General features: G+C 61.4%; 48 protein-coding genes and 9 tRNA genes (1 of these 57 cut by a window edge). 17 read left to right on the top strand and 40 right to left on the bottom strand.

What is annotated here, in order from left to right; all coding sequences use genetic code 11:
* A protein-coding gene (locus AACQ95_RS10095; RefSeq protein WP_241278498.1) for an MDR family MFS transporter crosses the window boundary here: on the top strand, positions 1 to 637 show its end. It extends 728 nt beyond the left edge of the window; 637 of the gene's 1,365 nt are visible here — the last part of the coding sequence; its start codon lies beyond the left edge, outside the window; it ends in the stop codon at positions 635 to 637.
* 84 nt (positions 638 to 721) lie between these two features.
* Here the strand turns inward: AACQ95_RS10095 and nifJ are convergent, their stop codons facing one another.
* The 10 genes from nifJ to pnuC form a co-directional block, all read right to left on the bottom strand.
* Complete coding sequence (nifJ, locus tag AACQ95_RS10090) at positions 722 to 4,252, bottom strand: pyruvate:ferredoxin (flavodoxin) oxidoreductase (protein ID WP_241278497.1); 3,531 nt, start codon at positions 4,250 to 4,252, stop codon at positions 722 to 724.
* A gap of 409 nt (positions 4,253 to 4,661) precedes the next feature.
* Positions 4,662 to 5,798: an MFS transporter gene (locus AACQ95_RS10085; protein ID WP_241278496.1), complete on the bottom strand. Its 1,137-nt coding sequence runs from the start codon at positions 5,796 to 5,798 to the stop codon at positions 4,662 to 4,664.
* A gap of 10 nt (positions 5,799 to 5,808) precedes the next feature.
* Positions 5,809 to 7,368, bottom strand: coding sequence for an ABC-F family ATP-binding cassette domain-containing protein (locus tag AACQ95_RS10080; protein ID WP_241278495.1), 1,560 nt, complete (start codon positions 7,366 to 7,368; stop codon positions 5,809 to 5,811).
* A gap of 380 nt (positions 7,369 to 7,748) precedes the next feature.
* Positions 7,749 to 9,539 (bottom strand): protein bicaudal D homolog, encoded by a 1,791-nt coding sequence (locus AACQ95_RS10075; RefSeq protein ID WP_241278494.1) that lies wholly within the window; start codon positions 9,537 to 9,539, stop codon positions 7,749 to 7,751.
* 413 nt (positions 9,540 to 9,952) lie between these two features.
* Positions 9,953 to 11,566 carry an alpha,alpha-phosphotrehalase gene (locus tag AACQ95_RS10070; protein ID WP_339357893.1) on the bottom strand — a complete coding sequence of 538 codons (1,614 nt, stop codon included), beginning with the start codon at positions 11,564 to 11,566 and terminating at the stop codon, positions 9,953 to 9,955.
* 188 nt (positions 11,567 to 11,754) lie between these two features.
* On the bottom strand, positions 11,755 to 12,135 hold the full coding sequence (locus AACQ95_RS10065; protein WP_241278492.1) for a DUF1622 domain-containing protein: 381 nt from the start codon (positions 12,133 to 12,135) through the stop codon (positions 11,755 to 11,757).
* A 78-nt stretch (positions 12,136 to 12,213) separates the two neighbouring features.
* Positions 12,214 to 12,531, bottom strand: a complete 318-nt coding sequence (gene yqfB, locus AACQ95_RS10060; protein ID WP_241278491.1) for a N(4)-acetylcytidine aminohydrolase — start codon at positions 12,529 to 12,531, stop codon at positions 12,214 to 12,216.
* A gap of 34 nt (positions 12,532 to 12,565) precedes the next feature.
* Positions 12,566 to 13,237 (bottom strand): Crp/Fnr family transcriptional regulator, encoded by a 672-nt coding sequence (locus tag AACQ95_RS10055; protein ID WP_241278490.1) that lies wholly within the window; start codon positions 13,235 to 13,237, stop codon positions 12,566 to 12,568.
* A 161-nt stretch (positions 13,238 to 13,398) separates the two neighbouring features.
* On the bottom strand, positions 13,399 to 14,124 hold the full coding sequence (locus AACQ95_RS10050; RefSeq protein ID WP_241278489.1) for a nucleoside phosphorylase: 726 nt from the start codon (positions 14,122 to 14,124) through the stop codon (positions 13,399 to 13,401).
* A complete protein-coding gene (gene pnuC, locus AACQ95_RS10045; protein WP_241278488.1) occupies positions 14,121 to 14,843 on the bottom strand; it encodes a nicotinamide riboside transporter PnuC in 723 nt (240 codons plus the stop codon). The genes AACQ95_RS10050 and pnuC overlap by 4 nt, the downstream gene beginning before the upstream one ends.
* Before the next feature lie 295 nt (positions 14,844 to 15,138).
* On the opposite strand from pnuC, the gene AACQ95_RS10040 reads away from it, so the two are divergent.
* Positions 15,139 to 16,971, top strand: coding sequence for an SLC13 family permease (locus AACQ95_RS10040; RefSeq protein ID WP_098983016.1), 1,833 nt, complete (start codon positions 15,139 to 15,141; stop codon positions 16,969 to 16,971).
* A 185-nt stretch (positions 16,972 to 17,156) separates the two neighbouring features.
* On the opposite strand, the gene AACQ95_RS10035 is transcribed toward AACQ95_RS10040, so the two are convergent.
* From AACQ95_RS10035 to lolB, 15 genes are all read right to left on the bottom strand, one after another.
* Positions 17,157 to 17,240, bottom strand: a tRNA-Leu gene (locus AACQ95_RS10035).
* 8 nt (positions 17,241 to 17,248) lie between these two features.
* Positions 17,249 to 17,325: transfer RNA gene (locus tag AACQ95_RS10030), tRNA-Met, on the bottom strand.
* Positions 17,326 to 17,361: 36 nt separating this feature from the next.
* Positions 17,362 to 17,436: transfer RNA gene (locus AACQ95_RS10025), tRNA-Gln, on the bottom strand.
* A 17-nt stretch (positions 17,437 to 17,453) separates the two neighbouring features.
* Positions 17,454 to 17,530, bottom strand: a tRNA-Met gene (locus AACQ95_RS10020).
* A gap of 38 nt (positions 17,531 to 17,568) precedes the next feature.
* Positions 17,569 to 17,643: transfer RNA gene (locus AACQ95_RS10015), tRNA-Gln, on the bottom strand.
* 146 nt (positions 17,644 to 17,789) lie between these two features.
* Positions 17,790 to 17,864: transfer RNA gene (locus AACQ95_RS10010), tRNA-Gln, on the bottom strand.
* Positions 17,865 to 17,911: 47 nt separating this feature from the next.
* Positions 17,912 to 17,986, bottom strand: a tRNA-Gln gene (locus AACQ95_RS10005).
* Positions 17,987 to 17,999: 13 nt separating this feature from the next.
* A tRNA-Met gene (locus AACQ95_RS10000) sits at positions 18,000 to 18,076 on the bottom strand.
* A 235-nt stretch (positions 18,077 to 18,311) separates the two neighbouring features.
* Positions 18,312 to 19,403, bottom strand: coding sequence for a redox-regulated ATPase YchF (ychF, locus tag AACQ95_RS09995; protein ID WP_098983018.1), 1,092 nt, complete (start codon positions 19,401 to 19,403; stop codon positions 18,312 to 18,314).
* A gap of 232 nt (positions 19,404 to 19,635) precedes the next feature.
* Positions 19,636 to 20,232 carry an aminoacyl-tRNA hydrolase gene (gene pth / locus AACQ95_RS09990; protein ID WP_042065624.1) on the bottom strand — a complete coding sequence of 199 codons (597 nt, stop codon included), beginning with the start codon at positions 20,230 to 20,232 and terminating at the stop codon, positions 19,636 to 19,638.
* A 197-nt stretch (positions 20,233 to 20,429) separates the two neighbouring features.
* The gene (locus AACQ95_RS09985) at positions 20,430 to 22,418 is read right to left on the bottom strand and encodes a bifunctional metallophosphatase/5'-nucleotidase (protein WP_241278487.1); all 1,989 of its coding nucleotides are present in this window, start codon (positions 22,416 to 22,418) and stop codon (positions 20,430 to 20,432) included.
* A 99-nt stretch (positions 22,419 to 22,517) separates the two neighbouring features.
* On the bottom strand, positions 22,518 to 23,465 hold the full coding sequence (locus AACQ95_RS09980; RefSeq protein ID WP_033131039.1) for a ribose-phosphate pyrophosphokinase: 948 nt from the start codon (positions 23,463 to 23,465) through the stop codon (positions 22,518 to 22,520).
* Positions 23,466 to 23,776: 311 nt separating this feature from the next.
* Positions 23,777 to 23,851, bottom strand: a tRNA-Gln gene (locus tag AACQ95_RS09975).
* Positions 23,831 to 24,700: a 4-(cytidine 5'-diphospho)-2-C-methyl-D-erythritol kinase gene (gene ispE, locus AACQ95_RS09970; protein WP_241278668.1), complete on the bottom strand. Its 870-nt coding sequence runs from the start codon at positions 24,698 to 24,700 to the stop codon at positions 23,831 to 23,833. The genes AACQ95_RS09975 and ispE overlap by 21 nt, the downstream gene beginning before the upstream one ends.
* A gap of 26 nt (positions 24,701 to 24,726) precedes the next feature.
* Entirely contained in the window at positions 24,727 to 25,311 is a 585-nt protein-coding gene (gene lolB / locus AACQ95_RS09965) for a lipoprotein insertase outer membrane protein LolB (protein WP_241278486.1), read from the bottom strand.
* Positions 25,312 to 25,432: 121 nt separating this feature from the next.
* Between lolB and hemA the strand changes: the two genes are divergently transcribed.
* The 7 genes from hemA (at position 25,433) to AACQ95_RS09930 (ending at position 32,654) form a co-directional block, all read left to right on the top strand.
* Positions 25,433 to 26,689 (top strand): glutamyl-tRNA reductase, encoded by a 1,257-nt coding sequence (hemA, locus tag AACQ95_RS09960; RefSeq protein WP_043135619.1) that lies wholly within the window; start codon positions 25,433 to 25,435, stop codon positions 26,687 to 26,689.
* Between the two features lie 53 nt (positions 26,690 to 26,742).
* Positions 26,743 to 27,831 (top strand): peptide chain release factor 1, encoded by a 1,089-nt coding sequence (gene prfA, locus AACQ95_RS09955; RefSeq protein ID WP_005317010.1) that lies wholly within the window; start codon positions 26,743 to 26,745, stop codon positions 27,829 to 27,831.
* A 49-nt stretch (positions 27,832 to 27,880) separates the two neighbouring features.
* Positions 27,881 to 28,735, top strand: coding sequence for a peptide chain release factor N(5)-glutamine methyltransferase (prmC, locus tag AACQ95_RS09950; protein ID WP_043135779.1), 855 nt, complete (start codon positions 27,881 to 27,883; stop codon positions 28,733 to 28,735).
* Between the two features lie 43 nt (positions 28,736 to 28,778).
* A complete protein-coding gene (locus tag AACQ95_RS09945) occupies positions 28,779 to 29,162 on the top strand; it encodes a SirB2 family protein (protein ID WP_241278485.1) in 384 nt (127 codons plus the stop codon).
* Between the two features lie 11 nt (positions 29,163 to 29,173).
* Positions 29,174 to 29,974: a SirB1 family protein gene (locus AACQ95_RS09940; protein WP_103471016.1), complete on the top strand. Its 801-nt coding sequence runs from the start codon at positions 29,174 to 29,176 to the stop codon at positions 29,972 to 29,974.
* A gap of 243 nt (positions 29,975 to 30,217) precedes the next feature.
* Positions 30,218 to 31,072, top strand: a complete 855-nt coding sequence (kdsA, locus tag AACQ95_RS09935; RefSeq protein ID WP_042037513.1) for a 3-deoxy-8-phosphooctulonate synthase — start codon at positions 30,218 to 30,220, stop codon at positions 31,070 to 31,072.
* A 304-nt stretch (positions 31,073 to 31,376) separates the two neighbouring features.
* Positions 31,377 to 32,654 carry a dicarboxylate/amino acid:cation symporter gene (locus tag AACQ95_RS09930; RefSeq protein ID WP_241278484.1) on the top strand — a complete coding sequence of 426 codons (1,278 nt, stop codon included), beginning with the start codon at positions 31,377 to 31,379 and terminating at the stop codon, positions 32,652 to 32,654.
* Positions 32,655 to 32,817: 163 nt separating this feature from the next.
* Here the strand turns inward: AACQ95_RS09930 and grcA are convergent, their stop codons facing one another.
* On the bottom strand, positions 32,818 to 33,198 hold the full coding sequence (grcA, locus tag AACQ95_RS09925) for an autonomous glycyl radical cofactor GrcA (RefSeq protein WP_042867771.1): 381 nt from the start codon (positions 33,196 to 33,198) through the stop codon (positions 32,818 to 32,820).
* A gap of 733 nt (positions 33,199 to 33,931) precedes the next feature.
* Here grcA and ung point away from each other — a divergent pair.
* Both ung and AACQ95_RS09915 read left to right on the top strand, forming a co-directional pair.
* Complete coding sequence (ung, locus tag AACQ95_RS09920) at positions 33,932 to 34,600, top strand: uracil-DNA glycosylase (protein WP_241278483.1); 669 nt, start codon at positions 33,932 to 33,934, stop codon at positions 34,598 to 34,600.
* Positions 34,601 to 34,823: 223 nt separating this feature from the next.
* Complete coding sequence (locus AACQ95_RS09915; RefSeq protein ID WP_043555223.1) at positions 34,824 to 35,372, top strand: hemerythrin domain-containing protein; 549 nt, start codon at positions 34,824 to 34,826, stop codon at positions 35,370 to 35,372.
* Positions 35,373 to 35,422: 50 nt separating this feature from the next.
* On the opposite strand, the gene AACQ95_RS09910 is transcribed toward AACQ95_RS09915, so the two are convergent.
* The 3 genes from AACQ95_RS09910 to AACQ95_RS09900 all read right to left on the bottom strand — a co-directional run bounded on the left by AACQ95_RS09910 (position 35,423) and on the right by AACQ95_RS09900 (position 37,322).
* Positions 35,423 to 35,605 carry a DUF3545 family protein gene (locus tag AACQ95_RS09910; protein ID WP_042867775.1) on the bottom strand — a complete coding sequence of 61 codons (183 nt, stop codon included), beginning with the start codon at positions 35,603 to 35,605 and terminating at the stop codon, positions 35,423 to 35,425.
* 160 nt (positions 35,606 to 35,765) lie between these two features.
* Positions 35,766 to 36,716: a transaldolase gene (tal, locus tag AACQ95_RS09905; RefSeq protein WP_241278482.1), complete on the bottom strand. Its 951-nt coding sequence runs from the start codon at positions 36,714 to 36,716 to the stop codon at positions 35,766 to 35,768.
* 342 nt (positions 36,717 to 37,058) lie between these two features.
* A complete protein-coding gene (locus AACQ95_RS09900) occupies positions 37,059 to 37,322 on the bottom strand; it encodes a hypothetical protein (RefSeq protein WP_241278481.1) in 264 nt (87 codons plus the stop codon).
* A 116-nt stretch (positions 37,323 to 37,438) separates the two neighbouring features.
* Between AACQ95_RS09900 and AACQ95_RS09895 the strand changes: the two genes are divergently transcribed.
* Positions 37,439 to 38,881 (top strand): alanine/glycine:cation symporter family protein, encoded by a 1,443-nt coding sequence (locus AACQ95_RS09895; RefSeq protein ID WP_043135606.1) that lies wholly within the window; start codon positions 37,439 to 37,441, stop codon positions 38,879 to 38,881.
* 84 nt (positions 38,882 to 38,965) lie between these two features.
* On the opposite strand, the gene AACQ95_RS09890 is transcribed toward AACQ95_RS09895, so the two are convergent.
* Genes AACQ95_RS09890 through AACQ95_RS09880 form a run of 3 tightly spaced genes read right to left on the bottom strand, consistent with a single transcriptional unit; the run spans position 38,966 to position 42,850 of the window.
* Positions 38,966 to 40,939, bottom strand: a complete 1,974-nt coding sequence (locus AACQ95_RS09890; protein ID WP_241278480.1) for a transglutaminase TgpA family protein — start codon at positions 40,937 to 40,939, stop codon at positions 38,966 to 38,968.
* On the bottom strand, positions 40,926 to 41,915 hold the full coding sequence (locus AACQ95_RS09885; protein WP_241278667.1) for a DUF58 domain-containing protein: 990 nt from the start codon (positions 41,913 to 41,915) through the stop codon (positions 40,926 to 40,928). The genes AACQ95_RS09890 and AACQ95_RS09885 overlap by 14 nt, the downstream gene beginning before the upstream one ends.
* 14 nt (positions 41,916 to 41,929) lie before the next feature.
* A complete protein-coding gene (locus AACQ95_RS09880; protein WP_241278479.1) occupies positions 41,930 to 42,850 on the bottom strand; it encodes an AAA family ATPase in 921 nt (306 codons plus the stop codon).
* A 224-nt stretch (positions 42,851 to 43,074) separates the two neighbouring features.
* Here AACQ95_RS09880 and ampC point away from each other — a divergent pair, with 224 nt between their 5' ends.
* Positions 43,075 to 44,223 carry an FOX/MOX family class C beta-lactamase gene (ampC, locus tag AACQ95_RS09875; protein WP_241278478.1) on the top strand — a complete coding sequence of 383 codons (1,149 nt, stop codon included), beginning with the start codon at positions 43,075 to 43,077 and terminating at the stop codon, positions 44,221 to 44,223.
* Between the two features lie 97 nt (positions 44,224 to 44,320).
* Here the strand turns inward: ampC and AACQ95_RS09870 are convergent, their stop codons facing one another.
* Positions 44,321 to 44,722, bottom strand: a complete 402-nt coding sequence (locus AACQ95_RS09870; RefSeq protein WP_098983053.1) for a DUF6232 family protein — start codon at positions 44,720 to 44,722, stop codon at positions 44,321 to 44,323.
* Positions 44,723 to 45,467: 745 nt separating this feature from the next.
* Between AACQ95_RS09870 and dtpB the strand changes: the two genes are divergently transcribed.
* Complete coding sequence (dtpB, locus tag AACQ95_RS09865) at positions 45,468 to 46,970, top strand: dipeptide/tripeptide permease DtpB (protein WP_241278477.1); 1,503 nt, start codon at positions 45,468 to 45,470, stop codon at positions 46,968 to 46,970.
* 48 nt (positions 46,971 to 47,018) lie between these two features.
* On the opposite strand, the gene ruvX is transcribed toward dtpB, so the two are convergent.
* Complete coding sequence (ruvX, locus tag AACQ95_RS09860) at positions 47,019 to 47,441, bottom strand: Holliday junction resolvase RuvX (protein WP_241278476.1); 423 nt, start codon at positions 47,439 to 47,441, stop codon at positions 47,019 to 47,021.
* 46 nt (positions 47,442 to 47,487) lie between these two features.
* Complete coding sequence (locus tag AACQ95_RS09855) at positions 47,488 to 48,042, bottom strand: YqgE/AlgH family protein (RefSeq protein ID WP_042037546.1); 555 nt, start codon at positions 48,040 to 48,042, stop codon at positions 47,488 to 47,490.
* A gap of 118 nt (positions 48,043 to 48,160) precedes the next feature.
* Between AACQ95_RS09855 and AACQ95_RS09850 the strand changes: the two genes are divergently transcribed.
* The gene (locus AACQ95_RS09850; RefSeq protein ID WP_103471026.1) at positions 48,161 to 49,786 is read left to right on the top strand and encodes a methyl-accepting chemotaxis protein; all 1,626 of its coding nucleotides are present in this window, start codon (positions 48,161 to 48,163) and stop codon (positions 49,784 to 49,786) included.
* 87 nt (positions 49,787 to 49,873) lie between these two features.
* Here the strand turns inward: AACQ95_RS09850 and gshB are convergent, their stop codons facing one another.
* The 5 genes from gshB to metK form a co-directional block, all read right to left on the bottom strand.
* Entirely contained in the window at positions 49,874 to 50,827 is a 954-nt protein-coding gene (gshB, locus tag AACQ95_RS09845; RefSeq protein ID WP_241278475.1) for a glutathione synthase, read from the bottom strand.
* Between the two features lie 51 nt (positions 50,828 to 50,878).
* Entirely contained in the window at positions 50,879 to 51,610 is a 732-nt protein-coding gene (rsmE, locus tag AACQ95_RS09840) for a 16S rRNA (uracil(1498)-N(3))-methyltransferase (RefSeq protein WP_043135587.1), read from the bottom strand.
* A 125-nt stretch (positions 51,611 to 51,735) separates the two neighbouring features.
* Complete coding sequence (locus tag AACQ95_RS09835; protein WP_043135585.1) at positions 51,736 to 52,419, bottom strand: endonuclease; 684 nt, start codon at positions 52,417 to 52,419, stop codon at positions 51,736 to 51,738.
* A 72-nt stretch (positions 52,420 to 52,491) separates the two neighbouring features.
* Positions 52,492 to 53,019: a SprT family zinc-dependent metalloprotease gene (locus AACQ95_RS09830; RefSeq protein WP_241278474.1), complete on the bottom strand. Its 528-nt coding sequence runs from the start codon at positions 53,017 to 53,019 to the stop codon at positions 52,492 to 52,494.
* A gap of 68 nt (positions 53,020 to 53,087) precedes the next feature.
* Positions 53,088 to 54,239 carry a methionine adenosyltransferase gene (metK, locus tag AACQ95_RS09825; protein ID WP_043135581.1) on the bottom strand — a complete coding sequence of 384 codons (1,152 nt, stop codon included), beginning with the start codon at positions 54,237 to 54,239 and terminating at the stop codon, positions 53,088 to 53,090.
* Positions 54,240 to 54,581: 342 nt separating this feature from the next.
* Between metK and tkt the strand changes: the two genes are divergently transcribed.
* Positions 54,582 to 56,573 carry a transketolase gene (gene tkt / locus AACQ95_RS09820; RefSeq protein WP_241278473.1) on the top strand — a complete coding sequence of 664 codons (1,992 nt, stop codon included), beginning with the start codon at positions 54,582 to 54,584 and terminating at the stop codon, positions 56,571 to 56,573.
* A 298-nt stretch (positions 56,574 to 56,871) separates the two neighbouring features.
* A complete protein-coding gene (locus AACQ95_RS09815; RefSeq protein ID WP_241278472.1) occupies positions 56,872 to 57,297 on the top strand; it encodes a GNAT family N-acetyltransferase in 426 nt (141 codons plus the stop codon).
* Positions 57,298 to 57,360 lie beyond the last annotated feature (63 nt).

Raw genomic sequence — 57,360 nt, 5'->3', positions numbered from 1 at the left:
GCCCGCCCATCTGGTCCGGCTGCCCGGCTATCTGGTGAGCGTGCTGCTGGCGCTGGCCTCCCAGCTGCTGATGTTTGCCGTGCTGGTCTATCTGCCGTTGCAGATGCAGTGGCAGAAGGGGATGGGAGCCAGCGAGAGCGGTCTCTACATGGTGATCTTCATGGTCTGCATCACGGCGGGAGCCTTCGTCGGCGGCAAGCTGATCGGCCGCACCGGTTACTACAAACGCTTCGTGGTGGTGGGCTTCGCCCTGTCGGCGCTGGCGCTGTGGCAGATCCATTTCGATGTCTGGGCCAATCTGGGGCTGGGCTTCGCCGGTCTGGGGCTGGGGCTGGTGCTGCCGGCGCTCTCCGTGGTAGTGCAAAATGCCCTGCCACGGGAAGATCGCGGCATCGGCATGTCCCTGTTCAACTTCGGCCGTGAGCTGGGGGGCGCGGTCGGGGTCGCCATCTGTTCCGTGCTGTTCCACTCAGCCCTGCCGGCGGGCACCAGCCACAACCTGGCCAGCCTGAGCCCGGCCGAGCTGGCCCCCGGTTTCAGTGCCACCTATATCGGCATGGCGCTGATCGCCACCGCCGCTTTCCTCATTACGCTGCTGGCGTTGAAACGCCACGAGCTGGCCAGCATCCACGCCTGATTAACCGCTGGCATGCAATAGCAAGAGGGCTCCCCGCGGGGAGCCCTCTTTGTTATCCGGTTTCACTGATCGCCAGCAGCTTGATCACTCCTGCGAGGGGGCCTCCTTGCCGGCGAGCTGGCTCAGCCAGGCGAAGCGGCGGTTCGCATCCAGCTCCGCCTCCCGGTAGAGCTGGGTGGCGATCTCCGGCAGCTGGCGCTCCAGCCGCTTGAAGCGGGGCTCCTGCTGCAGGGTCTCGGCCAGCGAGGCGTTTGGCGCCCGGGAGTCCAGTGCCAGCGGTGCCTTGCCCTCCTCGCTGCGACGGGGATCGTAGCGGTAGAGCGGCCAGAAGCCGGTGGCGGTCAGCTGCTTCATCTGTTCGTGGCTCTGGGCCAGATCGTAGCCGTGCTCCTCGCAGGGGCTGTAGGCGATGATGAGAGACGGGCCCGGATAGGCTTCCGCCTCCTGAATGGCCTTCACCGTCTGGTTCATCTGGGCGCCGAGGGAGATCTGCGCCACATAGACGTGGCCATACATCATGATGCTGGCACCGAGATCCTTGCGCCCCTTGCGCTTGCCCTGCTCGCCAAACTTGGTGATGGCGCCGAGCGGCGTCGCCTTGGACTGCTGACCGCCGGTGTTGGAGTAGCACTGGGTGTCGAGCACCAGCACGTTGATGTTCTCCCCCAGGCTCAGCACGTGGTCGAGCCCGCCGAAGCCGATGTCATAGGCCCAGCCATCGCCGCCGATGAGCCAGACCGACTTGTCCACCAGGTGATCCGCGTCCTTCGCCAACTCAGCGGCGCCAGGCTCGGTGCGACCCTGCAGCAGGCTGCGCAGCTGCTCAATGTGGGCCCGTTGCTCGGAGACCGGCAGGCTGGCGTCTTGCAGCCCCTGTTGCAGCTTGGCCGGAACGGCGTCCCCCAGACCCGTCAACAGGCGGCGCACCCGATCGCGATGCTGATCGACGGTGAGCCTGAAGCCCAAGCCAAATTCGGCGTTGTCTTCGAACAAGGAGTTGGCCCAGGCCGGGCCACGGCCCTCGGCGTTGGTGGTGTAGGGGGTGGTAGGCAGGTTGCCGCCATAGATGGAGGAGCAGCCGGTGGCGTTGGCGATCAGCAGCCTGTCCCCGTAGAGCTGGGTCAGCAGCTTGATGTAGGGGGTCTCACCACAGCCGGAGCAGGCGCCCGAGTATTCGAACAGCGGCGAGATGAGCTGGGAGGTGCGAATGTCGATGCGCTCCAGTTGCTCGGCCGTGCGCTCGGGGAGGTCCAGGAAGAAGTCGTAGTTCGCCTTCTGGGCATCGAGGTGGTCGAGCCTGGACTCCATGTTGATCGCCTTGCGGCTCGGATCGGTGCGATCCTTGGCCGGGCAGACCTCGACGCAGAGGTTGCAGCCGGTGCAATCCTCAGGCGCCACCTGCAGCACGTATTGCTGGCCGCGCATGTCGCGGGCCTTCACATCCAGCGCATCCAGGGTCGCGGGGGCACCCTCCAGTGCATCCTTGTCCACCACCTTGGCGCGGATGGCCGAGTGCGGGCAGGCGGCCACGCAGTAGTTGCACTGGGTGCAGAGATCCGCCTGCCAGATGGGCACCTCCTTGGCGATGTTGCGCTTCTCCCAGCGGGTGGTGCCCACCGGCCAGGTGCCGTCCGGCGGGAAGGCGGAGACCGGCAGGCTGTCGCCGAGCCCCGCCAGCATGGCGGCGGTGACGGTCTGGACGAAGTCGGGGGCCTGGGCCGACACCACGGGCGGGCGCTGGTGGCTGGACTGATCGAGCACCTGCAGCGGCACCGGGATCAGCGCCTCGCAGGTGGCGGCCAGGGCCTGCCAGTTGCGCTCGACCAGCTCGGCGCTCTTGTTGCCGTAGCTCTTGGCGATGGCCTGCTTGAGCAACTCGGTGGCTTCTGCCGGTGGTATGATGGCGGTCAGCTGGAAGAAGGCCATCTGCATCACGGTATTGATGCGGCTGCCGAGCTGGCACTCCCGGGCAATCCTGGCGGCGTTGATGGTGTAGAGGCGGGCGCATTTCTCGCGCAGCACCTGTTGCACCTCTTGCGGCAGCCGCTGCCAGATCTGGTCGGCGTCGTAGGGGCTGTTGAGCAGGAAGATGCCGTTCGGCTTGAGTCGCTCCGCCATCTGGTACATGTCGATGAACTGCCACTGGTGGCAGCCGATGAAGTCCGCCTCGTCCACCAGGTAGGCCGACTGTACCGGCCGTTCATTCACCCTCAGGTGGGAGACGGTGAGGCCGCCCGCCTTCTTGGAGTCGTAGACGAAATAGCCCTGAGGATAGAGCGGGGTGTGGTTGCCGAGGATCTTGATGCTGTTCTTGGCCGCCGAGACGGTACCGTCGCTGCCAAGGCCGTAGAACAGGGCCTCCAGCTTGCTCTGGCTCGGATAATCCAACGTCGGCAGCGGCAGTGAGAGGCCGGTGACGTCGTCGAAGATGCCGACGGTGAAGCGCGGCCTTGGATTGTCCAGCGTCAGCTCATCGAAGATGGCCTGTACGCAGGCCGGATTGAACTCCTTGGAGGAGAGGCCGTAGCGACCGCCGATGACCCGCGGCAGGCTGGCACGCTCGCCCCGGCTGACCGCCTCGGCCAGTGCGCTCATCACGTCCAGATAGAGCGGCTCGGCCTGGGCGCCCGGCTCCTTGGTGCGATCCAGCACCGCAATCTTGCGGGCGCTCTCGGGAATGACAGCCAGCAGATGCGAGGCTGAGAAGGGGCGGTAGAGGCGCACCTTCACCAGTCCCACCTTCTCCCCTTGCTCAGTCAGCCGCGCTATCACTTCCTCACAGGTGCCGATGGCGGAACCCATCAGCACCAGCACCCGCTCGGCCTCCGGGTGACCGACATATTCGAACGGCTGGTAGTGACGGCCGGTCTGCTCGCCGAAGGCTTGCATCGCCTCGCTCACGTGACGGTAAGCGTCGTCATACCAGGGGTTGGTGGCCTCACGGCACTGGAAATAGGTGTCCGGGTTGGCGGCGGTGCCGCGAACGACAGGGTGATCCGGGCTCAGGGCGCGGTCGCGGTGGGCACGAATGGCCGCCTCCGGCAGCAGGGCACGCAGGGTGTCATCCGCCAGCGGCACTATCTTGGTGATCTCGTGGGAGGTGCGAAAACCGTCGAAGAAGTGGATAAAGGGCAGCCGGCTGTTGAGGCTGGCCACCTGGGAGATCAGGGCAAAATCCTGGGCCTCCTGTACGTTGCTGGCGCAGAGCATGGCGCAGCCGGTCTGGCGCACCGCCATCACGTCCGAGTGATCGCCGAAGATGGACAAGGCATGGGTCGCGACGGTACGCGCCGCCACGTGGAGCACGAAGGGAATGAGCTGACCCGCCAACTTGTAGAGGTTGGGGATCATCAGCAGCAGGCCCTGGGACGAGGTAAAGGAGGTCGCCAGTGCGCCTGTCTGCAAGGCGCCGTGGACGGTGGCGATGGCCCCGCCCTCCGACTGCATCTCGACCACGCGAGGCACGTCGCCCCACAGGTTCAGGCCCCGATCGCTCGACCAGGCCGACGCCTGCTCCGCCATGCTGGAGCTGGGGGTGATGGGGTAGATGGCGATGACTTCGTTGGTGCGGTACGCCACTGAGGCGACCGCGTTGTTACCGTCTGTGGTGATCATGAGTTGTCCACTTGCTATGCCAGTTTGAAGGCCGGTTGCAGGCAACCGGCCATGGATAGGTCGCAGGCATAGTAAGAGGGTTGGAGAGAAGGCATCAAACGGGATAAATAATCAGTGAATACATCTTTTATTCATTGTCCACACCCTGAACGCAATGGGATCTATTTGCCTCAGCGCATTTGGCGGTGGATATGAGCAAGCTGAAATGCGCTTTTTACGTCAGATAAATCAATAGATTAAGATACTTCATCGCGAGAGCTGAGCCTGGTATGAGGGTCAGCGAGTATGGTGTGAGTGGGAAGCGTGCGGGCTGGCAGTGCCGGCACAGTGAGATATGGGGCCGCCGATCCTGGCGGATGGGCGACCCGTGTACGGGATGGGCGTGGGCCCGGAGTACGCGCTCCCTTTTTCAGCCGGCGGGCTTGACGGGGCGCAGCAGCGCAATGGCGCTGCCGAACAGCAACATGGCCAGCAGCGCCATGGCCAGAGGCCCGGCGCTGTAGGCGAACCCGGCGACGGCGGACCAGAGCGCGACCCCGAGGTGCATCATGGTCATCGCCAGCGACATCAGCATGCCTCTGTGAGCGCTGGAGAGCTGCGCAATATAGCCCTGCAGCGCCGGCGATCCTATGCCGCCCGCCAGCGCCCACAGCAGCAGTATCGGCAGCATGAGTTGCCCGGCCGGAGAGAGATAGAAGCAGACGCTGACCAGCAGGCAGACCATCAAGGCCAGGCGCATCAGGGTGCGCCCGCTTTCGACCCGGCCAGAGAGGCGGGGCATCAGCAGGTTGCCGGCGACGCTGATGACGCCAAGCAGGGCGTACAAGCCCCCCACGGACCCGATGGACCACTCCTGGGTATCGCGCAGGTGCTGACCGACGAGATTGAACAGACCTATGCCGCCGCCAAGGCCCAGGCACATGGCCAGCAGGGCACCGACCGCGCCCGGGATGGCCAGCAGGCGGGGGCCCTTGTCCTCCCGATGCGCAGCCGATTTTTCTGCCGGATCTTGACCTGCGGGCAGCAAGGCCAGCGCCGCCGCCACACCCCAGGCGCACACGCCGAGCAGGATGAAGGCAGCGCGCCAGGAGAGCCATTGGGTCAGCAGAGCCCCGACGGCCGGGCTCGCTATCATGCCCAGGGTCAGGCCTGCCTGGACCCAGGCAATGCGCTTCATGGCATCTGTTCCCGCGCTGTCTGCGGCCATGGCAAAGGCGATGGGTAACATGCCGGCACTGGCGAGGCCGGTGAGCACCCGGCTTGCCAGCCCCCATTCAAAGCTCTCCACCAGACCCGTGCCCACAGAGGCGGCGCCAAACAGCAGGGTGGCAGGCAGCATCACCTTCATTCGGCCCAGACGATCCGAGAGGGTACCCAGCAAGGGGGCTATCATCGCCAGCGCCAGGCTGTAGGCCGTGATGAAGAGGGTCACGCGCTCGGGCTGAACCCCCAGCTCCCGGCCTATGGGCGCCAGTATGGGACCCAGCATAAGTTCATCGGCACCCACCAGGAATGCAATCAAGAACAGCAATATTTTCAATAACATATCTTCTACCTTAACGATGCTCAATGTGGTCGGCGGCGGTGAGGGACGGGATCTCCACCACCCGATCCGGCCAGTGGGCGACGAACTCCCGTTCGTGGCAGACCAGCACCACGGTACCTGGATAGTCCTGCAATGCCTGTTGCAGGGCCGCTTTGACACCGGCATCCAGGTGCGTGGTCGGTTCATCCAGCACCAGCAGGTTGCTGGGTTGCAGGGCCAGTCGGCACAGCTTGACTCTGGTCTGCTCGCCACCACTGAGGGAGGCAATCGGCTGCACGGCCTGCTTTCCCGTGATGCCAAACCGCGCCAGATGCTGCCGGGCCGCGTTGTCATCCACGCCCGGGCACACAGCTTTCACCAGATTGACAGGTGTGGCATCCGGGTAGCGCCAGCACAGCGCCTGCTCGAAATAACCGAGCTTGAGCGCCGGTGACAGGGCGAGCTGACCGGCCAGCGCGGGCAGTTCACCCACCAGGGTTTTCAGCAGGGTGGACTTGCCTATGCCGTTGAACCCGGCAATCACCAGCTTGTCGCCACGGCTCAGGGTCAGCGAGATGGGCGCCAGCAAGGGGCCTTGATAGCCAATGACCAGTTTCGAGGCGGCGATCAGCTGCTGGCCATTGTGCGGGGCCGAGCAAAACGAGAAGGAGAGGGGCTTCTCCTGCCCCGGTGCGGCCAGCCTGTCTATGCGTGCCAGCTGCTTCTTGCGGCCATTGGCGATGCTGGCATTGACCCCGGCCCCGTTTTTGTCGATGAACCGTTCCAGCTTGTCGATATGTCGCTGCTGCGCCAGATATTGCCTCCCGTGGGCGGCATCCTCGCTGGCTTTCTGGGCCATGGCCTTGTCGACATTGCCCTTGAATTTGCGGATTTGCTGCCTGTCTATGTCGCAAATGGCCGTGGCAATCCGGTTCAGGAAGGCCTGGTCGTGGGAGACCAGCATAAAGGCTCCCTTGAAGCCGCCCAGATAGTCCGCCAGCCAGTCGAGGTGACGGGTATCCAGATAATTGGTCGGCTCGTCCAGCAGCAGGACATCCGGCGCGAGCAACAGCAGGCGGGCCAGCATGACCTTGTGCCTTTGTCCGCCGCTCAATTCCCCCAGCCGGGTATGCATGCCCAATGGCGTGATCCCCAGGCCATCAGCCACCGCATCTATGCGGCTGTCGATCTGATAAAACGACCGGCTTTCCAGGCTGGCCTGAAGGGTGGCGGCACGTGCCAGATGGCGGGCTTGGGCACTTTTCGCCGGGCAGGCGTAGATGGCCATCATCTCGGCCTCCTGCCGGTAGAGATCCGCAAAGGCGGATTGCAGCTGATCGCGCACCCTGGTCTGCGGATCCATCTTGCCATGCTGGTCCAGATAACCGAGGCGCACCGCGGGCTGCCAGAGGATGTCGCCCCCGTCGGGCAACAGCTCCGCCTGCAGCAGTTTCAGCAGGGTGCTTTTCCCCGCGCCGTTTTTGCCCGTGACGCCGATATGCTCACCGGCGAAGAGGGTGAAGTTGGCCTGCTGGTAGAGGGTCTTGTCACCCAGGTGACAAGTCAGGTTTTGAATGGTGAGTAAACTCATGGTGCTACATCCATAAAAAACGGGGGGCGGTACTTGGCGTACCGGCCCCCCGTTTCAAGCAATATTGAAACTTTGTCCTGAATATCAGAAACAAAAAGGCCGGCGATGAAGCATCTCGCCGGCCTGAGTCTCCTGTTTTCATCAGATGCGGGGTCGCCTCCCTGTGAGAGGGCATGCACGCAGCTGATGAAGATTCAGAAGAGGAATGGCTCCGGGCAACACTTCATCGTGTTAGTGCACGGAGCACAGCCTCCTGACAGAGCATTTGAACAGGATGTACAACATGGAAAAGCGGTCCAACAAAAATTCTGGTCGCAAAGTACACAGAACCCGCTTGCGAGTCAAATGACAGTCGGTTGAACGTCTGGCTCAAGCGCTCGCTACTCGTGGTGCAAGGTGATGCAATCCAGGCCACCGCTGCCCCTGAGCAGGGCCTCCGCCTGGTTCAATCCCTCCCTGTGGCTGCTCGCTGCCTGACCCACGAAGTAGGTGGTCAGCTCGGGCACCTCGCGTTTCAACCAGGCGCCGAAGGCCTGATTCAGGGGGGCTATGCTGGCGGCGTTGGTGATGTAGAAGGGTTGCTGCGCCGTGCCCATGATGCCGTTCATCCAGTTCACCGCCCGCTTGTTCACGCTGAAGGCGCCCGGGGTGGCGATGGGGGTCAGACCGGCATCGGTCAGCTGCTGCCGGATGAGGGCATGGATCTTGTGCCAGCGCTCGGCCTGTTGCCGCAGGCTGGTAAGCGTCTCTGTGAGGCCCTGACGTTCACTGTCGCTCAGGCTGCCGTCGCTGGTCAGTAGCTGCTGGATCAGCGCCTCGCTGGCCGCAGGATCGTTGAACAGGATGCGGCCATCGGCCAGCGGGCGCATGGCCATGTCGAGGTGAAAACCGGGTTGGGCCAGGATCACCAGATCGCGCTCGGCCACCTTGAGCTCCTGCGCCATCAGGCGCTGGCTGATGGCCATCATGGCGAGGAAACGGCGGGTCTGCTCATCCAGCTCGGCACCGGCCAGCCCCTGGCGCTGGTAGCCGCCGGCTTGCAGCATGCGTCCCAGCCGGGTCAGGGTGGCGGCATCAGCCTGCAGGGTTTGCAGCTCGTTCTCTATCTGGTCATCAGCAAAGTCAGAGTGGAGATCGGCGGTGACCACCAGGCTGGCGTAGTCCTGTTTCAGCTGAGTCAGCAGATCGAAGGAGGCCGGCAGCGACTGGCCATGGAGCGCGCGATAGCGCTCGGCGATGAGGGCGCCCTGCTGCTGGCTCAGAAACATCCGCCCCTGTGCGGCCTGCCGGCTGTCCCAGTCCACTTGGTACTGCGCCAGTTCGGCCTTGGCGCGCGCGCTCCTGGCATATGCGTGGCGCTGCTCGGCGCTCAGATCCCGGGGCAGCAGGTTGGCTGCCTCCAGTAGTATGAGGTCAATCTCGGGATCATGGCCGTTCTGCACCGTATGGGGGCTGCCCAGCCACTCGCGCTCGATCAGCTGCAGGCGAAAGTCACCGTCGCGCTCCATGGTTTCCTGCCGGGTGGCGATGCGCTCCCGATCCAGCCGGCTGTGGTGCAGAGTGGTCTGAAGCAGGGCGTCGCGACCTATCAGGGCATAGGGGGTACCGTCGGCGCGCTGGCCGGTCAGCATGTTGCCGCCATCTATGATGGAGAAGGTCGGGAGAAGCTCGCGCCCCTGTTCGCTGGCAAAGCGGTCGGCCTGGGCCAGCATGCCATCTGTCAGCCCCTGGGAGTCCTGGCTGCCCAGGCTGTGGTGCCCCTCCTGCTCGCCCTGCGGGCTCTCTGGGGTCAAGGCGGTGACGAAGGCGTGGTAGCTATCCTTGTCGGCCAGCGGTGCCCGGGGGCGGAAGACGAGGGCGCCATCCCGTGACAGCCACATGTTGTCCTCGGTCCAGGTGTACATGTCGCCATGGGTGTTGACCGAGAATCCCTGCTGCATGCCGATCTGCTCCAGCTCCGCCACCAGCTCGGGCTCGGTCTGAATTGGCAGATGAAGCTGGTGGATCCGGTTGCCCAGATCGTCTTGCGCCAGCTGGAAGGTGCGAGCGAGGGCGGGCGTCTCTGCTCCAGAGCCGGCCAGCGGGTCGTCCGGGAACATGATGGGGGCTGCCGTGGCCGAATTGAGCCAGAAGAGGGTCGAGATGGCGAGCGCCACTCCGGTTTTACGCATGGTGTTTACCTTTTGTTATGGCGGGATATCTATCCCGCGAGCCTGAACGTCGGCGTGCAGTACAGTGCCGCACGCTTCGGATGGAAACCATAAGGAGTCAGCGAAGAACCACAAGGGCGCAAATCTGAATTGACTTTTAACCCTGACTAAACAGCGTTGAATATCGTCGTTTGATGATAAAGGAGTCGTTTTTGATGACGATTATTTCCAATAAAAACAGGGTGTTGAACTATTTCAATTGTCGATAGCAAGACGAGGTCGGATATTGCCTGGCAAGGCTGTTCGGGCCTGAAAATGCGAAGTTTTTAAGTGAGTAAATCGCCGGGGCACATCGGCAGCCCAGGGAGAGGGAATTCATCAGGGGGCAGGGCCCCCCCGTGGCGGAGGCTGGCGCCGAGCGATGGTCTTGCCCGTTACTCGCTTGCCTGCATCAGCCAGACGGCGGCCTGATAGGGGGCGAAGGTGGCCGTGGGTGCGTCCGGGTAATTGCCCATCAGCAGGGTGGCTTCCTTTTCTACCAGCTCAAGCTGGGGCATGGGCAAGGTGCCCACGGTGAGGTTGGCGAGCAGCAGCAGGGTATGCCGCTCTCCGCTTGCCGGATCCTGCCAGTGGCGGCGGTAGCCGATGCGCAGCGGATCGTCACCATCGAGCAGCTCGAAGTCGCCGTGGCGAATGACGGGGTGGGCCTTGCGCAATTCGATCAGCTGGCGATAGCAGTGAAACAGCGAGTCGGGGCGGGCCAGCTGCTCGGCGGCATTTATCTCGATGTGGTTGTCGTTGAGCGCGATCCAGGGGGTGGTTGTGCTGAAGCCCGCGTGAGGGCTGGCATCCCACTGCATCGGGGTGCGGGCGTTGTCGCGGCCGATGGCATCCAGCCGTCGGCTCAGCTCGGCAGGAGTCAGCTCCGGCTGGCTGGCACTGTAGTGGATAGCCTCCACGTCGCGCAGCTCATCGGGTTGCCAGTGGCGGTTGGTCATGCCGAGCTCCTCCCCCTGATAGATGAAGGGAGTGCCCTGCATCATGTGCAGCACCAGGGCCCAGAGCTTGGCACTCGGTTCGCGCCACTTTGGCCTGTCGTCGCCAAAGCGGGAGACGGCGCGGGGCAGGTCGTGGTTATTGAGAAACAGGCTGTTCCAGCCCTGGCCGTGCAGCCCCTGCTGGTGGCGGGCCATGGCCCGCTTGAAGGCGAGAGGGTCAAAATGCGACGACCACTTGTCCTGCCCCAGCCCCAGGTGCTCGAAGTTGAACACCATGCTGAACTCGCTGCCATTCGGGTTCGAATAGTGCTGCATGTGGGCGAGATCCGCCCCCCAGGTCTCGCCGACCGTGATGATCCCCTTGTTGCCGAAGCTGGCGGCGTTGAGCTCGCGGATATAGTCGTGCAGGCGGGGGCCGTTGCTCATGGCAAGAGGCGACCACTCCTTGCTCACCATGTCGATCACATCGAAGCGGAACCCCTTTATCCCTTTCGCCAGCCAGAAGTTGATCACCCCGGCCATCTCGGCGCGCACCGCCGGGTTGTCCCAGTCCAGATCGGCCTGGCTCATGTCGAAGTTGTGCAGATAGTAGCGATCGAGCTGCGGTACGTATTGCCAGCCGCTGCCGCCAAAGATGGACTCCACCGGGTGGGCATCGACAAAGGCCTGGTCCCTGAACACGTAGTAGGCCTGATAATGAGGGTCCCCCGCCAGGGCGCGCTGGAACCACAGATGCTCGGTGGCGGTGTGGTTGGCGACTATGTCCATCATGATGCCGATGCCGCGGGCGGCCGCATCGCTGATCAGCTGTTCCATCTCGGCCAGGGTGCCGAAGGCGGGGTCTATGGCGCGGTAGTCCGCCACGTCATAGCCGTTGTCCCGCTTGGGGGAGCGATAGACAGGGGTGAGCCAGAGCAGGTCGACCCCCAGGGTCGCCAGATAGTCCAGGCGCTGGCAGATGCCCTTGATGTCGCCCATGCCGTCGCCGTCGCTGTCCTGAAAGCTCATGGGGTAGATCTGGTAAATCACGCAGGTGTCGAGAGGGGTCATGGCGCGGGTCGGCTGGGGAAGGGGTAACCCCATTCTAGGCGCTCTGGGTTGGCCTCAACAGGGCGGGGGAGTGACTGAAAAGGGTGCCATAAGTGACTGATTGTCAAAAGTGAGGGAAGGGTCACAATACCGCCATCCTGTGCCGGGGCAGGGATGGCGGCGCCTTGGCGCAAGCTGCTTCTGGCGTGTTATTGGGCGGCCCTGGCCGGTTCGCCGTGCTGCTCCTGCTGGCGCTCAGCCTGCGCCTCCAGCTCCTTGCCGAGGAAATAGTTCAGGAAGGTGCGGATCACCGCGATGATGGCGAGGCGGATCAGCTCCTCCTTGCTCGGCGCGACTGTGGTGGCCAGTATGTCGGCGGCGAGCTGGAATTCCAGCGCCAGAATGAGCCAGCTGCCAAAACAGAGGCGGATACGGGGGAAACCGGGGGCGTGATCCCGGACTCGTGCCGCCAGCCAGAGCGTCTTGCCAAGCCCTATCACCACGCAGGCGATGGAGATGATCTCCAGCAGCAGCTGAAACAGCTCGACCCCGTGCATCATGCCCTCTTTCAGGCTCGCTATCTCAAACACGTTCGGCTTCTCCGCGATTCAAAAGGAACACTATTAACATATTGCTCGGCCAGGGCCAAATCCGGTTCGGGTCATCAATCAGGCAATCAATTTGAATTCAATCACATAGAGTGGCGGCAGTTTGGGGTAAATGTCCCGGATGACGGCTTTGAGCTCGGCCAGCGTCATGTTCTCCTGGCGGGCGTGTTCGTCGTTCAGTTCATCGAAGGCCACTGCGTTGACGGAGAGTACCTCTATGGCGCCGAACGGCTGCTGCTCGGGATTGGTGAAGAGTGAGAGCCGCTGGCCGGGTTGCCATTGGGCTTCGCTTTCGTCGCGTATGGTGATGGTCTTGCGGCCGGCCTGAATATCGGCCACGAAGCGGCTGAAGAAGGTGAACTCGGGATAGGTAGACATGGATGCTCCGGTAGGGGTTAAGAGTGAATCGAGATTAAAGGTCGAGATAGGCGCGCAGCCTGGCCAGATCGGCGATGGTGGGGCCGTCAGCGCCCTCGGACACTATCCCCTGTCCGACCAGCTCCTTGAGGGCGCGGCGGTAGACGCGCTCCGTGGTGCCAAAGCGCGCCGCCTCGTGGGAGCGCTTGCGTGAGCCCAGCATGGGGGTACGCTGGCGCTCGCGCCACAATTCAAAGGCGATGTTGTAGGCGATGGGGTGCAACAGGCGGCTGGTGGTGATGTCCAAGGTGTCCAGATAGTCGCTGGCCAGCGCCGAGGCGAAGAACAGGGTCAGCTCGGGTTCGGCCAGCAGCCGCTGGGCCAGCTTGTGCGCACAGATGACGCTGGCATCCAGCTCTGTCTCGGCCACCACGCTCCACTGCACCGGGGTGGCGCTGAAGAACTCCATCTCGCCGAAGATCTGGCGCTGGCACGCTATTTCCCCGAGCTGAAACAGGCGCCCCGAGTGCACGGCACTGTTGAGGGAGACCCGCCCCGTTTCCACCAGATAGAGGCATTCGCTCTGTTCCCCCTGGCGCATGATGGGCTCGCCCGGCAGGTAGCGGCGCAAAAACAGGGTGCAGTCTGCCAGCGCCGCGGCAAAGCGGGGTTCAAGTTGCTCAAGTTCGGCGTGAAAGCGACCGAGGGGATAGGGTTGTTGCTGCATGAGAAACCCGCGCGGGGAAACGAGGGCCATGAGGCTAGCAAGAGCGGGGGCCGGATGCCAGCGCCCGAGCCATCGAATGTGCCGGGCTTAACGTTTTGGCAGGGGCCGGCGGCGATGCCGGCCCCTGGGCTGATCAGATCCGGGTCTGGGGTGTGGCTGGTTTATTGCGCCAGCGCATGGAGCGCGGCGGCGATGGCCAGCCGCTCGCCGGCCATCATGGCCGCCTCTGCGCTGGCGTAGTCGCTTACCCCCTGCTGCACGTCCTGCTCGAAGGCCACCACGTTGCAGAGCACGGCGGCCACCCGCACCTTGCGCAGCCGACCGACGGTGAGCAGGGAGGCCGTCTCCATGTCCGCCCCCAGCAGGCCGCGTTCGTGCCAGTAGCGGCACACCGCCTGCTCGTCATCCCGGTAGAAGCTGTCGTGGGAGCGCACCAGACCGTGCCAGTGAGGCTGGCCGCTGGCGGCGATATGATCGAGCAGGGCGGCCTGCAGCCGAATGTCGGCGCAGGCGGGGTACTCAGGGGGCAGATAGGCCAGCGAGGCGCCATCGTGGCGCACGGCCCCCTCCACCACTATGAGATCACCCAGCGCCATCTCATGCTGCAGGGCGCCGGCGGAGCCGACCCTGACCAGCGCCCGGGCGCCCGCCTGCACCAGCTCCTCCAGCGCTATGACGGCGGAGGCGCCGCCGATGCCTGTGCTGCATACCGTGACGGGCAGCCCCTGATGATGGCCGTTGATCAGGCGAAACTCCCGGTTCTGGCCGAGCGACTCGCACCCTTGCAGCTGACTGGCGATGCGATCGACCCGGGCCGGATCGCCGCACAGCACCACCCGTTCGGCGATCTGGTCCGGGCGGCATTGCAGATGGGGCAGCAGGCTCATGCGATCACTTCCTGCTGCGGGCGTTTGGCGGCCAGTATCCAGAGGCGGGTGCCGTTGGCGGCGATGAACAGCAGGATCAGGTACTCCAGCGACATGGCGTAGACGCCCTGGGCGGCATAGACGCCGATGCTGATGATGTTGATGACCACCCAGAGGATCCAGTTCTCCACGTATTTGCGGGTCATCAGGATCTGGGCCACCACAGAGAGTACCGTCATGCTGGCATCCCAGAACGGGAAGGCGTCGGGGGAGGGCTCAGGGGTAGCCAGACCGGCCCCGAACAGGTTGAGCAGGGCGACCGAGGTGCGGGCCAGGGTGGCGAACACGGGGTCGATAAACAGGGTCAGCAGGGCGATGGCCAGCACGCTCAGGGCGGCGGTCATCATCAGCTTGGACTTGCTCAGCCAGCGGATCTGCAAGCTGTCACCCTGCTCGTTGGCGGGGCGGGTCCAGGCGTACCAGCCGTAGACGTTGGCGCAGAAGAAGAACAGCTGCAGCATCAGCAGGCCGTAGAGCTGGATCTGGAAGAAGATGATGGCAAACAGGCTGACGTTGATGAGGCCGAACAGGTAGTTGATGGTCTTCTCCTGGCTGGCGAACCAGATGCAGGCCAGGCCGAACAGGGTGCCGATGGCTTCAATCCACGACATGGCGTAACCGCCGCCCAGCGGTATGGTCACCAGGGTGTGATTGATGCTGAACCACTCGAATATGCTCATTTTCGTTTCCTTTGAAAATTTGGAAGAAGGGGGTTATCGGAACAGGCCTATTCTAGGGGCTGCGCGGGGGCCAACGCAGGACTTTTGTCCGAGCCGGCCTGAGCCACATCAAAGAATGGATAAAGGGTGGCGGCAAAGGTTCGCCATTTTTGCGGACCGCAGGGAGCCCCGATATGCGATGATGGCCCTTGCCCTTTATTGATATGTAACAAACCGGGGCAGAACAAGCTGTGGTCTGATGGAGTCCGCCATTTCACCCATTGTGCAGTGGCGGACATGAACGAAAGGAGCAAGTGTGAATTCCGAACTGATCTGGGTCCTCTGCATGCTGGTGGGCGCCATCTATCTGTTTATTACCAACAAGGTACGCATGGACGTAGTCGCCTTGTTGATCATCATATTGTTTGTGCTGAGCGGCACCCTGACCCTGCCGGAGGCGCTGGCGGGGTTCAGCGATCCCAACGTCATTCTGATCGCCGCCCTGTTCGTGGTGGGGGAGGGGCTGGTGCGCACCGGCATCGCCTATCAGGTGGGGGACATGCTGGTGAAGGTGGCGGGCAGCAGCGAGATCCGCATGCTGGTGCTGCTGATGGTGGCTGTCTCCCTACTGGGGGCCGTGATGAGCAGCACAGGGGTGGTGGCCATCTTCATCCCCGTGGTGCTGAGCGTGGCGAACCGCATGGGGATCCCGGCTGGCCGTCTGATGATGCCGCTCGGCTTTGCCGGTCTCATCAGCGGCATGATGACGCTGGTGGCGACCCCGCCCAACATGGTGGTCAACAGTGAGCTGATGCGCCACGGCATCCATGGTTTCGGCTTCTTCGGCTTCACCCCCATGGGGCTGATTATCCTGGTGATGGGCATCCTCTACATGCTGCTGATGCGGGGCTCCCTGGTGCGTGAAGGGGAGGAGGGCAAAGGCAAGCAGGCGGGGCGCAGCACAATGCGCGATCTCATTCGCGATTACCGGCTGGCCGGGCGTGCCCGCCGGCTGGCGATCCGGCCCGACTCCCCCCTGATAGGCCAGACCCTGGACGAGTTGCAATTGCGGGCCCGTTATGGCGCCAACGTCATCGGGGTGGAGCGCTGGCGCAAGTTTCGGCGGGTGATGGTGACCGTCTCCGGCGTCACCGAGTTCCAGGCCAAGGACGTGCTGCTGATCGACATGTCCGACCCCGAGGTGGATGTGCGAGAGTTCTGCAGCGAGGCGCGGCTCGAGCCCATGATATTGCGCGGGGAGTACTTCTCCGATCAGGCGCGGGAGGTGGGCATGGCCGAGGTGTCGCTCATCCCCGAATCCCGTCTGCTCGGCAAGAGCATTCGCGAGGTGGCCTTTCGCTCCCACTACGGTCTGAGCGTGGTGGGGATCCGCCGCAACGGCGAGGCACTGACCGGCAAGCTGGTGGATGATCCCTTGCAGATGGGCGACTCCCTGCTGGTGGTGGGCAACTGGAGCCTGATCCGCCTGTTGCAGACCCACAGCCGCGACTTCCTGCTGCTGGGCCTGCCCGCCGAGGTGGACGAGATGGCACCGGCCCGCAGCCAGGCCATCCACGCCCTTATCTGTCTCGGGGTCATGGTGGTGCTGATGGTGACGGATCCCGTGCCCAACGTCATCGCGGCGCTGGTGGCCTGCCTGCTGATGGGCAAGTTCCGCTGTATCGACATGGAGAGTGCCTACAAGTCCATCCACTGGCCCACCCTGATCCTGATCGTTGGCATGCTGCCCTTCGCGCTGGCGCTGCAGAAGACCGGCGGGGTGGACCTGATTGTCGGCGGTCTGATCGCGGCCGTCGGTGAGATGGGCCCTCGCGTGATGCTGGCCAGCCTGTTCGCCCTGTGCGCCCTGATCGGACTCTTCATCTCCAATACCGCGACGGCGGTACTGATGGCGCCCATTGCGCTGGGAACGGCCCAGCAGATGGGGATCTCCCCCTATCCCTTTGCCATGACCATCGCCATCGCGGCCTCGGCGGCCTTCATGACGCCGGTCTCGTCGCCGGTCAATACCCTGGTGCTCGGGCCCGGCAACTACAAGTTCGTGGATTTCGTACGCATCGGCGTGCCCTTTACCCTGCTGGTGATGGTGGTGAGCGTGATCGCCATCCCCTGGTTCTTCCCGTTCTGACCGGGTTGATTCAGGGAAAAGAGAGACAAGCGGCCTGCGGGCCGCTTTTTTGTCGCTCCGCATGAGCTCGGGTGGCGGCAGAGCGAGAGGGGAGCGAGGCAGAGATTGGATGGCAAGGGGGATTGAGGGTGAAAGACGGGCACAAAAAAACCAGCCTGAGCTGGTCTGTTTGGTACTGCTATTAATGGTGCGGAAGGAGAGACTCGAACTCTCACGCCTAGGGCGCCAGAACCTAAATCTGGTGCGTCTACCAATTTCGCCACTTCCGCAATATTAATGGTGGCTATGACGGGATTCGAACCTGTGACCCTCGCATTATGAGTGCGATGCTCTAACCAACTGAGCTACATAGCCGTCTTGTCACCAATGTCATTGCTGACAAGTCAAAAATGGCTGGGGTACTAGGATTCGAACCTAGGGATGGCGAGATCAAAACCCGCTGCCTTACCGCTTGGCGATACCCCAACTGAACAACTGCAAAATGGTGGCTATGACGGGATTCGAACCTGTGACCCTCGCATTATGAGTGCGATGCTCTAACCAACTGAGCTACATAGCCATCTGTCATCAACCACGAGGTGGAAGAGAACGAGATAATGGCTGGGGTACTAGGATTCGAACCTAGGGATGGCGAGATCAAAACCCGCTGCCTTACCGCTTGGCGATACCCCAACAGTGCTCTTCAACAGCCATGTGACTGGTCAAAGAACTTTTAAAAAAGGCTGTGGCACTAGGATACGAACCTAGGAACGTTGACGAGATCAAAACCTCTTACGTTCACCACAGCTATCACCGACGAGGTCGATGAAAGGCAATAATGGCTGGGGTACTAGGATTCGAACCTAGGGATGGCGAGATCAAAACCCGCTGCCTTACCGCTTGGCGATACCCCAACAGCGCTCCTCGACAGTCATGTGACTGGTCAAAGAACTTTTAAAAATGGCTGGGGTACTAGGATTCGAACCTAGGGATGGCGAGATCAAAACCCGCTGCCTTACCGCTTGGCGATACCCCAACTGAACAATTAATGGTGGCTATGACGGGATTCGAACCTGTGACCCTCGCATTATGAGTGCGATGCTCTAACCAACTGAGCTACATAGCCAACCGTGCTTCCAGTGAGTCGTTGCCTCGTCACTGTGCGGGCCGAATTATGCGTATCTGGCTCTGGGGCGTCAACCCTTTTTTTGCCAGAAAAACCGAATTTGGGTGCGTTTGGCGAGTTATTGGTCGCTGTCGTGCAAAAGCCCAACAATCTGGTTTTTTTTACGACATTTGCCGGAAGATACGGCGTTATGCCAGATAAAAGAGAGGCCAGCAAATGCTGGCCTCTCATGGGATTAGACGTTGAACAGGAAGTTCATGATATCGCCATCTTTGACGATGTAGTCTTTCCCTTCGGCGCGCATCTTGCCTGCTTCCTTGGCACCTTGCTCACCCTTGTAGGTGATAAAGTCTTCGAAGGCGATGGTTTGGGCGCGAATAAAGCCTTTTTCAAAGTCGGTGTGGATCTTGCCCGCCGCTTGCGGAGCTGTGGCGCCGACCGGAATGGTCCAGGCACGCACTTCCTTCACGCCGGCGGTGAAATAGGTCTGCAGCTTGAGCAGCTCGTAACCTGAGCGGATCACCCGGTTCAGGCCTGGCTCTTCGATGCCAAGATCTGCCATGAACTCGGCGCGATCGTCGTCGTCCAGCTCGGCGATGTCAGATTCGATGGCGCAGCAGACCACCACCACAACCGCGTTCTCGGTAGCGGCGATTTCACGCACCTTGTCGAGGAAGGGGTTGTTCTCGAAACCGTCTTCCGCCACGTTGGCGATGTACATGGTGGGCTTCAAGGTCAGGAAGTTGAGGTGGCTCACGGCGGCCAGCTCATCCTTGTCCAGCTTCATGCCACGGATCATCTGGCCGTTTTCCAGGGCGACCCGGATCTTCTCCAGGGTTTCCACTTCCAGCTTGGCATCCTTGTCGCCGCCCTTGGCGCGCTTGGACTGGCGGTGAATGGCGCGCTCGCAGGCGTCCAGATCCGACAGGGCCAGTTCGGTGTTGATCACCTCGATGTCGTCGGCCGGAGAGACCTTGCCGGCAACGTGAATGATGTTCTCGTCCTCGAAGCAGCGCACCACGTGGCCTATGGCTTCGGTTTCACGGATGTTGGCCAGGAACTGGTTGCCCAGACCTTCGCCCTTGGAGGCACCGGCAACCAGACCGGCGATGTCCACGAATTCCATGGTGGTCGGCACGACACGCTGGGGATTGATGATGGCCGCCAGCTGGTCGAGACGCGGATCCGGCATGGGAACCACACCCGTGTTCGGCTCAATGGTGCAGAACGGGAAGTTGGCGGCTTCGATGCCGGCCTTGGTCAGCGCATTGAACAGGGTGGATTTACCTACATTGGGCAGGCCCACGATACCGCATTTAAAACCCATGGATTGTTACCTTATTGATGGATGCTGTTGAGGGCCGCTTAACCTGTTCACGCTCTTACTGCGAGGCCGTGATCAAGGCTCATGTGCTGCTCGGAATCCTCACGTATGCCTATACGCTCCGGTTCCTGCGCTGCGCTTCACCTTGCTGACGACCTCTCGTCACAGTGCGTGGACAGGTTCTTGGGCGACCCTGTCATATTGTGCGAGCCTGACGCGTGTCAGGCATCTGTATTCAGACTTTTTCGGCCTTGAAGCTGTGCAAGCGATTCATGGCCTTGGTCATGTCTTGCTTGAACAGGATATCGGTGGCGCGCAGGGACTCATCCAATGCGGCCTCGATCAGGCTCTGTTCACTGCTTGGGGCCTTGGTCAGGACGAATCCGGCCACCAGCTCCTTGGCGCCGGGATGGCCTATCCCGAGGCGCAGCCGGAAGAAGTTATTGTTGTTGCCCATCCTGGCGATGATGTCTTTGAGGCCATTGTGACCACCGTGACCACCACCTTGCTTGAACTTGGCGATGCCGGGGGGCAGGTCCAGTTCATCGTGGGCCACCAGCATGGCTTCCGGTTCTATCTGGTAGAAACGGGCCAGCGCCGCCACGGCCTTGCCGGAGAGATTCATGTAGGTGTTCGGGATGAGCAGACGCACATCCTGACCTTCCACCTGAATGCGGGCCGTGTGGCCGAAGAACTTGGGCTCTTCGCGCAGGCTGACATTGTGCCAGCGAGCCAGCTGCTCCACATACCAGGCGCCCGCGTTATGGCGGGTCTTGGCGTATTCGGGGCCGGGATTGCCCAGTCCCACGATCAGTTTGATTTGGCTTGTCACGCTTGATGTCTTCACTCGCTGCTTGCAATGGGCAGACTGCCCAAGGCAATGGGACGCAATATTCTAGCCGCCGACTGGCGATCACTCAACCAAAGCTCGGCAACCGTGAGGGAATAACCGCTGATCGGGTTGCCAATGGCAGCAAAACGGGCCCCTTGTCGAGGCCCGTGCAGGTCGGTGTTGGCTGGGGTGGCGGCTTATTTGGCCCGCAGCAGCGTGACCGTCTCTTCGGTCAGGGCGGTCAGGGTCGGCCGCTGCTCTCGCACGTATTGCACGAAGGAGGCCGCATCCGTGCCGCAGTTGACGCCGCTGGCCTTGCAGTCGAGTTGCTGACCCGGCGCATAGCGGGCGCTCAGCTGATCGCCGCTCTGCTCCACCTTCTCGATGGGGAAGCCGGTCAGCTTGCCATCCACCCAGGCGAGATCCAGCCGCTCGGCCTGCTGGCGCTGGGCGCGGGCGAGCGCCTGCCAGCCGTCATTGCCATTGGCACTGTAGGCGTTCATCACCACCCGGTAGCGCTGGTCATCGACCAGATCCTGCCACTGCCCTTCGGCGCTCTGCCATTGCAGTCGGGTCAGCTCGCCACGCTTGCCCGGCACGGTTTCGGTGAAGGTGTAACGCAGGTGGCCGCCGTAGGGGAACTTGCCGGCGTGGGCGCTGGCAGGCAGGGTGGCCGTGATGGTCTCGGTCAGCAGGGCTCGTACCTCGGCACCGGTCAGGGTCAGCACGGAGAGCTGATTCTTGAACGGCAGCAGGGTGAGCGCCGCATCCCCTTCGCGCAACTCGCCGGCGGGCAGATCGGCGCGCACGCCGCCCACCGCCAGCAGGGCGAAGTGGACAGGGCCGCCGGTCAGGGCCTGCACCGCCGGGGTGTTGGCCCAGTAGTATTGGCCTTCGGCCACCAGGGGGGCGACGTCGGAGCCGTGGCTGTCGCTGCCGTTGTCGCCGGGGCGGCGGGCATTTTGCAGCGCCGCCGGCAGGGTGGCGATGACGGGCCCAAACGCCTGCTCCAGTGCCGGCTTGTAGTGGCTGTCGATGATGCCGCGCAGACGCGGGTCTTCATCCACAGTCACCAGGTTGGGCTGGGCATTGATGAACTTGCCCGCCTGCTTGCCGCGCGTCTCATCCAGCACCTGCTTGCGGGCCGGATCGGCGAAGAAGTCGCGGCTGGCCAGCAGCTGGTTCTGGCCCTTGCAGGCGATGACCCGGCCCTGGCCGTCGAAGCTGACCCGGGCCAGGCCGATGGCCTGGGCGTAGGAGCCCGCCTGCACCACGCAGGTCAGGCCGACCCCGTCCGGATTGGTGACCAGCTGGGCGTATTCGCCTGTCTTGCCCCAGCCGATGTTGCGAAAATCGCCGAGCAGGCTGTGGGAGTGGCCGCCGACGATGGCATCTATCCCGTTCACCTCGGCCGCCAGCGCGAGATCCCGCTGGTTGCCGATATGGGTCAGGGCGATGACGTGGTGGATCCCCTTCTGGCGCAGCAGATCCACGGTCGTCTGGGCCGAGGCGACCTCCTTACCAAAGCGCAGCTTGCCGACGTTGGGGGAGATGTTGGCCATGTCTTCCAGCACCAGCCCCATCACTGCGACCAGCTGCTTGCCCTGGGGCAGGTTGTTGAGATCGGTGACCGGGCTCTTCCGGTTGCCTTCGAAGGCATAGATCACGAACGGCTTGAGGTTGGTGGCGTGGCGCAGATCCGGGTCGTCACGGGTGTCCAGGTTGGCGGCCAGTACCGGGAAGTTGACCCCCTGGATGAAGCGGGCCAGCTTGTGGTTGTCGAGATCGAATTCGTGATTGCCCAGGGCCATGGCATCGAGCCCGAACTGGCTCAGCAGCTCGGCATTGGCCATTCCCTCGTTGAGCTTGAAGTAGCCGCTGCCCTGCCAGGCATCGCCACCGTGCAGCAGCAAGAGCGGCTGGTTCTTGGCAAGCGCCTCGGCCTGAAAGGATTTTGCCATGGTGAGCAGGCGCGGATAGCCGCCGAAGCGGGTGTAGAGGGTGTCGGCTTCCCCCTGCTTGCCAAAGATGGGCCCCTTCAGCTCGGCGTTGACCGGGTCAAACTGGGAGTGGGTGTCGTTCATGTGCGCCAGGGTCAGCACGAAGGGCTGGTTTTCTTTGCCGGGCTGACAGGCGGACAGGAAGCTGCAGAGGACGAGGAGCAGCAACGGGCGCAAGCGATTCATGGATCTATCCTTAACCTGCCGGGGCAGGGCAATACCGGGTGTAACTGGGCTAAAAAGACAAAAACCGCCAGCTGGCGGTTTTTGTCACAACGGCGTCTATCAATGCTCAAACATGGCAGAGATGGACTCTTCGTTGCTGATACGACGAATGGCTTCCGCCAACACGGTTGACAGGGTCAGCTGCTTGACCTTGTCGACCGCCTTCATCTCCGCGGTGAGCGGGATGGAGTCGGTGATGATCAGCTCGTCGATGACCGAGTTCTTGATGTTTTCCACGGCGGAACCGGAGAAGACCGGGTGAGTGGCGTAGGCGAATACACGCTTGGCGCCGCGCTCTTTCAGGGCTTCCGCGGCTTTGCACAGGGTGCCGCCGGTGTCGATCATGTCGTCGACGATAATGCAGTCGCGGCCGGCTACGTCACCGATCAGGTGCATGACCTGGGAGACGTTCGGGCGGGGACGACGCTTGTCGATGATGGCGATGTCGGTATCGTCCAGCAGCTTGGCGATGGCACGGGCACGTACCACGCCGCCGATGTCCGGCGACACAACCACGGGGGATTCGAGGTTCTTGGACTGCATGTCTTCCAGCAGCACAGGGCTGCCGAACACGTTGTCGACCGGGACATCGAAGAAGCCCTGGATCTGCTCGGCATGCAGGTCAACGGTCAGCACACGGTCCACACCCACGCTGGAGAGGAAGTCGGCGACAACCTTGGCGGTGATGGGTACACGGGCGGAGCGGACGCGGCGGTCCTGACGGGCATAACCAAAGTAGGGGATAACGGCAGTAATACGGCCAGCTGAAGCACGACGCAGAGCATCCACCATGACGATCAATTCCATCAAATTGTCGTTGGTCGGGGCACAGGTGGATTGAATGATGAAGATATCGCCACCGCGTACATTCTCATTGATCTGTACGCTGATCTCGCCGTCGCTAAAGCGACCTACGGCAGCATTGCCGAGTTTGATAAACAGGCGATCTGCGATCTTCTGGGCTAGTTCCGGCGTTGCGTTACCAGCAAACAGCTTCATGTCAGGCACGGTTTGAAACCTCGGGGTTGCATCCAGTATGTGGGGGAGTCTGATTCAGACCCGTATCGTTTTGGGGCAAACGATTTATCAAGTTGACGGGTCAGGCCACTATAGGCTGCTTTCAGGCTAGGTGCATATCGTTACATGTTTCAAATCGGATGGCTGTCGCGTTTGCAGGCAGCCGTCATCCAGGAGATCGATGACCTCTTTGCGAGTGACAAGGGGACGATAATGGTTGCAGACGGGCTTGACGAGATTGCGCTCTGTCAAGATCCTCTGCGGCCGGTTTACCGACACACCCGTGTCAATCACCAAGATAATGGCTGGGGTACTAGGATTCGAACCTAGGAATGGCGAGATCAAAACCCGCTGCCTTACCGCTTGGCGATACCCCAATCACTGATTTGTTGCAATGTCACGAACAGTGGTGATATGTTCTCGCCCTTGGCGACAAACCCATCCCATCTCTTCGGCACTTTTGCCAACACTTCCCGAGCAGCCTCTTCGTCTTCAAATTGAGCAAAGACGCAGGCTCCTGTGCCCGTCATTCTTGACGGCGCGTATTCTAGCAACCAGCCGAGCGCATTGGCAACCTCGGGGTGGCGCTTTTTCACCAGCAATTCGCAATCGTTTTTCCACTCGCCTTCCAGCAGGTTGTGAAATGCCATTTTCGGAGTCGCTCTGGGCAGGTCCGGATCCTGGAAGACGGCGGCGGTGGTCACATGGCAATCGGGCTTGAGCACCAGATACCAGGCGCTTGGCAATTCGACCGGTTGCAATCGCTCGCCCACCCCTTCCGCAAAGGCGGCGCGGCCACGTACAAACACAGGCACGTCGGCCCCCAGCTGCACGCCAAGCTCCGCCAGCTCGTCATCACTCAAGCCGGCTTGCCAGAGATGGTTCAGGGCGACGAGCGTGGTGGCGGCATCCGAGGAGCCGCCACCTATGCCGCCGCCCATGGGCAATACCTTCTCCAGCCGGATGTGGGCCCCCTGCGGGCTTGGCAGCCTGGCCTGCAGTAGGCGGGCGGCGCGGATGATCAGGTTCTGCTCGTCGGGCACGCCGGGAATGGCCGGGCTTAACGTGAGCTTGTCGCTTCCTGGGATCACATCGAACTCGAGCCAGTCGCCGTGGTTGAGGAAGATGAACAGGGTCTGCAGCTCGTGGTAGCCGTCCGGGCGACGGCCGTTGACGTGCAAAAAGAGATTCAGTTTGGCCGGAGCCGGCCAGCGCATGGCGCTCATGGGGGAGTCCTTGTCGATGGCCGCCATCAGCGGGCGATGGTCCATTGGTTGATCTGCAACTTGAGGCGGCTGCCCTGGCCCGTCATGGTCAATTGGTGCGGCAGGCGGTAGCCGTCCTGATCCCGGTAGTCGCCGTAGACGATCTGCCACTGGCCGTCACGTACGCTGGCCAGGCTGCTGTCGGGATTGAGTTCGAACTCTGCCTTGCCCGGCAGCCCCTTGATCCACTCCGGCAGCCCCTGCACCGGGATATTCCAACCGGTGAGCTGGTAGACGAGCGCCTCGGCATCCTGGCTCTGGTGCGGCTTGCCCTCGTTGTCGATCAGGGTGATCTCGCCCTTGCTGCGGGAGAGCTCCAGTATGTGGGTGCCGACTATGCTGCTCAGGTTGAGGCGATAGTCGTCCCCATCCTGCTGCCAGTTGACCCGGGCGCTGCCCTTCTGCTGGGCCGTGATGATGGCCATCTTGCCCGACAGCTGCCAGTGGGTGAGCTGCTCAAGACGGGCCCGCTCCTGCTGCCAGTTGACCTGATCCCGCTGGGGTTGGGTGGTGGCACAACCGGCCAGCAACAGCAGGCAGGCGAAGGTGAAAATACGCAACAACAAGGTCATGCTCCAGATACGGGGATTTGCCACAGTATAAGGGGCGGCCGTATTGCTTTTAAAGCCTTACCCTTTCTCGTACAATTGACGGCCTTTACTCCCAGCGCACAGATACGATCACCACCCACTCATGAGTTTGCTTGCCCTCGGAATCAACCACAACACCGCCAGTGTCGCCTTGCGGGAGCGGGTCGCGTTCGGCCCGGACTGCATCGATCGCGCCCTGCGTGAGCTGGTCACCCAACCCGGCGTAAGCGAGGCGGTGATCGTCTCGACCTGCAACCGCACCGAGCTTTACTGCAGCCTGGCGCAGGGGCAGGGGGAGCAGGTACTGCACTGGCTGCAACGTTTCCATGCCCTGGACGCGGCCGAAGTGGTGTCCGCCATCTACCAGCACTGGGACGAAGAAGCGGTGCGTCACCTGATGCGGGTGGCCTGCGGCCTGGATTCCCTGGTACTGGGGGAGCCGCAGATCCTGGGGCAGATCAAGCAATCCTATGCCCATGCCCAGCAGTCCGAGGCGGTGAAGGGGTCGCTGGAGCGTCTGTTCCAGAAATCCTTCTCCGTGGCCAAGCGGGTGCGTACCGATACCGAGATTGGCGCCAGCGCCGTGTCGGTGGCCTTTGCCGCCGTCAGCCTGGGTCGACGTATCTTCTCCGATCTCTCCCAGACCAAGGTGCTGCTGGTCGGTGCCGGCGAAACCATAGAACTGGTGGCCCGTCATCTGCGCGAGCAGAACGTCACCCAGATGATGGTGGCGAACCGCACCCTGCAGCGGGCCCAGCTGCTGGCCGAGGAGTTCGGCGCCCGGGTGATGACTCTGGAAGAGATCCCCGATTATCTGCACGAGGCGGACATCGTCATCAGCTCGACCGCCAGCCCATTGCCCATCATCGGCAAGGGCATGGTGGAGCGCGCCCTCAAGGCCCGTCGCTTCAAGCCCATGTTCTTGGTGGATATCGCCGTGCCGCGGGATATCGAGGCCGAGGTGGACGAGCTCTCCGATGCCTACCTCTACACGGTGGACGACCTGCAGGGCATCATCGAGCAGAACCTGGAGACCCGCAAACGGGCCGCCGCCGAGGCGGAGCTCATAGTGCAGGAAGAGCGCGATGAGTTCATGGGCTGGTATCGCAGCCAGCATTCGGTGGACCTCATCCGCGATTATCGTCATCAGGCCCAGCAGGTGGCCGATGAGGAGTTGCAGCGTGCCTTGCTGGCCCTGCAACAGGGCGAGAATGCCGAGCAGGCCCTCAAGGCCATGGCGCACCGCCTCACCAACAAGTTGATCCACGCACCGACCCAGGCCCTGCGCCAGGCGGCGGCCCAGGGGGATCACCATCAGCTCTCCCGCCTGCGTCAGGTGCTGGGATTGTCACCAGAGTAATTGTTCGGGGTGGCCGGCTGGCGGCCCCTTCCTCCATCGAGAAAACAAGATTTATGAATCCGTCACTGATCAGAAAGCTGGAAGGCCTCATCGAGCGCCACGAAGAAGTACAGGCCATGCTCGGCGAGCCCGGGGTGGCCTCGGATCAGGATCGCTACCGCGCCCTGACCCGGGAATATGCCCAGCTGGAAGATATCGTTCACGCCTTCCAGCGCTTCCGCCAGGCCGAAGAGAACCTGGAGGCCACCAAGCTGATGCTGGAAGAGGATGACGCCGACCTGCGCGAGATGGCGCAGGAGGAGTTGCCGCTGGCCAAGAGCACGCTGGAGGAGCAGGAGCAGGCGCTGCAGGTGATGCTGCTGCCGCGCGACCCCAAGGATGACAACAACTGCTACCTCGAGATCCGGGCCGGTGCTGGCGGTGACGAGGCGGCCATCTTTGCCGGTGACCTGTTTCGCATGTATTCCCGTTACGCCGAGCGTCAGGGCTGGCGCATCTCCATCGTCAGCTGCAACGACGGCGAGCACGGCGGCTACAAGGAGGTGATCGCCAAGGTGGACGGCGAGCACGTCTACGGCCGCCTCAAGTTTGAATCTGGCGGTCACCGGGTGCAGCGGGTGCCCGAGACCGAATCTCAGGGCCGGGTGCACACCTCTGCCTGTACCGTCGCCGTGCTGCCGGAAGTGCCGGAAGCCGAGCAGATCGAGATCAATGCGAACGACCTGAAGATAGATACCTTCCGTGCCTCCGGGGCTGGTGGTCAGCACGTCAACAAGACGGATTCCGCCATCCGCATCACCCACCTGCCGACCGGCCTGGTGGTGGAGTGCCAGGATGAGCGATCCCAGCACAAGAACCGCGCCAAGGCGATGTCCGTGCTCTCCGCCCGCCTGCAGGCGGCCGAGGATGAGCGCCACCGCGCCGCCGAGCAGAGCACCCGTCGCAACCTGGTGGGGTCCGGCGATCGCTCCGAGCGTATCCGCACCTACAACTACCCGCAGGGGCGCCTCTCCGAGCACCGCATCAACCTCACCCTCTATCGCCTCGGCGAGATCATGGAGGGGGATCTGGACTGCATCATCAGCCCCATGATCCAGGAGTATCAGGCCGATCAGCTCGCCTCCCTGGCGGAAAACAGCTGATGCAGCCCGTTTGTGCAGATATCGCCGTCACGGCGGTGGCGTGCCGCTGATGCAGATCCAGCAGGCTCGCGCCCACATAATGGCGACTCTGGCCGGGGGCGAGTCTCCCCGCGCCGACGCCGACGTGCTGCTCTGCCATCTGCTCGGTTGCCGGCGCAGCTATCTGATGACCTGGCCGGAGCGTGAGCTTGACGCCGCCCAGCAGGCAAGGCTGCAAGACTGGCTGAGCCGTCGTCTCAACGGCGAGCCCATAGCCCACCTCATCGGCGAGCGGGAGTTCTGGTCGCTGCCGCTCAAGGTGAGCCCGGCCACCCTGATCCCGCGCCCCGACACCGAGGTACTGGTGGAGCAGGCGCTGGCGCGCTTGCCCCCAAGGCCAGCCGCGCTGGATCAGGCGCCTTGTACCTTGCTGGATCTCGGCACAGGCACAGGGGCCATCGCACTGGCGCTCAAGTCGGAGCGACCGGATGCCGATGTATGGGCGGTGGATAGGATGCCGGAGGCGGCCGCACTGGCGCGCGTCAACAGCGCCGCGCTGGGGTTGCCCATCACGGTGCGCGATGGCAGCTGGTTTGAACCGCTATCGGGCGCGCCGCGCTTTGCCATGATCGTCTCCAATCCGCCCTACATCGACGGCGCCGACCCCCATCTGGCTGAGGGAGATGTGCGTTTCGAACCGCGCTCCGCCCTGGTGGCCGATGAGCAGGGGTTGGCGGATATCCGGCTGATAGTGGCCGGTGCGCCGGCCCATCTGCTGCCCGGTGGCTGGCTCCTGCTGGAGCACGGCTGGCAACAGGGCGAGGCGGTGCGTCAACTCCTGCTGCAGCACGGCTACAGCCAGGTGGAAACCGTGCGCGATTACGGCGATAACGAGCGGGTGACCCTGGGGTGCCTGGCTCGGTGATGATGACGGGCGGGCCCGGCCTGCCTCTGTTCAAGGACATGTTATGTATGTTGCTCTCAAACATCTGCATCTGGTGCTGATCGTCTCGGCCGTGCTGATGTTTATGCTGCGTTTTTACTGGGTTCAGAAGGGGGCGGCCGGCGCCTATGGCAGCCGGGTCCTGCAACTGAGCGGCTGGTTGAATGGGCTGGTGGTGCTCTCCGGCGTGCTGCTGTGCATGGTGCTGGATCTCAATCCGCTCAACAACGCCGCCCCCTGGCTCAGCGAGAAGCTGACCGCCATCCTGGTGGTGGCCTTTTTGGCCATGATGGCGCTGCGGCTGGCCCGCAACAAGGGTATCCGCTGGTTTGCCTTCCTCGGCGCCCTGGGTTGGCTCTTCTTTATCGCCAAGCTTGCGCTGCAGAAGCAGGCCGGTCTGTTCGGTTAAGGATGATGACTATGATACGCGTAGACGAATGGACCGATTTCGAGGCCCACGACATCGCCGAGCTGGCGTTGTCGGTGAGCGACGAGATCCATGGTATCGGCGGCCGTGGCGATGCCGAGCTGGCCCGGCTCGATGCCTGGCTGGACGAGACGATCGACGAGGGTAACTGCGACGAGGTGCGTCGTCAGCTGCTGCAGGGCTTCTACCAGACCCTGGGTTTTCACGGTGACTGGCAGGATTATTTCTCCGCCGCCAATTGCGATCTGGCTCAGGTGCTCGCCCGCAAGCAGGGCATTCCGGTCAGCCTCGGCATCCTCATCATACAGCTTGGCCGCAAGCTCGGGCTGGATGTGGAGGGGATCTGCTTCCCCGGTCACTTCCTGGTTAGCTTCGCCGGCAGCGAAGGCGAGGTCTATGTGGACCCCTTCACCGGCGACGAGTTGAGTCTGCACCGCATCGAGCTGCTGCTGCGCGGCGCCCTTGGCAATCTGGCCACCCTGACCTCCGAACACCTGCAGCCCTCGGGCCAGTGGGAGATCATCGAGCGGCTGCTCAACGTCAGCAAGGGTGCCCTGCTGCGGGAAGATCGCATGACGGAAGCGCTGCGCTGCAGCGAACTGCTGCTGCGCATGAAGCCTGGCGATCCGCTGGAGACGCGGGATCGCGGTTTCATCTACGAGCAGCTCGACTGCCCGCGCTTCGCCGCCGACGATTTTGAATACTTTATTGAACAATGTCCGGACGATCCTGTGGCCGATGTGCTCAAGGTGCAACTGGCCGCGCTGGATCTGAGCCCCAAGCCCCTCCATTAAAGGGCCGGGAGCTGCAACGGACCAACTGGGATTCAAGCCCCTGGCCCCTTCACTCAAGGATGGCCGGGAACTGAAACAGAAGAGTATCAAGGCCGGTGTGCCAAGGCGCAGCGGACTAATTTGGATTCAAGCCCCTTCACTCAAGGATGGCTGGGAACTGAAACAGAAGAGTATCAAGGCCGGTGTGCCCAAGGCGCAGCGGACTAATTTGGATTCAAGCCCCTTCACTTAAGGATGCCTGAGATGGAACAGAAGAATATCAAGATCAATGACATCGATGTAGCCAACGACAAACCGTTCGTGCTGTTCGGTGGCATGAACGTGCTGGAATCCCGCGACATGGCGATGGCGGTGTGCGAGAAGTACGTGGAAGTGACCAGCAAGCTGGGCATACCATTCGTGTTCAAGGCGAGCTGGGACAAGGCCAATCGCTCCTCCATCCACTCCTACCGCGGCCCGGGCCTGGAAGAGGGGATGAAGATCTTCCAGGAACTGAAAGCGACCTTCGGCATGCCGGTCATCTCGGATCTGCACGAGGTTCATCAGGCCAAGCCGGTGGCCGAAGTGGTTGACGTTATCCAGCTGCCCGCCTTCCTGGCGCGCCAGACCGATCTGGTAGAGGCCATGGCCCGCACCGGCAACGTTATCAACATCAAGAAACCGCAGTTCCTGAGCCCAAGCCAGATGAAGAACATCACCGACAAGTTCGAGGAGTGCGGCAACGATCAGCTGATCCTGTGCGAGCGCGGTGCCAACTTCGGTTATGACAACCTGGTGGTGGACATGCTGGGTCTGGGGGTGATGAAGAAGAGCACAGGCGGCTATCCGGTGATCTTCGACGTGACCCACTCATTGCAGTGCCGCGATCCGCTGGGGGCTGCCTCGGGTGGCCGTCGGGATCAGGTGACCGAGCTGGCCCGTGCCGGCATGGCGGTCGGCCTGGCCGGCCTGTTCATCGAGTCACACCCGGACCCGAAAGTGGCCCGTTGCGATGGCCCGAGTGCCCTGCCGCTGGAGAAGCTGGAAGGTTTCCTCAAGCAGATGAAGGCGATCGACGATCTCATCAAGGGCTTCGAGCCCCTCGATACCTCCGCCTGATCCATGGCGCCTGTGTCGTGATGCAAAATGCCCCGCCATGCGGGGCATTTTTATATCCGGGGCGTTGTCATTGAGGTCTTAAATAAATCATCGACTAAATATATCACGGTTGCCGTGGTGTTAATGATGTTAAATGTGTTGTGTGATTAATGTCTCTTAATTGCTTCTTATAACGTGTGAAAGTGGCGCCGTTACGATGACGAAATAGCATGAAGCTGGCGAGAGAACTATGATCTCTCGTTACGGCTCCCTGCATGCTTATTTCTGCCATATGAGATGTCGATTAATTAACAGGACGTTAATAATGCGAAAGAAAATATTCAGCAGCCTTTATTTCCAGGTGCTGCTTGCGATCACCCTGGGGGTATTTCTGGGACACGTCTATCCCGACCTCGGGGCGGATATGAAACCACTGGGTGATGGCTTCGTTAAATTAATCAAGATGATCATAGCCCCCGTTATTTTCTGTACCGTGGTGACAGGTATCGCCGGCATGGAGAGCATGAAGGCGGTGGGGAAAACCGGTGCCATAGCGCTGCTCTACTTTGAAGTGGTGAGCACCATAGCGCTGGTCATTGGGCTGTGCGTGGTCAACCTGTTGCAGCCCGGGGTGGGCATGAACGTGGACCCCGCCACGCTGGACGCCAGTTCCATCTCGGCCTATGCCGAGCAGGCCAAGTCGCAGGGCATCATCGCCTTCCTGCTTGACGTGATCCCGGGCAGCGTGATCGGCGCCTTTGCCAGCGGCAATATTCTCCAGGTGTTGCTGTTTGCTGTGCTGTTTGGTTTCTCCCTGCATCATATTGGCGAGAAGGGAAAATTAATCTTCAATGTCATCGACAGCTTCTCCCAGGTTATTTTCGGCATCATCAACATGATCATGCGACTGGCACCGGTCGGGGCATTTGGAGCCATGGCCTTTACCATAGGGAAATACGGTATTGGCTCGCTGATCCAGCTGGGCCAATTGATCGCCTGCTTCTATATGACCTGTCTGCTGTTCATTTTTCTGGTGTTGGGCAGCATCGCCAGGGCGAATGGTTTCAGCATCCTGCGCTTTATTTCCTACATCAAGGAAGAGCTGCTGATCGTGCTGGGAACCTCCTCTTCCGAATCCGTGTTGCCGCGCATGCTGGTCAAGATGGAGGCGCTCGGCTGCAAGAAGTCGGTAGTGGGGCTGGTGATCCCGACCGGTTACTCCTTCAACCTGGATGGCACCTCCATCTATCTGACCATGGCGGCCATCTTCATCGCCCAGGCGACCAACACGCCGCTGGATCTGTTCCAGCAGATCACCCTGCTGGTGGTGCTGCTCATCTCGTCGAAAGGGGCGGCCGGCGTCACCGGCAGTGGCTTCATCGTGCTGGCGGCCACCATCTCGGCGGTGGGGCACCTGCCGCTCGCCGGGTTGGCGCTGATCCTCGGCATAGATCGCTTCATGTCGGAGGCGCGTGCCCTGACCAACCTGATCGGCAACGGGGTAGCTACCGTGGTGGTGGCCCGTTACTGCGATCAGCTCGATGAACAGCAGATGCACGAGGTGCTGGGATCGTCGGCCCAGAAGGTGGATCAACAGGGATAGCGACGAGCGGGCCTGCGGCATGCCTGTCATGCCCCGGGCCCTGCCAGAGCCAGATTTGCCGTCCGCAGGCACTGGCCCATAGGCCAGCCAGGGGCGGACAGTCAGACATAAAAAAACGGCCCGAGAGGGCCGTTTTTCATGGTGCAGATCACCGCAGAGGGAATTACAGGCTCTGGGTAAAGGTACGGGTGACCACGTCACGCTGCTGTTCCGGGGTCAGTGCGTTGAAGCGCACGGCATAGCCGGAAACACGTATGGTCAGCTGCGGGTACTTCTCCGGGTTGGCGATGGCGTCTTCCAGGGTCTCGCGACGCAGCACGTTGACGTTCAGGTGCTGACCACCTTCCACGGCAGGTTCGGCTTGAACCGGCAGCTCACGGTATTCGAACTGACCCAGGTCAGAGACGCTGACTTCCTGATCGGCGGTGAAGGTGTCGCCCTTGGCGCAGATGCAACGAGCCTGTTGCTTCTCTTCGTCCAGCAGCCAGAAAGAGTTCAGCAGTGCTGCGTTGGTGGACTGGGTGATTTGGATGCCCTTGATCATGGTATGACTCCTCATAGGAAAGCGGATTCAACTGTAAGGAAATTACCCTGATGTATTTAAACCACCGGGATGATTTAAAGGGCCCTTGCCTTACACCTTTACTTTGTTGGGTCATATATACCACGATGGTAATAATACGAAAATTGATCTAAATCAAAAAATACGCGATTTGCGCCTGTCTGTAGGGATTAAATTATTGAGATTAATCAAAAATAGGTCATTTTTCTGATTATGTAAGATATCCAAATTATGCATCTTTCATTAATTAAATCTAGTAATTTAACTACATGTTATGGCTATTTCACTCCGTGGAAGTCAGGGCGCAGCCGGCCCCACCGGCTGACTGGGCCAGGGTGCTGGGCTGGATGTCCATCGTCCGGCAACCCAGGGTTCTCGTCTTCGCTATAAAAGGAAGCGGATCCGCCGGCAGGGGGTCAGAGGAAGGTGAGGCCCTCCGCCTTGGCACACTTGGCGAAGCGGGCAGGTTCGGCCCCCCGCGTTTTCTGCCGCTCTCGATGAGGGGGCATAGTGGCTGTAGCGACCAGCCGTATGGGGCTCAGCCGATGGCGCTGCGGTTGCGTCTTGTGGTCTGCCCCCCTATCCTGAGCCCCTTGCCGCATTAATTGAGGATATTGGGGTGCTGACCTGGACAGATGTACTGGATTCGGAGAAAGAGGATAAAGGGAGAGGACCGCAGGGGTTTGATCCTGCCGCATTGATTGAGGAGGCTGGGGTGCCGAGCTGGACAGATGTGATTGGCTCTGAGAAAGAGCAGGACTATTTCAAGGCGACCCTGGCGACCGTCAGGAGTGAGCGGGAAGCGGGCAAGCTGATCTATCCCCCGGCAACCGAGGTGTTCAACGCCTTCAAGCTGACCGAGCTGGATCGGGTCAGGGTGGTGATCCTGGGTCAGGACCCATATCACGGCCCGAACCAGGCCCATGGCCTCTGCTTCTCCGTGCTGCCCGGCGTGCGCACGCCTCCCTCGCTGGTCAACATCTACAAGGAGATGCAGCGGGATCTGCCGGGTTTTGTCATACCCAATCACGGTTTTCTGGAGTCCTGGGCCCAGCAGGGCGTGCTGTTGCTCAATACCGTGCTGACGGTGCAGGCAGGCATGGCCCATTCTCACGCCCATCTGGGCTGGGAAACCTTCACCGACAGGGTCATAGAGCAGATCAACGCCAGCTGTCAGGGGGTTGTCTTCCTGTTGTGGGGGGCTCATGCCCAGAAGAAGGGCCGTTTCATCGATCGGCAGCGCCATCACGTGCTGAGTGCCCCTCATCCCAGCCCGCTCTCCGCCCATCGCGGCTTCATAGGTTGCGGCCACTTCTCCGAAACCAACCGTCTGCTGGCCCAGCAGGGGATGAGCCCCATCAACTGGCATTCGGTCTGCGAGTAGCCGGCCCAGGCCAGACTGATGTGACCCCGACAGTGCGAGCCCGAGAGGGCTCGCACTGTTTCTGGTCGTCTGCGGACAGGCAGGAAGCGGCAAGCGAGGTCATCTGAAGGAGGGGGTATGAGCCGGGATTGTCTGCGTCAGATTTGATTGAGTGCAAAGTTAGCGTAATAAATGACCGTATACTCGAGACAGGATCTTTCTCAAATCAGTGCAAGGAGTGCCCATGTTAGCCAGTCTGCATAAGGATCACCTCAATATCGCCAAGCTGTTGCAATTGCTCAAGAACAAGCTTGCCGCCATTCGCAGTGAACAGCCGGTCAGCTACTTCCTGATCCGGGACGTGGTGGATTATTTGCGGGAGGTGTCGGACAAGTACCACCACCCGAAGGAGGACATGATCTACGACTACTACCTTAAATACCGGGTGGTGGAGGGCGAGGTCGCCAACCGGTTGCAGGAGGAGCACACCAGACTGCTGGAGGCCGGTGCCGAGCTCAAGGAGATGGTGGAGATGATACTGATGGATGCCGTCATCCCGCTGGATCAGTTCACGGCCAAGCTGGAGCAGTTTGTGGCGCTGCAAGAGGCGCACATGAACTATGAAGAGGGGGTCATCTTCCCCCATCTGCGCGATTCGCTGACCGAGGACGATTGGCGTCACCTGGAGCAGATCTGGCATAACCGGGCCATAGGGGATCCCCTGTTTGGCGCCGAGATCAGCCAGCACTTCCAGGAGCTGGCCAAACGCCTGTCGTTGCCACTCTCCTCCTGACAGTCACAAGCCACTAAAAAACAGCGCCCCGGTTAACCGGGGCGCTGTTTTTACAGTTCGATCTCTTCCGAGAGACCTTCGTAGGCGATGTCGATGGATTGCAGCTCCTTCTGCAGGCGATGCTTGTCTTTCAACGCCTCAATCTCACGCCATTTACGTTTCTTTCCCGTTGTCCCGCGGCTACGTGAACCGAGCTCAACCACATCGTCATAATCGAAGTTGAACATTTCCATGGCTCCCTCCTTGGTTATTCTCGTTTTCATCACCCGTATAACATAACGCCATTAAAATTAAAACGTTTTCGTGACGAACTCATGACAGGGGATCCAGCGCCCATAAAAAAACCGGACTCCCTCGCGGGAGTCCGGTTCTTGTCTGCTCTTGGCGCCCTGATTAGAGGCGGCTGGCCAGCATGGTTTCCAGCTTGCCCTGGTCGATGGCGAACATGCGGATCCCTTCGCCCAGCTTCTCGTGGGCCATGGCGTCCTGGTTCAATTCCCAGCGGAATTCGGCCTCGCTCATCGGAGCCGGTTTGGCTTTGCGCTCGCCTGTGTAGTTCAGCTTGCGTACCACGGCGCCTTCGGTCTTGCTCAGCTCTTCCAGCAGGGCCGGGCCTATGGTCAGGCGGTCGCAACCGGCCAGTTCCAGGATCTCGCCTGTGTTGCGGAAGCTGGCACCCATGACCACGGTCGGGTAGTCGTGCTGCTTGTAGTAGTCGTAGATGGCGGTGACGGAAACCACGCCCGGATCTTCGCTCGCGGTGTAGTCACGGTTGTGCTTGACCTTGTACCAGTCGAGGATGCGGCCCACGAACGGGGAGATCAGGAAGGCGCCGGCTTCGGCACAGGCGCGGGCCTGGGCGAAGGAGAACAGCAGGGTCAGGTTGCACTGGATACCCTCTTTCTCCAGCACCTCGGCGGCACGGATCCCTTCCCAGGTGGAGGCCAGCTTGATCAGGATGCGATCATTGCTGATGCCGGCTTCGTTGTAGAGGCGGATCAGTTTGCGGGCCTTGGCGATGCTGGCGGCGGTATCGAAGGAGAGACGGGCGTCCACTTCGGTGGAGATGCGGCCCGGAACGATTTTCAGGATTTCCAGACCTATGTTGACCGCCAGCTTGTCGCCCGCGTCGATGATTTGCTGTGCCTTGTCCTGGCTCTGGGCTTTGGCCCAGTTGATGGCGTCTTCGATCAGCGCCGCGTATTCGGGGATCTCGGATGCCTTCAACACCAGGGAGGGGTTGGTGGTGGCATCGATGGGCTGGTAGCGCTTGATGGCTTCGATATCACCGGTATCGGCGACAACTGTGGTCAGGGCTTTCAGCTGGGTTAATTTATCGGCCATAGCAAATATCATCTCTTAATGAGGGAGGGATCCCGGGGTTGCGGGCGTGAGACGACAGTTCTGAAATAAAATTACAAAATCCCGGCGGCTCAGGCTCAGAAAAGCACGATGGGGGAGGCCCATCGCCATTGCCTGCCTAATTAATACGGATGTGGCGCATCCTGCAATAGGGGGGCTTGTATGCTTATCAGCCAGTCGCCGGCGGCGCGGGGAAGAAGTGGATAAAAGTGATTGATAAAAAACGACTTTTATCCATTTTTAGCAAATGGATTTATCCCCCGATAAAAACAACTTTTTTGGTTGATTATCGGTTTTGTGTCATCGATCACATAAATTGTGTGGTCAGCCACTTGAAATTTTATTACGTGTAAAACGTTTGGCAAAATGGGGCCATTTTGAAATCCATTTCAGGTAAACGCTTGCGCCCTGATTTGCTTCCCCGTGAACGCATCTACCTCTATGTAGATAATTGCCAAGTTGTGCTCTTTTGGGTCTAATTTGTCGGCTGATTGATTGAGTTTCAAGTTTTGTTGAAAATTTGCGTGTTAAATGAAGCTTTATTGCGCCGGACAGCTCGTTTTTTGTTTTCTCAGTGATCGCGATCACTATTCTGAACTCCCTCGCTATGCTAGATTCCGCCCCTTTAGTGAACCGCTAATTCAGAAACAGACAGCAAGGGGCCAGCGCAGACTGGCCATGGATGTGATAACAACGAGAGACATATGGACACCTTGATCGCAATGATTAACGACCTGATGTGGGGAGCCGTGCTCATCTACCTGCTCATCGGGGTCGGCATCTTCTTTACCTTCCGGCTGGGCTTTATCCAGATCCGCCATTTCGGCCACATGTTCTCCGTGTTGCGCAATAGCCGCAAATCGGACAAGGCCGGCATCTCCTCCTTCCAGGCACTCTGTACCAGCCTTGCCGCCCGCGTGGGTACCGGCAACCTGGCCGGTGTGGCCGTGGCCATCTACCTAGGTGGCCCGGGTGCCATCTTCTGGATGTGGCTGATCGCCTTCATCGGCATGGCGACTGCCTTCGTGGAGAGCACTCTGGCCCAGCTCTACAAGGTGAAGGACGAGGATGGCAACTACCGTGGTGGCCCCGCCTACTACATGGAGCGCGGCCTCGGCATGCGCTGGATGGGGGTGGTGTTCTCCCTCTGTCTGTTGCTGGCATTCGGCCTGGTGTTCAACGCGGTGCAGGCCAATTCCATCAGCCTGGCGATGAACGTGGCGTTCGGCATTCCTGACTGGGCGACCGGCCTGGCGCTGGTGGTACTCTCCGGCCTCATCATCTTCGGTGGCATTCGTGGCATAGCCCGCTTCGCCGAACTGGTGGTGCCCTTCATGGCGCTGGCCTACATACTGATGGCGCTGTTCGTGGTGGCGATGAACATCAGCGAACTGCCAGGGGTGTTTGTGCTGATCATCAAGTCGGCCTTCGGCATCGAGCAGGCGGGTTCCGGCGCCATGGGTTACGCCATCTCCCAGGCGATGATCAACGGCATCAAGCGCGGTCTCTTCTCCAACGAAGCCGGTATGGGCTCAGCCCCCAACGCCGCAGCGACCGCGACCCCCTATCCGCCGCACCCGGCCTCGCAAGGCTATGTGCAGATGCTGGGGGTCTTCCTCGACACTATCGTCATCTGTACCTGTACCGCGGCCATCATACTGATGTCCGGCCAGTTTGAACCTGGCTCCGGCATCACAGGGGTCGAGCTGACCCAGCGGGCGCTCTCCTCCCAGATAGGTGGCGGTGGCAACATCTTCATCGCGGCGGCCATCTTCTTCTTCGCCTTCACCTCCATAGTGGCGAACTACTCCTACGCCGAGACCAACCTGGTGTTCCTGGAGCACAACCACAAGGGCGGCCTGATGCTGTTCCGGATGTTCGTGCTGGGCATGGTGATGTTCGGTTCCGTGGGTGAGCTGCCGACCGTGTGGGCCATGGCGGATGTCTCCATGGGGCTGATGGCCATCGTCAACCTGGTGGCCATACTGCTGCTCTCCGGCGTGGCCATCAAGCTGGCCAAGGACTACAACGATCAGCTCAAGCTGGGCAAGGTGCCCACCTTCGATGCCAACAAGTACCCCGAGATCCGCAGCCAGCTGGAAGAGGGGATCTGGGACAACCCGCCCCAGAGCAGCAAGCAGGCCTGAGCCTGACGCGCGCTGTTGCCTGATGAACAAGGGGAGCCACTGGCTCCCCTTTTGCTTGCGCGGGATCCTGATGGGCGCCCGGCGCTATCTCTGCCCATCCCATGCGCGGCAGGTCTGGCGCAGCCGTCGCTGCAGTTGCTGCCAGACCCGCTGTCGTTGTCTCGGGGAGAGGGGGGCGTAGCGCCAGCGCCGATAGAGCCAGGCGCAGCGTGCCAGCGGCCGCGCCAGCAGAGGGACAAGGGAGCCGAGCCGCGCGCACCAGCTGGCCAGACTCTCCCCCTCGGCGGGTTGCCACCCCTGGCGGGCGGCACGCCGGCGCAGGGGGCGCCACAGCCGCTGTTGCGGCGGCGCCCGCCCCGGCCACAACAGCAGCGTACCCACCAGGGTGGCCACCCCCAGCAGGCAGGCCAGGATCAGCCAGGCGGTGTGGCTGGCCAGCACAGGCCAGCGCGCTCCCACCTGTTGCCACAACAGGGCGGCATCGTAGTTGAGCACCCGCCGGGTCCACTGGTAGTCGAGATTGGCGCCCCACCAGCGCAACTGGTTGAGCAGGGCCCAGTTGCGATAGCGCTGCAAGGAGAGGGGATCGGCGGCGGTGAACTCGTCGCTCAGGGCCGCCGTCATGCCCCCCTCTATCCGTTGCGGTGCCACCGCCGCCGTGGGGTCCAGCCGCTGCCAGTCGCCCTGCTCATTCAGGTATTCCACCCAGGCGTGGGCATCGAACTGATGCACCTCCAGGTAGTTGCCCCTGGGGTTCCACTCACCGCCGAGATAGCCGGTCACCAGTCGCGCCGGAATGCCGGCCGCCCGCAGCACGAAGGCGGTGGCCATGGCGTAGTGGCCACAGAAGCCGCGCCGACTGTTGAACAGGAAGTCATCTACCCCATCCGGTCCCAGCGGCGGCGGTTGCAGTGTGTAGTAAAAGGGTTCGCGCCCAAACTCATCGAGCAGGGCCGAGGCCAGCGCTGCCCGGTCGGGATAACGGGCTGCCAAGGTGAGGGCATGGGCGCGGGCCCTGGGGTTGCCGGCCGGGGGCAGTTGCAGGTTGAGCCGCCGGGCGGCGAGGTCGGCCTTGGGCGCTGTTGGCTCGCTGGTGACCCGGTAGCTGATCCTTTGATCCCCCCGGTCCCGGCGATAGAGGGTGGTGAGTGGGCTGACTTGCACCGGGCCGCTCACCACCCTGGGCCTGGACAGGGCCAGGGTCCAGCGGTGGCGCTGGGGTTCGGCGATCACCTCGTAGCTGGCACCAGGCAGGGTCCCCGTACTGGCCTGAAGGGGCGCAGTCTGCATGGGTTGGGCTTGTTGCCACTGCCGGATCTCGGCGCTCAGCCGCCAGCGCCGGCCATCGAACAGCTCCTGGCGCATCACGGGAAAATAGCGCTCATTGGCGGGGGGCGGGCCGCCGGCAAAGGTGACACGAAAGGCCAGCTCGGAAGAGTTGACCAGCTCGCTGATGTCGCCGGGGGCCACCTCTTCCGAAAGACCCGACAGGGCGCGGCTGGTGGTCGGCATCTGCCAGAGCGGCGGCAGCCTGGGCAGCACCAGAAACAGGGTCAGCAGCAGGGGAAGGGCCAGCAGCAGCGAGAAACCCGCGCTGCGCCACGGTTGTTTCTGTTCGGGGGCCACGGCGGTCACCAGCGCCGTCACCGCCAGCCAGAGTGCCCCCGCCATCGTCAGGGTCCAGCCCATGCTTTGGCGCTGCACCAGCGTCAGTGCGATGAGAAAGAAGGCGAGCAGCAGTACCTGCTCTATATCCCGCTCCCGCCGCACCTCTATGATCTTCAGGCTGTAGCCGAGCCAGAGCAGGTTGATGAGGGCCGGCAAGGTGCCCAGTGCCCGCCACTGCCAGGCCAGCAGCAGGGCCCCGGTGATGGCCAGCAGCGCCAGTGCGCGAGCGGGGGGGGCGCGCCAGCCCCGCCACAGCATCATGGCCCGCACGCTCAGGGTGAGGGCGCCGACGGCGACGATCCAGAGCTGCAGCTGGGGCCAGAGTGCCAGCACCAGCAGCAGCTGTTGCAGGGCGATGAGGGGCAGCAGGCGCCGGTTATCGAGCAGCATACGGGCTGGCCTCGTCTGCCTGAGCCTGCGGGTTGTCGACGCTCGCCAGCGCCAGCTGGCAGCGCTGGAGAAAGGCGGGGCCACAGTCAGGGCCGAGCGTCTGCCCCGCCAGAGTCAGGGTGAAGGGAATGCCCCGCCTGCCGTAATCACCACACCACCAGGCCAGCACCGCCAGCCGCTGCTCCAGATCCGTGCCCGTTACCCGCGCCAGGCTGAGGTGCGTGTCATCCTGCCTCGGCTCGTGGAACTGCTTGACCAGCAGGCCGCGTCCCTGGGCGAGCTGCTTCCAGGCGATCCGGCCGAAAGGCTCCCCACTCTGGTATGCCCGCAGCATGTCAAAGTCGCCAAGGGGGGCCGGGCCTGGCTGGCCCTGCGCGCCGTGCTGAGCCGACAGCTCCTCGCTTCGCAACAGCCCATGCAGGGGCTTGGGGGAGAGCCAGGCCTCCAGTTGCAGATCCAGCAGCGACCAGCAGCGAAACAGGCCGAGGGGGTAGCGGCTCTCCACCCGCAAGCGGCCCAATGGCAGACGGCCCCGTCGCAGGCCCTGCACCGGCAGGGTCAGGCACTGGGGAGTCGAGCCGGCCTGCGCCAGCCAGAGCGACCCCTCGTTGAGACTGAAGTGCAGCGCCTGCACCGGGCGTGGGCTCTGCACCGTCACCCGCATGGGCAGCTGGCTGCCCGCCTCTCCCAGCACAGCGGGTCCTCCCAGCAATGCCAGCCCCAGCAGGTTGCGATGGGTGAGCCACATGGCGGCCATGAAGAGGCTGCCGAGGCAATAAGATACCAGCAGCACCAGGTTGTTCTGGTAGTTGGTGCCGAGCAGATAGATGGCGATCATCACCAGCAGATAGAGCAGCCCCATGCGAGTAGGCAGGATAAACAGGCTGCGCGGCCCCAGGGTCATCTGGCGGGCCGGGGGGATGCGGCGGGCCAGCCAGCATCTCTGCCAGCGCTCCCTCCACTGGCGCCAGCCCATCAGGGAGCGTCTCATCAAGGATTGTCCGGATCGACCCTGGCCAGCAGGCGCTGGCTCAGGGGGCAGGCCTCGCCGCGCTGCACGCCGAAGCTGCCCCTGAGCCTGTGCTCGGCCACATAGGGGAAGACGGCCTGCACATCTTCCACAGTGACGAAACGGCGCCCCGCCACCAGCGCCCAGGCTCGGCTCACCGCCAGCAGGGTCTGGGCCGCTCTGGGGGAGAGGGGCTGGGGCAACTCGGCATCGAAACGGCTCTGCTGCACCAGCGCCAGCAGGTAGTCGAGGGTGGCATCGGAGACATGGATGGCATCCCCTTCGGCCTGCAGGGCAGCAAGCTCGGTGGCATGCAACTGCGGGGTCAGGGGTTGGTTCTGGCGGTGGCCGCGCAGCAGCTGACGCTCCGCTTCCCGTGGTGGAAAGCCGAGCGACAGCCGCACGGCGAAGCGGTCGAGCTGGGATTCCGGCAGTGGATAGGTGCCCGCCTGATCCGCCGGATTCTGGGTGGCGATGACGAAGAAGGGGGAGGGGAGCGGGTGGGTGTGGCCCTCTATGCTCACCTTGCCCTCGGCCATGGCCTCCAGCAGGGCGCTCTGCACCTTGGGGCTGGCGCGGTTGATCTCGTCCGCCAGCAGCACCTGGGTAAAGACGGGGCCGGGGTGAAAGCGAAATTGCTGCTGGTGGGGGTCAAAGATCTGCAACCCCAGCAGGTCGGCCGGCAGCAGATCGGCGGTGAACTGCACCCGTCGACAATCCAGCCCCAGCACCTGCGCCAGCCCGTGGGCCAGGGTGGTCTTGCCCATGCCGGGCAGATCCTCGATCAGCAGGTGACCACGGGCCAGCAGGGTCACCAGGGCTATCTTGAGTTGCAGCGGCTTGCCCAGGATCACCTGCTCCAGTGCCGCCAGCAGTCGTGCTATGTGCTCTTGTCCCTTCACCCGCGCCTCCCTTGTCTCCTTTCGCCCCTACAGCTTATACGTCAGCGGCGGGAGAAGGCGGGCAACTCCGGGATAAACCCTTGAGACGGGTCATGTTTGGGGGCGACTTCACACAGACTTCACCCAGGCGCACAGTGGACACATGCTGGCCGGTTATGCTGGTCTCACACCTTGACCGCGCCTGCCACCATGCCGGCGCTTTTATCCATCGCGAGACTCATCCAATGAAACAAAACACTGCCGTGTCACTGCTTGCACTGAGTGCCCTGCTGCTCTCCCCCCTGTCCCACGGCGAGGGGGCGGATCCCCTGACGACCGTGGTCGACGGCGCCATCCAGCCTCTGCTCAAGGAGCACAGGGTTCCGGGCATGGCGGTCGCCGTGCTCAAGGATGGCAAGGCGCACTATTTCAACTACGGGGTGGCGGATCGGGAGAGCGGTGCTCGCGTCAGCGAGCAGACCCTGTTCGAGATTGGCTCGGTCAGCAAGACCCTGACCGCGACGCTGGGGGCCTATGCCTCGGTCAAGGGTGGTTTTCAGCTGGAGGACAAGGCGAGCCAGCATGCGCCCTGGCTCAAAGGCTCCGCCTTTGATGGCATCACAATGGCTGAGCTCGCCACCTACAGCGCGGGTGGCCTGCCGCTGCAGTTCCCCGACGAGGTGGATTCGAGCGACAAGATGCGGGCGTATTACCGGCACTGGACACCGGCCTATCCGGCGGGCAGCCATCGCCAATATTCCAACCCCAGCATAGGCCTGTTCGGCCACCTGGCGGCGAGCAGCCTGGGCCAGCCGTTTGAGCAACTGATGAGCCAGACTCTGCTGCCTGGGCTGGGTCTGCACCACACCTATATTCAGGTCCCCGACGCGGCCATGGCGAACTATGCCTATGGCTATTCGAAGGAAGACAAGCCCATCAGGGTCAATCCGGGCGTGCTGGCGGCAGAGGCCTATGGCATCAAGACCGGCTCGGCGGATCTGCTGAGATTTGTCGAGGCCAACATCGGCTATCAGGGGGATGAGGCGGTCAAGAGCGCGATCGCGCTGACCCACAAAGGTTTCTACTCTGTGGGGGAGATGACCCAGGGACTGGGCTGGGAGAGTTACGCCTATCCCGTCACCGAGCAGACATTGCTGGCGGGCAACTCCTCGGCGGTGATTTACAATGCCAACCCGGTCAAACCTGTTGCCGCGTCCCAAGAGACGGGGTCGGCGCGACTCTACAACAAGACGGGCTCGACCAACGGCTTTGGCGCCTATGTGGCGTTCGTGCCCGCCAAGGGAATCGGCATCGTCATGCTGGCCAACCGCAACTATCCCAACGAGGCCAGGGTCAAGGCGGCCCACGCCATCCTGAGCCAGCTGGCGTTGTGATCAGCCGTATCCATCTGTCTGTCGGCCAAGGGGGCTATGGATAAATGTCGTGAAATACGCCGGGGCTGCCCCGGCGTATTCGTGTCAGGCGCCCGGACTATTGCATCAGCCGACGGGTGAGAATATCCGCCTGTTGCCGGAACAGGGCGAAGTCTTGCTGGTGGCGGCTTCTGGCCACAGTGACCCATTGAATGCCGGTCTCATCCCCATGTCGCACCTCGATGAGCAATTCATATCTGGCGTATTGCAGCAGTGCAAACAGCATGCCCGCAATAAACAGCAGGGGGGCCAATATGGTCGTCACCTCGGGCGCTGTATTGAACAGGGGCAGCAGCCAGACGGCGAAGGAGAATATCAGGCCTATGCCGGCCGCCCGCAGCAGCTGTTTGGTCAGGCTGGATTGTCTGGCCTTGATATTCACTATTTTGGCGAGCGGATATTGCTCCCGCTTGATCCTGAGTCGATCTCCGCCGATATCAAAATCCGATGACTGATACATGTTTCACTCCCACAGCGCCCGACATCATGCGGGCGGCCCATTGGAATTGATATACCCGGGGGCGTCAACGGACCAGATTGGTTAATACTCGCGGGTGCGTATCAGTATTTGTCAGTACCTGGGTCATGACGGGTCTGTTGCCCCTCTCTTCATGTCAGTGATGGTGGTTGCCGCCACCCTGTTCGCCATACCACCTGCTCGCTTGCCAGGCATGTCAGGGTCGAAAATTCACGCCCCATATGGCGCTGTTTGCGCTACAAAAAGTAATCCGGTTTCATTAGAAAATGTCATTAATTGGTTATATTCTAGTGTGATCAACCATTAAGTTCGTTAGATGCTAGTGATATAGCATGCCAATCCTTGAACGTGTGGTTTTAACCTTGTCTGGTTGGTTGCGAAGTGCGGCCTTGCCTGCTGGCCGAGCCGGTGAGCGGGGTACCAGGCGCCATCACATCAGAATAGGGAACCTGATCCGGGGGAGAGGAGGCACGGGTGAGATCAGGCAATGCTGTCTGCGCGAGGCCGCGCTATTTAGCCATTTGCCAAGTGAACTCAGTGTCCGCCTCCGATATTTAAACAGGCACCCTGATACAGGCCAAATAAGCATGACTGCGGGTAGATGAATATTCATCTCGTCAAACCTGGCTGTCGCCCCATATGACATATCAGGCGCAGGACTGCGCATCAATGCGTGGATCCTGCCGCTTTGACATGAATAAAAGAACATACACACAGGTAGGTTAGTATGCATCCATCCGCCCCGACCGGGTTGTTACAGCAACCCAAACCGTTTTTCATGATCTTCTTCGTCGAACTCTGGGAACGCTTTGGCTATTACGGCGTACAAGGCATCCTGGCGGTTTTCTTTGTCCAGCAACTGGGTTTTTCACAGGAGCAGTCGTTTATTACCTTCGGCGCCTTCTCGGCGCTGGTATATGGGTTGATCTCGGTCGGCGGCTATGTGGGTGACCATATTCTGGGCACCAAGCGCACCATGGTATTGGGGGCCATAGTGCTGGTCATCGGTTATTTCATGACCGGCATGTCGATCTACAATCCCGACCTCATCTTCTATGCCCTGGGCACCATTGCCGTGGGCAACTGCCTGTTCAAGGCCAACCCGGCCAGCCTGCTCGCCAAGTGCTATGGGCCAAGGGATCCCCGTCTGGACGGGGCCTTCACCCTGTTCTACATGTCGATCAACATTGGCTCCCTGATATCCCTCTCGCTGGCCCCGGTCATTGCCGATCATTACGGCTATACGGTGACCTACAACCTGTGCGGGGTCGGCCTCATCATAGCGCTGCTGACCTTCTTTGCCTGCCGCAACATGGTCAGGGACATAGGCTCGAAGCCGGATCATCTGCCGCTCGATTATGGCAAGCTGCTGCTGGTCTTGCTGGGGGCGTTGGCGCTGGTCTTCTTCTGCGCCTGGCTGATGCACCACGTGGTGATCGCCAACATGGTGCTGATGACGGTGACCCTGGTGGTGGTGATTTTCTTCTTCCGCGAGGCGTTCAAGCTGGATCGCATCCACCGCAACAAGATGTACGTGGCCTTCGTGCTGATGCTGGAGGCCGTGGTGTTCTACGTGCTCTATGCCCAGATGCCGACCTCGCTTAATTTCTTTGCCATCAACAACATGCACCACGAGATGCTGGGCTTTACCGTCAATCCGATCAGTTTTCAGGCCCTGAACCCCTTCTGGGTGGTGGTGGGCAGCCCTGTGCTGGCCATGATCTATACCCGCATGGGCAGCCAGGGGCGGGATCTGACCATGCCGCTCAAGTTTACCCTGGGCATGTTCTTCTGCTCCCTTGGCTTCCTGACCGCGGCGGCGGCGGGCATCTGGTTTGCCGATGCCGGCGGGCTGACCTCGCCCTGGTTCATGGTGCTTATCTATCTGTTCCAGAGCCTGGGCGAGCTGATGATCAGCGCCCTGGGGCTGGCCATGGTGGCGGCGCTGGTGCCGCAGCGGTTGATGGGCTTCATCCTGGGAATGTGGTTCCTGACCCAGGCGATGGCATCCCTGCTGGGGGGCTATGTGGCGACCTTTACCGCAGTGCCGCAAGGGGTGACGGATCCACTGCTGACGCTGCCGATCTATACGGATGTGTTTGGCAAGATAGGACTGGCGACGCTGCTGGTGGCCGTGGTGATGGCGCTGATGGTGCCCTGGCTCAACCGCATGATGAATGCCGGCCCGGCGGATGAAGAGGATGTGCTTCCGCAACAGGCCAAGGCCTGACGCAGGTGATGAGGGGGAGGCAGGCGTTCGCTGCCTCCCCCTTGCCGGTCAACCGTACTGCTCTTCCATCCAGGCTTCGACGATAAGCTGGGCTGAGACCCCGTCCACGCTGCCCTTGTCGAGCGCCTTGTAGCCACCCCGTTCAAACAGGCGGGCGCGGGCATCCGTGGTGGTGAGCCGCTCGTCCTTGAACTCCACCTGCTTGCCGAAGCGGCCGTGCAGACGGTTGCCGAACTTGCGGGCCCGTACCGTGATCTCCTGCTCTGTGCCATCCATGTTCAGCGGCAGGCCGACCACCAGCAGGTCCGGCTGCCACTCCTTGAGCAGCATCTCGACATCGTCCCAGTTGGGGACGCCGTCGTTGGCCTTGATGGCGCGCAGGGGCTGGGCCGTGCCGGTGAGCTCCTGGCCGATGGCGACCCCTATGCTCTTGGTGCCGTAGTCAAAGCCCATGATACTGCGTGATGACATTGAATTGTTTCCTCAAAACGCATCGCAAAATGCGTGGCAAACGGCATCAGCTGTGGCCGATGTCGCTGGATAGATGAATGGGATTGACCCCTATGCTGGCGGCTGCTTGCTGCCAGCGCTGATGGATCGGGGTCTTGAAGACCAGATCCGGGTTGGGCGGTATCACCAGCCAGGCGCCGTCCACCAGCTCCTGTTCCAGTTGACCCGCACTCCAGCCGGCGTAGCCGAGCGCCACCAGCCAGTGATCCGGGGCCTGCTCTGTGCCCAGGGTTTCCAGTATATCCTTGGAAGTGGTGACCATGAGTTCATCCCCCACCTGCAGGGTTGAGTTGAACCCAGGGCGGAAGCTGTGCAGCACGAAACCGCGATCGGCGTGTACCGGCCCCCCTTGCAGCACGGGCTGCTTGAGGTCCGGGCTGGCCGGGGGGGCGAGCTTGAGCTGGGTCAGCATGGCGTCCAGCGACATGTCCACCGGTATGTTGACCACCAGCCCCATGGCACCCTCCTCGTTGTGTTCGCACAGGTAGACCAGCGAACGCTCGAAATAGGGATCGGAGAGGCTCGGCATGGCGAGCAGGAAATGATTTTGCAGTGTTTGCATATGGGCCAAATATTGCAAAGGTATTTGGGTCAATTATGGCAGCTCACTGTGTCGGGCAAAACCGCTTTTTATCGCTTGCGGTCCTGTCCAGCGACATTGTCAGGATGGAGAGAACGCCATGGAAGGTATTTCGATCAGACAGAAGTTGATCCTGGGGTGTGTGGTTCCCCTGCTGACGCTCCTGCTGCTGGTGATAGGGGCGACCCAGGCCATGTCCCAGTTGATGGCGGGCATGAATGCCATGTATCAGGGGGAGGTCGTCCAGCTCAAGGAGCTCAAGCAGATTGCCGATCTCTACGCGGTCAAGGTGATAGACGCCGCCAACAAGGCCAATGTGGGGGGCTTTGACCCCGCCAAGTCGCGCGCGGACATGAGCGCCGCCCAGCAGGAGATCAACCGGATCTGGCGAGAGTATCGCGGTCAGGAGATGAGCCAGGCCGAGCAGCGGGAGGCCGACAAGATGCAGGCGCTGTTCGCGGCGGCGGATCGGGAAATTGAGTCCGTGATGCAGATACTGGCAAGCATGCAAGGTGACAACCAGGGCCAGCTGGCCGCTCATATCATGCCGCTCTATCGGGTGATCGACCCGGTCAGTGACGGGGTCAGCGCCCTGGTGGAATACCAGTTGCAGGAGGCAGAGAAGAACATGGCCGAGCTCAATGAGCTCAGGGTGCAGTTGATCCGGCTGTTCATCCTGCTGTTTGTGGTGGGTGGCGCCTGTATCCTGTTCTTCGGCGTGTGGGCGGGGCGCAGCGTCAGCCAGCCGTTGGCGGCCATGGGCGGGATCTTGCGCGGCATGCAGACGGATCTCGACCTGAGCAAGCTGGCGCCCGTGCTGCGCAAGGACGAGATGGGCGGGCTGGCCCACTCCCTCAACGAGGTGATCTGTCATTTTCGTGACCTCATCACCCAGATCAACGGCATGGCGGAGCAGCTCGCCAAAGAGTCGGCTCACCTGGCCCATATCGGTACCCAGAGCCGGGGCCGTTTCGCCCAGCAACAGGCGGAGACGGATCAGACAGCGACTGCCATGAACCAGATGAGCGCCACAGTGGCCGAGGTGGCGAACAGCTCCAACGCCGCCGCGGATGCGGCGCACCATGCTGACGAGAGCGCCCGTCACGGTCACCACATAGTCGAAGATGCCATCTTGCGCATGTCCGGTCTCTCCGCCCAGATCCAGAACACGGCCGCCATGATCACCCAGCTGGCGGATGACAGCCGCAATATCAGCAGCGTGATGGATGCCATCCGCGGCATCGCCGAGCAGACCAATCTGCTGGCGCTCAATGCGGCGATCGAGGCGGCGCGGGCCGGCGATCAGGGCCGTGGTTTTGCGGTGGTGGCCGACGAGGTGCGTACCCTGGCCCAGCGCACGCAGCGTTCGACCGAAGAGATCGGCAAGACCATAGTCAAGCTGCAGCAGGGGGCCACCCAGGCGGCTTCCAGCATGGAGCTGGGACTGAGTCAGGTGGAAGAGTCCAATCGTACCGTGCTGGCCTGCGGTCAGGCTCTCGGCGAGATAGTGAGCTCGGTCAACGTGATCAACGAGATGAACACCCAGATCGCCACGGCGGCGGAGGAGCAGAGCAAGGTGGCGGAGGACATCAGCCGTAACGTGGTCAATATCGCCCACATTGCCACCGAGTCGACGGCGGCGGCCTCCGAGCTGAATCAGAGTTGCCACGAGCTGGAGCAGCTCTCCAGCGACCTCAAGGTGAAGGTGGGGCAGTTCCGTTGCTAAGGGGCGTGCCCGGCGTTCTGGCAGGAGAAACAACAGAGGCGGCCCCGGGGCCGCCTCTGTTGTTATTGCCGTTTAGCTTCTGGCCACTCAGGCTTTCGCCAGCCGACGCTCGATGGCATCCATCAGCATGCCTGTGATATGTACCGGGAAGGCAGCCTCGATCTCGCGGATGCAGGTAGGGCTGGTGACGTTAATCTCGGTCAGCCGATCGCCTATGATGTCGAGGCCGACGAAGATGAGGCCCTTCTCTTTCAGGGTCGGGCCGACGGCGCGGGCGATGGCCCAGTCCGCCTCGCTCAAGGGGCGCGCCTCGCCACGGCCACCGGCCGCCAGGTTGCCACGGGTCTCCCCCTTCGCCGGAATGCGGGCCAGGCAGTAGGGAACCGGTTCGCCGTCCACCACCAGCACCCGCTTGTCGCCATCCTTGATGGCGGGCAGATAGGTCTGGGCCATGCAGTACTGACTCCCATGTTCGGTCAGCGTCTCTATGATGACCCCCACGTTGGCGTCATCTTCCTTCATGCGGAAGATGGAGGCGCCGCCCATGCCGTCCAAGGGCTTCAAGATCACGTCCTTGTGCTGGGCGTGGAAGGCGCGCAGCTTGTCAGCGCGACGGGTCACCAGGGTGGTCGGGGTGTGCTCGGCAAACCAGGCTGTGTAGAGCTTCTCGTTGGCGTCGCGCAGGCTCTGCGGCTTGTTGACGATGAGGCAGCCCTCATCCTCGGCCCGCTCCAGCATGTAGGTGGCGTAGATGAACTCGGTATCGAACGGCGGATCCTTGCGCATCAGGATCACGTCCAGGGTGGAGAGGGGCTGATCGACCACCTCGCCCAGGCTGAACCAGTCGGCGTAGTCATATTTGACCGTCAACGGGCGCATGGTGCCAAAGGCGCGGCCCGCCTCCATGTAAAGATCCGACATCTCCAGATAGAAGAGCTCATAGCCACGCTTTTGCGCCTCTTCGAGCATGGCGAAGCTGGAGTCCTTCTTGATATTGATGGCCGAGATGGGGTCCATCACTATGCCGAGTTTAATGGTCATCCGAATGTCCTTCTGGTAGCTCGATTGCGTTTGAGATTGTCAGAACCCGTTTCAGGCCAGATCGCCGAAGCGGCACTGCAGCGCTGTTATTGCGGTCAGGGCGGCGGTTTCGGTGCGCAGCACCCGCGGACCCAGCAACATCTCCTTGAAACCTTCCTGCACGGTACGGGCGATCTCGTCGCCGGACAAGCCCCCTTCCGGGCCTATCAGCAGGCGCACCCCGTGCTCCGGCACCGGCAGTGTGCTGATGCTGTACTCGGCGCGCGGATGCAGGTTGAGCTTGAGCTCTTTGGTCTCTTCCGCCAGCCAGGCGTCCAGCTCCATGGGCATCCGAACTTCGGGCACCAGGTTGCGGCCGCACTGTTCGCAGGCGCTGATCACCACCTTCTGCCACTGCTCGCGCTTCTTCTCCAGCCTGTCCGCCGGCAGCTTGACGCCGCAGCGCTCGGAGAAGAGCGGGGTGATGCAGGTGACGCCCAGCTCGACGGATTTCTGGATGGTGAAGTCCATCTTGTCGCCCCGGCTGATCACCTGGCCCAGATGGATGGCGAAGGGGGACTCCACAGATTGAGCCTCGCAGCCGTCTATGGTCACCTCCACCGACTTCTTGCCGACCAGGGCTATGGTGGCGGCATATTGATTGCCGTCGCCATTGAACAGCTCCAGCTGCTGGCCCGGCTGCATGCGCAGCACCCGGCCTATGTGGTTGGCGCCGTCTTCCGACAGGGCTAGGGTCTGGCCAACCTGCAGGGCGGCCGCTTCATAGATACGTGGAATGCGCATGGCTAAGTGTCAGTCTCTTGCTTGGAAACGCGTCAAGGTCTTGCTGCGAGGCCGGGTTCACGGCTCACTCGACTATTGACGCGTCTCGTTAGGGGAGGAGTGTGATCCCTCCCTGTCAAATGGGGTTATTGGCACTGCTTTTCAATGAAGGGATTGGTATTGCCCTGCAACTTGCCGATGCGGCGATTGCGTTCGCACTCCCAGCCATCGGCCGGGTACTGCCTGTCCCAAGCTTCGAACAGTTTACGCTGTTGCGCCGCGAGGCGCAGCCCATACTGCTGGCTCATGTAGAGGTAGGCGCGGGCGATCTGGCCCCGTACCAGCCCCTTGGGCGGCTGTACCTGACGCGCCTTGAAATCCACCAGCATCTGGCACTGGCCGTACTGATCCGGGGTGCCGTTCCAGTCGGAGAAGCGGTAGTTGGCGCGATCCCCGTTCACCTCGCCGATGGCGGGGAAGAGGTTGTGCATGTCCCCCTCCATCTGGTTGAACTCGTCGCTCTTGCCGCAGTTCTTGCGACCACCCTGCTGCCAGCACTGCAGCTGGTGGCCGAATTCCCAGGCCGGTACCACGTGTTCCCACTCGATGCGGTTGGCGCGCTTGGCCTGCTTGCGCGGTTCATAGCCGCAGCTGGCCAGATCCGGGCTCATTTTCTTGCCCTGATACTCAATCTTGCAGCCGCAGTAGAAGGTGACCGGGTGATCCTGATAGAGGCGGTTCAGATCCTGCTTGGCGGCGCGAAAGGTCTGGGCATGCAGGGGCAGGCTGACCAACAGGGCCAGGGTGAACGAAAACAGGGGACGAAACATGAAGATCCTTGGCAATAAAGTGGTTGGATGAAGAGAGGGGCACCCTAGCACAGGGTTGCGACACGGGCTGGCTTACTGCGCAGGCACCTGCCGTTCCCGTTCCAGCGGCTGCTTGCAGCGACGGCAGTGGTAGCGGGCCTCGCCGCGCACCACCTTGTTGTGGCGGCGCACCGACAGCTGATGCTGCTGGCAGTGACAGCGATAGGGCACAGTGCGCTGGGCCAGCACAGTCAGATCGAAGCTGTGGGTGGTTCTGGGCTCAAGGCCGAACAGCTCGCGCATCATCGACTGCCACTGCTGGCCGTGGGGCAGCACCCGTGCCTTGCCGCGCCCTTGGCCCCAGAGCGCATAGACCAGCAGATGGGCCACCTCGTGGGGCACCACCTCGTCCAGAAACGCCTGCTGGTTGGCCTGATAGAGGGCCGGGTTGAAGCGCAGCTCCCAGGTCTGCAGCCGCGCCGAGCCCGCCGCCCGGCCCCGCATGTTGCAGTGGATGCGCGGACGGGCAAAGGTACGGCCGAGGCGCGCCTCGGCCTGCACGAAACAGGCGTCGACCCGCTGATGCAGCAGTTGTTCGAGATGAGCTGGGGTGGCAGACATGGGATTTCCGTCGGTCGGCAGACAAGCAAAAGGGGAGCCAGGCTCCCCTTTTATCACAACTGAGTGGCTTAGAGGCCAGCGGCGGAGCGCAGCAGCTCGGCCTTGTCGGTCTGCTCCCAGGGGAACTCTTCGCGACCGAAGTGACCGTAGGCAGCGGTAGCCTGGTAGATGGGGCGCTTCAGATCCAGCATCTGGATCAGGCCGTACGGGCGCAGTTCGAAGTGCTCGCGTACCAGCTTGACCAGCAGATCCTCGGCCACCTTGGCGGTGCCGAAGGTCTCGACGCTGATGGAGGTCGGCTCGGCCACGCCGATGGCGTAGGAGATCTGGATCTCGCAGCGATCAGCCAGACCGGCGGCGACTATGTTCTTGGCCACGTAGCGGGCGGCGTAGGCGGCGGAGCGGTCAACCTTGGACGGGTCTTTGCCGGAGAAGGCGCCACCACCGTGACGGGCCATGCCGCCGTAGGTGTCGACGATGATCTTGCGACCGGTCAGACCGCAGTCACCCATGGGGCCGCCGATGACGAAACGACCGGTCGGGTTGATGAAGTATTTGGTGTCCTTGGTGATCCACTCGGCCGGCAGCACCGGCTTGATGATCTCTTCTCGCACAGCTTCCACCAGATCCTTGTGGCTGATGGACTCGCTGTGCTGGGTAGAGAGCACAACTGCATCCACACCCAGGATCTTGCCCGCGTCGTCGTAGGCGAAGGTCAGCTGGCTCTTGGCATCCGGACGCAGCCACGGCAGGGTGCCGTTCTTGCGCACTTCGGCCTGACGCTTCACCAGCAGGTGAGAATAGGTGATGGGGGCGGGCATCAGCACGTCGGTTTCGTTGGTGGCGTAGCCGAACATCAGGCCCTGGTCACCGGCGCCCTGCTCCAGCGGATCGCTGCGGTCAACACCCTGGTTGATGTCAGGGGACTGCTTGCCGATGGCGTTCAGCACGGCGCAGGAGTCGGCGTCGAAGCCCATGTCGGAGTGGGTGTAACCGATGTCACGCACTGTGTTGCGCACTATCTCTTCGATATCAACCCAGGCAGAGGTGGTTACTTCACCGGCCACCATGACCATTCCGGTCTTGACCAGGGTCTCACAGGCAACACGGGCCTTGGTATCTTGCTTGAGGATGGCGTCCAGTACCGCATCGGAGATCTGGTCCGCAATCTTGTCGGGATGGCCTTCGGAGACCGACTCGGAAGTAAACAGCTTTGCCATGATGGGATTCTCAGCTTGTCTGGGGTTATCGCCACAGCAATAACCGGGTGATGATAGGATGATTGTAGAGGTATCTACATCTGGACGTCCATTTTAGTTAGCGCCCCCCTCGATTGCCAGCACTATTTTGGTTTTGCCGCGCGCCGGCCGAACAAGATACGTGCTTTACCCCATTTGGGGTGCAAGCCGTTTACAACTCAATCGTTTGCCCCGGCCAGAAAAGCGATTGAGCTCCCAAAGCCACTTTATTCGCCCAGATAATATTTGCACCGCACGCGCCCTGCTGGGACAATAACGCGCCTTAATCTTGGCCATCAAATGAAGCAATCGCAGGAGATACAGATGCCTTCTCGTAAAGAGCTTGCCAATGCCATTCGCGCATTGAGTATGGATGCCGTTCAAAAAGCCAACTCCGGTCACCCGGGCGCCCCCATGGGAATGGCAGATATCGCCGAAGTGTTGTGGCGCAGCCACCTCAAGCATAACCCGAACAACCCCAAGTGGGCCGACCGCGACCGTTTCATTCTGTCTAACGGCCACGGCTCCATGCTGCTGTACTCCCTGCTGCACCTCTCCGGTTATGACCTCTCCATCGACGACCTGAAAAACTTCCGCCAACTGCACTCTCGTACCCCGGGTCACCCCGAGTACGGCTATGCGCCGGGCGTTGAAACCACCACGGGTCCGCTGGGTCAGGGCATCACCAATGCCGTGGGCATGGCGATCGCCGAGAAGGCCATGGCCGAGCAGTTCAACCAGCCGGGTCACGACATCGTTGACCACTACACCTACGCCTTCATGGGCGACGGCTGCCTGATGGAAGGCATCTCCCACGAGGCTTGCTCCCTGGCAGGTACCCTGCAACTGGGCAAACTGATTGCGTTCTGGGATGACAACGGCATCTCCATCGACGGCCACGTTGAAGGCTGGTTCACCGACGACACCGTCAAGCGTTTCGAAGCTTACGGCTGGCACGTGATTGCCGCCGTTGACGGTCACAGCCCGGAAGCCATCAATGCCGCCATCGAAGCCGCCAAGGCCGAGACCGGCAAGCCGACCCTGATCTGCTGCCGCACCATCATAGGCTACGGTTCACCGAACAAGTCCGGCTCCCATGATTGCCACGGCTCACCGCTGGGCAATGACGAGATCGCCGCCGCCCGTGCCTTCCTGAAGTGGGACCACGCGCCCTTCGTCATCCCGTCTGACATCGCCGCCGAGTGGAACGGTCAGGAGAAGGGCACCAAGCTTGAAGCCGACTGGGCTGCCAAGTTTGCCGCCTATGAAGCCGCTCACCCGGCGCTGGCTGCCGAGTTCAAGCGTCGTACCGCAGGCGAGCTGCCAGCCAACTGGGCAAGCGATTCCGCCAAGATCATCGAAACCCTGCAAGCCAACCCGGCCAAGATCGCGACCCGCAAAGCGTCCCAGAACTCTCTGGAAGCCTTCGGCAAGCTGCTGCCCGAGTTCATGGGCGGTTCCGCCGACCTGGCTCCGTCCAACCTGACCATGTGGTCCGGCTCCAAGTCCCTGACCAACGATGATGCGTCCGGCAACTACATCCACTACGGTGTACGCGAGTTCGGCATGTCCGCCATCATGAACGGCATCGCCCTGCACGGTGGTTTCATCCCCTACGGCGCCACCTTCATGATGTTCATGGAGTACGCCCGCAACGCCCTGCGCATGGCCGCCCTGATGAAGCAGCGCGTCATCTTCGTTTACACCCACGACTCCATCGGTCTGGGTGAAGATGGCCCGACTCACCAGCCGGTTGAGCAGATCGCCTCTCTGCGTCTGACCCCGAACATGAGCACCTGGCGCCCATGTGACCAGGTTGAATCCGCGATCGCCTGGAAGCACGCCATCGAGCGTACCGACGGTCCGACTTCCCTGATCTTCTCCCGTCAGAACCTGGCCCAGATGGACCGTACTGCACAGCAACTGGCCGACACCGCCAAGGGTGGTTATGTGCTGAAGGATTGCGCCGGCACCCCGGAACTCATCCTGATCGCCACAGGTTCCGAAGTGGAGCTGGCCGTGGCCGCCTTTGATCAGCTGACTGCCAAGGGCCGTGCCGTGCGCGTGGTCTCCCTGCCTTGTACCGATGTGTTCGACGCTCAATCTGCCGAGTACAAAGAGTCCGTCCTGCCGGCCTCCGTCACCAAGCGTGTGGCCATTGAAGCGGGTATCGCCGACTACTGGTACAAGTACGTGGGCTTCGGCGGCAAGATCATCGGCATGACCACCTTCGGTGAGTCTGCGCCGGCCGAGCTGCTGTTCAAGGAATTCGGCTTTACCGTGGAAAACGTGGTTGCGACCGCAGAGTCCCTGTAACAGCTCCTGTCATTCCTGAACGTTGGGCCAACCTGGCCCAATAGCCGGAACGATAAAACGCCCTCCATCGCAAGATGGAGGGCGTTTTTATTGGGTGATGTGCAGTGTATAGCGCTGACTATTTCAGAGCAGACCATAACCGTTCATCGCCTTCGGGCAACAGGTTTCTTCCATTTATGGCGTCATACGCTCCCTTGCCAGCAAGACTCTCATTTAGCACCAAGCACTGAACTTATGGCATCATAGTCGGTGGAAATGGAAACAGTGGGCTTTCCCATTTTATATAGGCAGTCATACAGTGAATGAATTACATATTGAATATACAGAAAATTTAAGTGAAGCCGCTGATGCAAAAATGACGGAAGGTCATGAAAATTATGAGCGTGAAAATGACATAGAGATAAATTTTAAAAGCTTCTCTTTTACTTTATCTGATGAAAAAGGGGAGGTGTTTGGCGTACTTAGCGCATACACAGCATATTCAGAGATATATGTTGAGGACTTGTGGGTTGATGAGTCTCTTCGTCAAAAAGGGTATGGCAGAAAATTATTGCAAACGCTTGAGGATTACTTTGATGGCAAGGGCTACAACAATATAAATCTCGTCACCAATGAGTTTCAAGCCCCTCTGTTCTACAAAAAATGTGGTTATGATATCGAGTTTGTTCGCGTAAATAAAAGCAACAGCAAGCTTACAAAAACATTTTTTATCAAGTATCTATAAGTGACATCACATGCTGAGCGGTAATTGTGAAATGTGATATGACGGATTGCAGTGATGTTTTAT

The organism is Aeromonas sp. MR19, assembly GCF_963899305.1.
GTDB lineage: Bacteria > Pseudomonadota > Gammaproteobacteria > Enterobacterales > Aeromonadaceae > Aeromonas > Aeromonas bestiarum.
This window is presented reverse-complemented; position numbering and strand designations above follow the sequence as displayed.

Coding starts and splice junctions, on each gene's coding strand:
- pnuC (WP_241278488.1), bottom strand. CDS start 14,843: ATGAGCATATTCGAGTGGTTCAGCATCAATCACACCCTGGTGACCATA.
- AACQ95_RS10085 (WP_241278496.1), bottom strand. CDS start 5,798: ATGTTATTGAAAATATTGCTGTTCTTGATTGCATTCCTGGTGGGTGCC.
- AACQ95_RS09850 (WP_103471026.1), top strand. CDS start 48,161: ATGGAAGGTATTTCGATCAGACAGAAGTTGATCCTGGGGTGTGTGGTT.
- grcA (WP_042867771.1), bottom strand. CDS start 33,198: ATGATCAAGGGCATCCAAATCACCCAGTCCACCAACGCAGCACTGCTG.
- AACQ95_RS09890 (WP_241278480.1), bottom strand. CDS start 40,939: ATGCTGCTCGATAACCGGCGCCTGCTGCCCCTCATCGCCCTGCAACAG.
- nifJ (WP_241278497.1), bottom strand. CDS start 4,252: ATGATCACCACAGACGGTAACAACGCGGTCGCCTCAGTGGCGTACCGC.
- AACQ95_RS09945 (WP_241278485.1), top strand. CDS start 28,779: ATGTATGTTGCTCTCAAACATCTGCATCTGGTGCTGATCGTCTCGGCC.
- tkt (WP_241278473.1), top strand. CDS start 54,582: ATGCCTTCTCGTAAAGAGCTTGCCAATGCCATTCGCGCATTGAGTATG.
- prmC (WP_043135779.1), top strand. CDS start 27,881: ATGCAGATCCAGCAGGCTCGCGCCCACATAATGGCGACTCTGGCCGGG.
- AACQ95_RS09855 (WP_042037546.1), bottom strand. CDS start 48,042: ATGCAAACACTGCAAAATCATTTCCTGCTCGCCATGCCGAGCCTCTCC.
- AACQ95_RS09830 (WP_241278474.1), bottom strand. CDS start 53,019: ATGTCTGCCACCCCAGCTCATCTCGAACAACTGCTGCATCAGCGGGTC.
- AACQ95_RS10080 (WP_241278495.1), bottom strand. CDS start 7,368: ATGAGTTTACTCACCATTCAAAACCTGACTTGTCACCTGGGTGACAAG.
- AACQ95_RS09895 (WP_043135606.1), top strand. CDS start 37,439: ATGGACACCTTGATCGCAATGATTAACGACCTGATGTGGGGAGCCGTG.
- AACQ95_RS10075 (WP_241278494.1), bottom strand. CDS start 9,539: ATGCGTAAAACCGGAGTGGCGCTCGCCATCTCGACCCTCTTCTGGCTC.
- AACQ95_RS09835 (WP_043135585.1), bottom strand. CDS start 52,419: ATGTTTCGTCCCCTGTTTTCGTTCACCCTGGCCCTGTTGGTCAGCCTG.
- prfA (WP_005317010.1), top strand. CDS start 26,743: ATGAATCCGTCACTGATCAGAAAGCTGGAAGGCCTCATCGAGCGCCAC.
- metK (WP_043135581.1), bottom strand. CDS start 54,239: ATGGCAAAGCTGTTTACTTCCGAGTCGGTCTCCGAAGGCCATCCCGAC.
- AACQ95_RS09915 (WP_043555223.1), top strand. CDS start 34,824: ATGTTAGCCAGTCTGCATAAGGATCACCTCAATATCGCCAAGCTGTTG.
- ispE (WP_241278668.1), bottom strand. CDS start 24,700: ATGAGCGCCATGCGCTGGCCGGCTCCGGCCAAACTGAATCTCTTTTTG.
- dtpB (WP_241278477.1), top strand. CDS start 45,468: ATGCATCCATCCGCCCCGACCGGGTTGTTACAGCAACCCAAACCGTTT.
- hemA (WP_043135619.1), top strand. CDS start 25,433: ATGAGTTTGCTTGCCCTCGGAATCAACCACAACACCGCCAGTGTCGCC.
- lolB (WP_241278486.1), bottom strand. CDS start 25,311: ATGACCTTGTTGTTGCGTATTTTCACCTTCGCCTGCCTGCTGTTGCTG.
- gshB (WP_241278475.1), bottom strand. CDS start 50,827: ATGACCATTAAACTCGGCATAGTGATGGACCCCATCTCGGCCATCAAT.
- yqfB (WP_241278491.1), bottom strand. CDS start 12,531: ATGTCTACCTATCCCGAGTTCACCTTCTTCAGCCGCTTCGTGGCCGAT.
- kdsA (WP_042037513.1), top strand. CDS start 30,218: ATGGAACAGAAGAATATCAAGATCAATGACATCGATGTAGCCAACGAC.
- AACQ95_RS09940 (WP_103471016.1), top strand. CDS start 29,174: ATGATACGCGTAGACGAATGGACCGATTTCGAGGCCCACGACATCGCC.
- AACQ95_RS09985 (WP_241278487.1), bottom strand. CDS start 22,418: ATGAATCGCTTGCGCCCGTTGCTGCTCCTCGTCCTCTGCAGCTTCCTG.
- ampC (WP_241278478.1), top strand. CDS start 43,075: ATGAAACAAAACACTGCCGTGTCACTGCTTGCACTGAGTGCCCTGCTG.
- AACQ95_RS10055 (WP_241278490.1), bottom strand. CDS start 13,237: ATGCAGCAACAACCCTATCCCCTCGGTCGCTTTCACGCCGAACTTGAG.
- tal (WP_241278482.1), bottom strand. CDS start 36,716: ATGGCCGATAAATTAACCCAGCTGAAAGCCCTGACCACAGTTGTCGCC.
- AACQ95_RS09885 (WP_241278667.1), bottom strand. CDS start 41,915: ATGGGCTGGCGCCAGTGGAGGGAGCGCTGGCAGAGATGCTGGCTGGCC.
- ruvX (WP_241278476.1), bottom strand. CDS start 47,441: ATGTCATCACGCAGTATCATGGGCTTTGACTACGGCACCAAGAGCATA.
- rsmE (WP_043135587.1), bottom strand. CDS start 51,610: ATGCGCATTCCACGTATCTATGAAGCGGCCGCCCTGCAGGTTGGCCAG.
- AACQ95_RS10050 (WP_241278489.1), bottom strand. CDS start 14,124: ATGAGCCTGCTGCCCCATCTGCAATGCCGCCCGGACCAGATCGCCGAA.
- AACQ95_RS09910 (WP_042867775.1), bottom strand. CDS start 35,605: ATGGAAATGTTCAACTTCGATTATGACGATGTGGTTGAGCTCGGTTCA.
- ychF (WP_098983018.1), bottom strand. CDS start 19,403: ATGGGTTTTAAATGCGGTATCGTGGGCCTGCCCAATGTAGGTAAATCC.
- AACQ95_RS09930 (WP_241278484.1), top strand. CDS start 31,377: ATGCGAAAGAAAATATTCAGCAGCCTTTATTTCCAGGTGCTGCTTGCG.
- AACQ95_RS10070 (WP_339357893.1), bottom strand. CDS start 11,566: ATGACCCCTCTCGACACCTGCGTGATTTACCAGATCTACCCCATGAGC.
- AACQ95_RS09870 (WP_098983053.1), bottom strand. CDS start 44,722: ATGTATCAGTCATCGGATTTTGATATCGGCGGAGATCGACTCAGGATC.